Here is a 55,323-nt window from a genome sequence, read left to right as displayed (position 1 = left end):
GCGCGAGCTGCTCGCCGGTCGGCAGCTCGCCGTGCCAGAGCAGGTGCGCCACCGCCTCGAACGGCTGCGTCGCCGCGAGCTCCTGCACGGGATACCCGCGGTACAGCAGGCTGTTGGTCTCGGGGTTGACCTTGCTGATCGCCGTCACATCGGCGACGACACCCGCGAGGCCCTTCCTGATCTCGGACTCGCTCATTCGGTCGCTCCTCGCTGGATGTGGAAGTTGAAGACTGCGGAGTCGAAGTGGTTGTACGACTCGTAGTCGATCAGATCATAGAGATCGGCCCGGTGCTGCATCTCGCCGAGCTTGGAGGTCAGATGACCCTCCTCTTTCAGCGTATCGAGCGCCCGGCCCGCCGCTCCCATCGCGATGCGCAGCAGCGAGACCGGCCAGATCACGATGTTCACGCCCACGTCGCGCAGCTGATCCACCGAGAACAGGTCGGACTTTCCGAACTCGGTCATGTTCGCGAGGATCGGCACGTCCACGGCATCCCGGATCGCGGCGAACTCCTCGAGCGACCGCATCGCCTCGGGGAAGATCGCGTCGGCCCCGGCGTCGACCAGCGCCTTCGCGCGGTCCTTCGCCGCGGCGAGCCCGTCGACGGCGGCGATGTCGGTGCGCGCCATGATGAGGAAGTTCTCGTCGCGACGCGCGTCGACGGCAGCCCGAATGCGCTTCAGCGCCGTCGCCTCGTCGACGACCGACTTGCCGTCGAGGTGGCCGCAGCGCTTCGGGTTGATCTGGTCCTCGATGTGGGCTCCGGCGACGCCGGCATCCTCGAGGGTCTGGATGGTCCTGGCGACGTTCATCGGCTCGCCGAACCCGGTGTCGGCGTCGATGATCGCCGGCAGCTCGGTCATCCGCGCGATCTGCGCTCCGCGCGCTGCGACCTCGGTCAGCGTCGTGAGACCGATGTCCGGCAGACCCAGGTCGGCCGACAGCACGGCGCCCGAGATGTAGACGCCCTCGAAGCCCTTCTGCTCGATGAGCCGGGCGCTGAGCGGGTTGAACGCGCCGGGGAAGCGCAACAGCTCCCCCGAGGCGAGCCGCGCGCGGAACGCCCGGCGCTTCTCGTGCGCCGGTGTGGTGGCGTACAGCATCAGAACAGCCCCTGAGGTGCGTCGGCGGATGCCAGGACGCCCTTCTTCGCGACGATCGAGAGCTCCTGCACCTCGTCGGCGGTGAGCTCGGGCAGGCGCTGGACGAGCTCGAGGAAGCGGTCGATCTCTGCGGCATCGAGCACGGGCTGGGCCAGGACGCGGAACTTGCGGATGTAGTTCTCGCGCGCGAACGGGCGGGCGCCGAGCGGGTGCGCGTCGGCGACGGCGATCTCGTCGACGATCTTCGTGTCGTCGGTGAGGGTGATCTCCACGCGGCCGCCGAACGCCTTCTCGGCGATGTCGGTGGAGTGGTAGCGGCGGGTCCACTCGGGGTCTTCGACCGTGGTGATCTTGTGCCACAGCTCGACGGTGTCGGGGCGCTGCGCACGCTCGGGCGTGTATGAGTCGACGTGGTGCCAGGTGCCGTCCTGCAGTGCGACGGCGAAGATGTACGGCACCGAGTGGTCGAGCGTCTCGCGGGAGGCGGTCGGGTCGTACTTCTGCGGATCGTTCGCGCCCGAGCCGATCACGTTGTGCGTGTGATGGCTGGTGTGCAGCACGATCGACTCGATGTTGGCGGGGTCGCGCAGCGCGGTGTTGTCCGTGCCGAGGCGACGGGCCAGGTCGATGATCGCCTGCGCCTGATACTCGGCGGAGTGCTCCTTGGTGTACGTGTCGAGGATCGCCCGCTTGGGCTCGCCCGGGGCGGGCAGCGGCACGTCATAGGAGGCGTCCTTGCCGTCGAGCATCCAGGCGATCACGCCGTCTTCGCCTTCGTAGATCGGCGACGGCGAGGTCTGCCCGCGCATCGCGCGGTCGACCGCCTCGACGGCCATCTTCCCGGCGAACGCCGGGGCGTGCGCCTTCCAGGTCGAGATCTCGCCCTTGCGGCTCTGGCGGGTCGCGGTGGTGGTGTGCAGCGCCTGCCCGATGGCCTGGTAGATCGTCTCGGCGTCGAGCCCGAGCAGCGTGCCGATGCCGGCGGCGGCCGACGGGCCGAGGTGCGCGACGTGATCGATCTTGTGCTTGTGCAGCGAGATCGCCTTGACGAGGTCGACCTGGATCTCGTAGCCGGTGGCGATGGCGCGCACCAGGGCGTGCCCGTCGGATCCGACATGCTGCGCCACGGCGACGATCGGCGGGATGTTGTCGCCGGGATGCGAGTACTCGGCGGCCAGGAACGTGTCGTGGTAGTCGAGCTCGCGCACGGCGACGCCGTTCGCCCACGCCGCCCACTCGGGGCTGGTGCGCTGGTCGAGGGGGCATCCGAACACGGTGGCGCCCCGGCCGCCGGTCGAAACGGGGTGGCTGAACGCCTGTGCGCGGGCGGCGTTGATGGGTGCGCGGGTGAGCGATGCCGCGGCGACCGCCGCGTTGTCGATGACGCGGTTGATGATCATGTCGACGACCTCGGGCTCGACCTCGACGGGGTCGACGGCGACCTGGGCGATCTTCCAGGCGAGCTGCTCTTCGCGGGGCAGCTCCTCCTCCGAGCGGTAGACGCGGACGTGGTGGGTGACGGTCATCGTGTTCCTTCCGTGAGGGACTGCAGGATGCTCTCGAGGGCGTTGTGCAGGTGGACGTGGGTGGCGTGCGCCGCGAGATCCGCGTCGCCGGATGCCAGCGCGCGGGCGATCAGCAGATGCTCGGACGCCGAGGCGGCGAGCCGTTCGGGCTTGTCTCGTGCCATGCGCCGCACGCGCACCAGGTGGGTGCGGACGGTGCGGAGGGCTGACGAGAGGTAGTCGTTGCCCACGGCGGCGTCGAGCTGGGCGTCGAGGCGGGCGATGAGCCGGTAGTAGGCGTCGCGGCCCTCGCCGCCGTCGAGGTCGACGTGGGAGAACTCGTCGGCCAGGGCAGCGAAGGCCCGGGCATCCCCCCGCTGAGCGGCGAGGCGGGCCGAGGTCTCCTCGAGAGCGCGGCGGATCTCGAAAAGGGCGCGGATGTCGTCGGCATCCAGCCCCGCGACGACAGTCACGCGCGGGGACTGCTGCACGGCGAGGCCGTCGGCGGCGAGGCGACGCAGCGCCTCGCGCATGGGAGTGCGGCTGACCCCGAGCCGCGCGGCCTGCTCGACCTCGCCGAGCACGGTGCCTGCGGGGAGGGCCCCCGATTGGATCTCTTCGAGCAGCGTCTCGTAGGCGCGATCGCTCGCTCTGACGCGGTCGACGACGGTGCTCACACCCTCAGCGTATACACAAAGACGATCGGATGCGAGAATCTCTGCGCCTGCGCGGATCTACGTATACATAAACGGACATCGATCGCTCCTTGCGCTGCAGCTACTCAGTGTTACTATGTACCGGTAGTCAACATCATTGAGTACTGGAACGGAGGGTCGATGTGGGCAAGCAGATGACCGAGATGCTCAAGGGCACCCTCGAGGGAATCGTCCTCGCCCTGCTCGCGGGGCACCCCGCATACGGGTACGAGATCACCACCCAGCTGCGCGACCGCGGCTTCGTCGAGATCGCCGAGGGCACGGTGTACGCACTGCTCGTGCGCATCGAGCAGAAGGGCCTCGTCGACGTCGAGAAGGTGCCGAGCGAGAAGGGCCCGCCCCGCAAGGTCTTCACGCTGAACGAAAAGGGAGGCCAGGAGCTCGCCGAGTTCTGGAGCACCTGGACATTCCTCGCCGAGCGGATCGACCACCTCCGCTCCCCCGAGACAGACCGAACCGACTCCGAAGGAGAGAACTGACATGGCCGCCAAGTGGATCGAAGCGCTCACCGGATCGCTCGAGCAGAAGAAGCAGTACAAGAACGCCAAGGGCCGCATCGACGCACTGCCCGAACCGCACCGCACCGCCGCCGCGGCGATGCACCGCTACCTGCTGTACTACGGCGGCGTGACCGACGGAGACACCCTCACCCAGATGTTCGTCGACCTCGCCGACCTCTGGGAGCGTGCCGCGATCGACGGCATCCCGGTCGGCGAAATCACGGGGAACGACCCCGTCGACTTCACCGAGACCTTCGCGCAGTCGTACGCCGGCACCCGCTGGATCGACAAGGAGCGCACCCGCCTCGCCGAGGCGATCGATACCGCACGACGAGAAGAAGGGGAACGATCATGATGAACGACACAGGCACCGGTGCGATCCGCGTCCGCGGCATCCGCAAGTCCTACGGCGATCTCGCCGTGCTGCGCGGAGTCGACCTCGACGTCGCACAGGGCAGCATCTTCGCCCTGCTCGGATCCAACGGCGCCGGCAAGACCACCCTCGTCAGGATCCTGTCGACGCTGCTGCCGGCGGATGCCGGCACGGCATCCGTCCTCGGCTCCGACGTGGCAGACGACGCTCGGCGCGTGCGGGAGACGATCAGCCTCACCGGCCAGTTCGCCGCGGTCGATGAGGTGCTCACCGGGCGCGAGAATCTCGTCCTCGTGGCGAAGCTGCGGCACCTGCCCGACCCTGGCGGCGTGGCGGATGCCCTGCTCGCACGCTTCCGGCTGACGGATGCCGGCGGCAGGCGCGCCGGCACCTATTCCGGCGGCATGCGCCGCCGACTCGACATCGCGATGAGCCTGGTCGGCGACCCCGAGGTGATCTTCCTCGACGAGCCGACCACGGGCCTCGACCCCGAGGCACGCATCGAGGTGTGGGACATCGTGAAAGAGCTCGCGGGCTCCGGACGCACCGTGCTGCTCACCACGCAGTACCTCGACGAGGCGGAGCATCTCGCCGACCGCATCGCGATCCTGCATGAGGGCGGCATCATCGCGGATGGCACGCTCGCCGAGCTGAAGGGCCTGCTGCCCACCGCGAGGGTCGAGTACGTCGAGAAGCAGCCCACTCTCGAGGAGATCTTCCTCGCCGTCACAAGGAGGGACGCAGCATGACCACCCACGCACTGGCGGACACCGCCACTCTCACCGGCCGGTCATTGCGGCACATCTTCCGCAGCCCCGACACGATCATCACGACCGCCGTCACCCCGATCGCGCTGATGCTGCTGTTCACGTTCGTGTTCGGCGGCGCGCTGCGCCAGAGCATCGGAGACGCGAGCTACGTCGACTACCTGCTTCCGGGCATCCTGCTGATCGCGATCGCGTCCGGCATCGCGTACACGGCGTTCCGGCTGTTCACCGACCTGCAGGGCGGCATCTTCGAGCGGTTCCACTCCATGCCGATCGCACGGTCGAGCGTGCTGTGGGCGCACGTGCTCACGTCGCTCGTCGCCAACGGGGTGACCGTGGCGATCATCTTCGGGGTGGGTTTCGCGATGGGCTTCCGCACCTCGGCCGGCGTGCTCGAGTGGCTGGCGGTGCTGGGCATCCTGGCGCTGTTCACCCTCGCCCTAACCTGGCTCGCGGTGATCGCGGGCCTGACGGCCAAGACGGTCGACGGGGCGAGCGCGTTCTCATACCCGCTGATCTTCCTGCCGTTCATCAGCTCGGCGTTCGTGCCGACCGAGACGATGCCGGGGCCGGTGCGCTGGTTCGCGGAAAACCAGCCCGTCACCTCGATCGTGAACTCGATCCAGGCCCTGTTCGCCGGACGCCCTGCGGGCTCGGAGATCTGGACCGCGCTCGCCTGGTGCGTCGGCATCCTGGTCGTCGCGTACCTTCTCGCGATGCGCGCGTACCGCCGCCGTCTGAGCTGATCAGCCGCGCTGGCGGGTGCCCGGCGCGGGCGAGCGCTTCGGGCTACCGCGCGACGGGCTGGGGCTCGACGAGCTCTGTCGCCGCGGCCGGTTCGCCGAGCTTGACCACGACCACGCCGACGAGCACGAGCGCGCCGCCGAGCAGCTGCACCGGCCCGGGAAGCTGGCCCAGCAGCATCCAGCCGAACAGCATCGCCGCGGTCACCTCGGCGAGCGCGACGAACGACGCCAGACGCGAGCCGAGCATGCGGGTCGAGGCGATGCCCAGCACGTACGCCAGCGCCGTCGCGAGGATGCCGATGGCGAGCACCGGCACGAACCAGGGCACCGTGCCGAACCGGTAGGCGACGTCGTCGAACGTCCAGGTCATCGGCAGCACGCCGAGCACGCCGGCGAGAGTCAGCCCGAGTGCGCCGAGCAGCAGCCCGGCACCGGCGAGCACGAGGGGCGGCAGGCCCGTGTCGTCGCGTGCGGAGAGCACGAAGTACGTCGCCGCGCCCACCATCGCGGCGAGCGCCCAGACGATGCCGCCGGGGTCTATGCGAGCGCCGGTGAGCACGTCGAGCATGAGCACGAGGCCGGCGAACGCGACGACGGCGCCGATGATGCTGCGTCGGGTCGGTCGCTCGCCGCGGCGCAGCCAGAGCCAGAGCACGACGGCCGCGGGTGCGGTGTACTCGATGAGCAGCGCGATGCCGACGTCCATGACGGCGACCGCCTGGAAATAGCAGAGCTGCGTCGCGGTGACGGCGAGCAGACCGTAGGCCACGATCATGCCGGCGTTGCGGCGCAGCAGGCTCCAGCGTCCGCGCAGCGCGATCAGCGTCGGCACGAGCAGCACGATCGCGGCCACCCAGACGCGCGCGGTCACCGCGGCGCCGGGAGTCCACCCCGCGTCGATCAGACCGCGCGCCCACGCGCCCGACATGCCGAAGGCGAGCGCCGCGGCGAAGGCGACGAGCAGTCCGGCTCCGACGCGCGGGCGCGCGCGCCTGTCATGCCTCACCTGCCTCATGGTCGATGACACTATTCGGATCCGATGTAAGGTGTCAACATGATCTTCACCAGTGACACGGAAGAGGCGCTGCGCGCCGCCGTCGCGCTGGTCAACTCTGCGCAGGCGCCGGACGCCCTGGCTTCCCTCGACGATCTGGCCGGCTTCCTCGTCGAGTTCCCCTACACCGGGCGTATCGACCGCGACGACGCCGAGCTCGCGGAGCTGCGCGCGCTGCGCCCGCGCCTGCGAGCCATGCTGCTCGCACCCCGCGACGACATGGCCTCCCACATCAACACCGCCCTCGCCGACGTAGACCTCGCCCCGAGGCTGACCAGGCACGACGGCGCTGACTGGCATCTGCACGCCGTCGCCGACGAGCATCCACTCCCCGAACGCATCCTCATCGAGACGACGATGGCGCTCATCGACGTCATCCGCGCCCACGAGGGCAGCCGCATCTCCGTCTGCGACGACGCCGACTGCGAGGCCGTCGCCCTCGATCTGTCGCGCAACCGCTCTAAGCGCTACTGCTCGACCACGTGCGCGAACCGCAATGCAGTCGCCGCGTACCGCGCCCGGCGCGCTCGCGACTGATCACGCCCCGCCCTTCCCGAGTGAGCGGGGAGCGCGAGGCGCTCTCAGCCGACGGTGCCCTCGAACAGGCCGATGCTGTTGCCGTCGAGGTCTGCGATCACCGCCCACGCGCTGGTCTCGGTGATCGGCTGCTTCTCCATCAGCACGGTCGCACCGGCATCCTTCGCCAGGGCGATCGTCTCGTCGATCGAGTCGACCTCGACGTACGAGCGCGGCTGCGTGAAGCCCTCGCCGCGAGGCGCCAGGCCCCCGCCCGAGATGCCGTTCGGCGCCTGCCACATCGGGTAGCCCTCGAAGCCGGGAAGCTCGGCGATGTTCCAGCCGAAGAGCCTGCTGTAGAAGGCGGTCGCCGCCGCCATGTCGCTCACCGGGATGTCGATGTGCGTGATGTCACCGTGTGCCATCGTCTCGTCCTCTCTTCGCCCGACGCGGTCATTGTGCGCCTGCTCGGCCGAGCACGCAAGGGCAAGGCGGGTCAGTAGGGCACGGCGAAGATCCGCTCCTGCGTGCCCTCCGGAGCATTCGCCGGCAGCGGGATCAGCTTGAGGAACTCGTGGTCGTCGGTGTCGAGGCACCACTGCAGCAGACAGGCGCGCATCTGCTCCCGCACCGCGTCGAAGGCGGACTCGACGGCCAGGTTGCGGCGTTCGCCGGGGTCGGCGATCACGTCATGCAGCTGCTCGCGATACCTGCCCCAGCTGTAGACGACGTACTTGTACCGGCCGCGGTACACGGCCCGGCCGCGGGTGAGGGGCGGGTCGGCCCGCTCGAAGCGGGTCTCGACCCCGACGACGCGATCGGATGCCTCATCCGCGTCGTCCGCGAAGGGCAGCGGGCGGCCGCGCAGCGCGGCGGGGGCGGGCACCCCGGCGGCCTCAAGCAGCGTGGGCAGCACGTCGAGTCCGGCCGACACCGGATCGGCCCGCGGCCCCGGCACCACCCCGGGGCCCGACACGATCAGCGGCACCCGCACGCACTCCTCGAACAGCGCCGTCTTCTGATTCCACCGATGTGCGCCGTCGCCGTCGCCGTGGTCGCTGGTGAGCACGATCACCGTGGAATCCGTGAGCCCGGACTCGTCGAGCGCATCGAGAATGCGCCCGAGCGCGGCATCCGTGCGCTCGATGAGCCGCCGGTACGCGGCGCGGTACCGACGCCACTCCTCGGGTGTGTACTCCGCCGTGCCGTAGGTCTGCTGCGCGGCGTGCTTCTCGAAGCGCACCGCCTCGGGCTCGAACGGCGCCGGCTCGAAGTTCGCCGGCAGGGGCGGGGCATCGCGCACCGGGCCGGGATCGACGTCGCCGTAAGGCATCGGCTGTCGTCGCGCGTACTCGCAGACGCTGTGCGGATCGTCGAATGAGGCGAACAGCAGGAAGGGGCGCGAGGCATCCGCCCTGCTCCGCAGCCACTCCACGGCGGCGTCGGCGAGTCCGCGGTCGCCGAACGGGTGCAGCACCTCGAACCCGGCATCCGGCGGCGCGCTGGGTGAGATCGCATGCCACTTGCCCGCATACGCGCACTCGTACCCGGCGGCCGTGAGCAGATGCCCCATGCTGTCGGGGCGCGCCCCCGGTTCGGACGCCGCCACACCGTGCCGGTTGCCGCCGACGCCGAGCTCGTGCGGCATCCGTCCGGTCAGCAGCGACGCACGCGAGGGCACGCACAGCGGGAAGGTCACGGCGGCGCGGGTGAACTCCGCCCCCGACCGGCGCAGCCGATCGAGGTGCGGAGTCTCGACCCAGCCCTCATCGCGATCGATGACGTGCGCGCCGAGCTGATCTGCCATCACCACGAGGAGGTTCGGCCGCGCCGCCGCCGTCGACGTCATTTGCCCATGCCGAGGGTGAGCCCCTCGGTGAGCCGGCGGCCGAGCCACAGGTAGATCGCGAGCATCGGCAGCACGACGATGCACAGTCCGGCAAACAGCCCGCCCCAGTCGGCGCCGGAGTAGGTCTGCTGCTGGATGAACGAAATCAGCGCCACGGGCAGCGTGTACTTCTCAGTGGACTGCAGCAGCGTCAGGGCGAGGAGCGTCTCGTTCCAGTGCGAGATGACCTGCAGCACGAAGGCGGTGAGGATGCCGCCCTTGGCCAGCGGCAGCGTGATGCGCCAGAAGGTGCCGAAGGCGGTCGTGCCGTCCAGAGCCGCGGCCTCCTCCATCTCCAGCGGCAGGGATCGGAAGAACGCCGTCAGCAGGAAGACCGTGAACGGCATCGAGACGCCGATGTACACGAGGTTGAGCCCGATGAGACTGTCGGTGAGATAGACCTCGTTCAGCATGACGAACAGCGGGATGACGATCACCTGGGCGGGGATGCCGAGCCCGAGCACGAAGTACATCGTCAGCGAGTTGGTGAGACGGTTCTCGACGCGGCTCAGGTAGTACGCCGCCGGAGCTGCGAGCGCGACGGTGAGGAACGACGACACGAGGGTGGTCACGACACTGTTCATCGTCGCCGTGGCGAAGTCGCCGACCGTCCAGGCGGTGACGAAGTTCACCGGGTCGAGCGATGTGGGCAGTCCCCAGGGGTCGGCGAGGATCGAGCGGGTGTCGCGGAAGGCCTGGATGACCATCCACACCATCCACGCGACGTTGAGCACGACGAAGGCCCACAGCAGCACGATCCCGATCGCCCGGATCACGCTGCGGTCGTTGCCGATGGCGGCGCGGGTCCGGCGACGCGGCCGCCGATGCTCGGGGGGCACCACGATGGTGCGGGTGGTGTCTTCGGTGAGGGTCGCAGTCACGATGTCTCCTAGAACTCGATCGCTTCGCGCTTCATCACGCGACGCAGCAGCAGCACCAGCACCGACACGAGGGCCAGCGAGAGCACGGCCGAGGCGGATGCCGCGCCGTAGGCGGGCACGGACTCGCCGGAGAAGGCGGTGACGTAGGTGTACACCGCGGTGGTCCACGTCTGGGTGGGGGGCATGCCCGCGCCGGTCGAGCCGCCGAAGATCCAGATGATCTCGAAGATCTTGACCGACGAGATCGTCCACAGCACGGCGCACGTGCCGAAGACGTCCCAGGTGAGCGGCAGGATGACGTGGCGCAGCCGCTGCCACGCGTTCGCGCCGGCGAGGGCGCAGTCCTCGTAGTAGTACGGCGGGATGCGGTCGACGCCGGCCATGAGGATCGTGGTGAAGTAGCCCGTGGTGATCCACGTCATCATCACCATGATCAGCGGGAACAGGTTGTCCTGCGAGAGCCAGGCGGGCGGATCGGTGACGCCGAAGGCGCCGAGCAGCGTGTTGACCAGTCCGCCGGGGTTGAAGATGAATCCGGCGAGCACGCCGAAGATCATGGCGTTCACCAGATGCGGGAAGAAGATCACCGAGCGGGCGATCTTCTTGCCTGCCATGTCGCGCAGCACCAGCGTGAGCGCGAAGGCGATCACGAAGATCGCCAGCCCGACCACGAACAGCAGCAGCAGCGTGTTGCCGAACGAGCGCAGGAAGAGCTTGTCGTCGAACAGCCGCACGTAGTTGCCGAAGCCGACGAACTCCATGGGCCCGGCACCGGCCCACTTGTTGAAGCTGATCCAGATCGCGTACACCGAGGGGACGACGAAGAGGATCGTGTACAGCACGAAGGCGGGCCCGACGAAGGGCACGAACAGGCGGCGGCGGGCCTGATCGATCGTGCTGCCCCCTCCCCGCCGCCCGCGACGGGCGGCGGGGAGAGGTGCGGCAGGCGCCAGAGCGACGTCGGTCACGAGTTCTGCTTCCAGTAGTCGACCTGTCCGGTCTTCATCGTCTCGACGAACGTCTTCGCGTCGGTCTTGCCGAGCACGAGGTCGCTCAGCGCGGGCCAGAGCAGCTTCTCGGTGTAGCCGGGGAAGCTGATGCCGTCGTTCTGCATGTAGTACGAGTCCGCGGCGTCCAGCGCCTCCTTGACGGTCGACATCTCCTCGCTGACGGTGGCGTCGGTGCGGATCGGGATGATCTTGGCGTCGCTGCCGAGGGCGTCCTGGTACTTCTTGTTCAGGAAGAACGCGGCGAACTTCTGTGCGTTCTCGGCGTTCTTCGCCCGGGCCGGCACCGCGAATCCGACGAAGTCGGCACGGGCGGTGTCGCCCAGCGACGGGAACGGGAACGAGGAGTACTCGAAGCCGTCGGCGGCGTACGGGCCGGTCTCGGTGGGGATCCACGTGCCGTTGAAGAGCATCACGGCCTTGTCGTCAGCCCAGACCTGCTGCTGCGCCGGCCACTTGCTGGCGTTGTAGCCGTCGATGAAGTAGTCGCCCTCGACGAGCTCCTCGATCATCTGCGCGGCCTCGAGCGCCTTCGGGTCATCCCACGCCTTGCCGGTCTTGTCTGCGGCCATCTCGCGCAGCGAGCCGGGGCCGGCGAGACCGACCATGGCGGAGGTGTACCAGTAGGCGTTGTAGCCGGCGACGTCGCCGTCGATGGCGATCGGCGTCTCGCCCGCGGCCTTCATCTCGTCCATCGTCGAGAGGAAGTCGTCCCAGTTCTCCGGTGCGTTCTCTACGAGCTCGGGGTGCGCGGCCTTGTTGAACCAGATCGCGTCGCTGGTGAGCGAGTAGGGCAGCATCCAGGGGGCGTCCTCGCCCTCGACCGTGAGCACGTCGTCTTCGAGGTACGCCTCGGGGATCAGCGCCGACACCTTCTCGCCGTCGACGTCCGCGGCGTACGCCTCGGTGAGCGGCTTGGCCTGTCCGGTCTCGGCGAGCACGGGCGCGGTCTTCGCGAACGAGCCGTCGACGAGGTCGGGCACCTTGTTCGTATTGAGCGTCGGAACCGTCTTCTTGAGGTTGTCGCGCCCCTGCCACTGGACGTTCACCTCGATGCCGGTCTCCTTCTCGAAGTCGGCGATGGCCTGGGCGACGACCTTCTGCTGCGCCTCGCCCTCTTTCCACATCGCCCAGTAGGTGAACTCTCCGGAGTCGCTGGATCCGCCCGATGCGGACGAGCATCCGGCGGCGGTGAGCGCGACCGCGCCGATGAGGGCAACTGCTGAGACCTTTCGGATCTTCGCCATCGGATTTCCTTTCGTCTGTGCGCGGCGTCTTCGCCTGCGTCGTCGACTTTCACCTCTGGATACAGGAGTATTCAAGGAGTATTTCGACATCCGTGACCGATCCGTTGCGAGGAGCGCCTCGACTGATCGGTCGATGTGCGGCGATCGGACGAGAGGAATCAAGGAATACGTCTTTATTCCTCTCCTCAACGACCGAAGAATCAAAGGAAGAACGACGGAGGGGATCGGCATGGCCGGAAAACGCGCAGCGGTGCGCGATGCGGAGTCGCGTGGGCTGAAGTTCGAGATGCTCGCCGACCAGCTGCGCCGTGGCATCCTCGCCGGCACGTGGACCGCGGGGCAGAAGCTGCCCACCGAGCAGGAGCTCGCCAAGGAGACCGGTCTGTCTCTGACCACCGTGCGTCGGGCGTTCGACGAGCTGGTGGCCGAACGCATCGTCGTGCGGCGTCAGGGCGCCGGCAGCTTCGTGGCGCACACACGCCCGCGCGAGCAGAGCACCCGCCGGCGCATCGGCGTGCTGCTGCCCGACACGCAGCTGTACTACCCCCGCGTGCTGCAGGGCATCGATGAGTCGCTGCAGGCCGCGGGCGCGTCACTGCAGCTGGCGACGTACCGGTACCAGCCCGAACGCGAAGACGACGCGATCGCATCGCTGCTGGATGCCGACGTCGACGGTCTGATCCTCGCGCCGACCCTCACCGGGCTCGACGACCCCCTCGGCCGTGCTCAGCAGCTCATGTCGCTGCCCGCCCCGGTCGTGCTGGTGGAGCGCAGCCTGGCCGACGGCGGTCCCGCCGATACGACCGAGCACGTCTGCTCCGACCATGCCGGCGGCGCCTACGATGCGATCACCCATCTGGCGCGTCTGGGCCACTCGCGCATCGCCCTTCTCACGCGCTCGGCCACCGTCACCGAGTTCGGTATCGTGCGCGGCTACCGCCGCGCCATCGCGGATCTGGGACTGCCCTCCGGGCTCGAATTCGCGCAGACGAAGCAGGAGTGGGAGTCGGATTCCGGCTCTTCGGCGTTCACCGCGCTGCACGAGTTCGGGGCCACGGCCGCCCTCGTCTTCGGCGACCGGGAAGCGGCGCTGCTGCAGGGCGCCGCGCGCAGAGCCGGGGTGCGCATCCCCGACGACGTCGCCCTCGTCTCCTACGACGACGAGGTGGCCGACCTCGCCGAGGTGCCGCTCACGGCCGTCGCCCCGCCCAAGTACCGCATCGGCCGCATGGCCGCTGAGGTCATGCTGCGCCGACTGGTGGAAGGCGACGAGTGCCCGCTGCACCAGATCCGGCTGCGCCCGCGCATCGTCATCCGTCGCTCGTGCGGCGCGAGCGCACTTCACCAGGATTGATCGAGGAGAGACACGTGCGGATCGGATTGATCGGAGCCGGGGCCGTCGCCCCCTACCACTGCGCCGCAGCGGCGGCGCTGGACGGCGTGCAGCTCGCCGCCGTCTGCGACATCGACGCGGCCGCCGCGCGACGTGCGGCTTCCGGATGCCCCGATGCCGCCGTCTTCACCGATCATCGGGCGATGCTCCAGTCGGGGGTGGTGGATGCCGTCATCGTCAACACCCCGCACTCGACCCACCTCCCCATCGGCGCGGATGCCGCCGCCGCGGGCGTTCACGTCATGGTGGAGAAGCCGATGGCCACGACGCTCGAGGACTGCGACCGCCTGGTCGCCGCGTGCGAGAACGGGGGCGTGGCCCTCACGGTCGGGCACATCCAGCACTACCTGCCCGAGAAGGTCGCCGCCCAGCGCGTGCTCGAGACCGGCGAGCTCGGGGCGGTGCGCATGGTGCGCGACAATCGCAGCACCGACTACCGCCCCGGCACCCGCTCGCCGTGGTTCTTCTCCCCAGACATCGCCGGCGGCGGGGCCCTGATGAACATCGGCGGGCACTGCCTGGACCGCTCGCTGTGGTTCGGCGGAGGTCGCGCCGTGGAGATGCTCGCCACCACGGTGAATCGCTTCGGCTCAGCGGTCGAGACCGACGGGGCGATGATGCTGCGCCTCGACAACGGCGTCGCGGCGAGCATCGTCGTGGTCAGCGACCCGGCCACACGCAGCGATCTGCTGACCGTGGTCTGCGACGGCGGCGTCATCGAGATCGATCCGCGGCACGGCACCACGGTGCACGTCGACGGTCGCTCGCAGCTGGTGCACCGAACGCACCCCGACGACATCCAGACGGCATTCACCGCGCAGCTCGCCGACTTCCAGCGCGTGGTGGACGGCGCTGCGCCGACCGTGCCGCTGGCGCACGCGCGGCATGTGGTCGAGCTGGTGCTGGCGGCGTACCGTTCGGCAGCCGACGGCGCCGCCGTGCTGTTCGACGGTGCACTGATATGACCCGTCCGAACCTCATCCTCATCGTCAGCGACGACCAGGGCCCGTGGGCGCTGGGGGCCGCGGGCAATCCTGAGATCCGCACTCCCGTGCTCGACGAGCTGGCCGCGCGCGGCATCCGGCTCGACCGCTTCTTCTGCGCCTCCCCCGTGTGCTCGCCGGCGCGCGCGAGTCTGCTCACCGGGCGCATCCCGTCGGCGCACGGCGTGCACGACTACCTCGACGGAGCCCACTCCGGCGCCGACAGCCGCGATCATCTGGCGGGCATGCCCACTCTCACCGACGCCCTCGCCGACGCCGGCTACCGGCTCGGACTCTCGGGAAAGTGGCACCTGGGTGCCAGCGACGTGCCCCGTCGCGGGTTCGTGCACTGGTACGCCCTCGACGGCGGCGGCAGCCCCTACCGCGACGCGGTGATGCACCGTGCAGACGGCACCACCGACCATGTCACCGACTACCTGACCGATGCCATCGCCGACGACGCCATCGCCTTCCTCGACGCCGAGAGCCGGCAGTCGGCCCCGTTCTTCCTCGCGCTGAACTTCACTGCGCCGCACAAGCCCTTCGCCGGGCAGCATCCCGAGCGGTTCACCGAGCTGTACCGCGACTGCGCCTTCGAGACGTGCCCGCAGGAGCAGCCGCACCCCTGGCTGCAGACGCTCGACGGCGCACCGATCGGCGGCGAGGCCGACACCCGGGAGGCCCTGATCGGCTACTTCGCCGCCGTCACCGCGATGGACGAGGCGATCGGCCGCGTGCTCGAGCGGCTGCGCGCGCACGGGATGGAAGACGACACCGTCGTGGTGTTCCTCAGCGACAACGGGTTCAGCTGCGGTCAGCACGGCTTCTGGGGCAAGGGCAACGGCACCTTCCCGATGAACATGTACGACGAGTCGGTGATGGTCCCCTTCATCGTCGCGGGGCCGGGCGTGCGCTCGCAGGGCGCGGTGCGCGACGAGCTGCTCAGCGCCTACGACCTGCCCGCGACGCTGCTCGACCTGCTCGGCCTCGATCCCGCGCCGTTCGAGGAGGGCCCCGGGCGCAGCTTCGCGCCGGCGCTGCGTGGCGAGAGCACCGCAATGCCCGAGCGCCCCGTGGTCGTGCACAGCGAATACGGCCCCGTCCGCATGATCCGCACCGCAGAGCGCAAGTACGTGCACCGCCATCCGTACGGACCGCACGAGCTGTACGACCTGGTCGCGGATCCCCGCGAGCGGGTGAACCTGGCCGATGACCCGGCCCAGGCAGACGAACTCGCCGGGATGCGCCGGATGCTGCACGCATGGTTCACTGAGCACGCGGACCCGCGCGCGGACGGCCGCGGACTGCCGGTCTTCGGCGCCGGACAGACGCGCACCCTCGACGATGACCCCTTCGGCGCCTTCTCGCCGCCCGGATGGGATGGAGCCCCATGACGACCCGCCCGAACATCCTGCTGATCGTCTCAGACGACCACGGCTACGCCGACCGCTCCGCTGCGGGCACCCCCGGAGTGCAAACCCCGGTTCTCGACCGCCTGGCCGCGGAGGGCGCGACCTGCACCGATGCCTACGTCACCGCCCCGATCTGCTCACCCTCGCGCGCCGGCCTCATCACCGGGCAGTACCAGCAGCGCTGGGGTGGCCTGTGGTTCGACTCCGCGCACATCGGCACCGAGCAGACGCTGGCCGAACGTCTGCGCGACGCCAGCTACACCACCGGCTACTTCGGCAAGGTGCACTACGGCTACGAGACTGTGGCCGACCGTGGCGCTCCCCCGCACCACGGCTTCGACGAGTCGTTCTACGGACTGGCCGGGCAGTCGATGGGCAGGCTGCACTACCTGCATCACACCGCCGATGCGGTGACCGAGTACGGTGATGCGGCCGAGGCGATGGGCGTGCAGCCGTTCTGGTCGGGTGAGGAGCCGGCGGAGTTCGACGGCTTTACGACCGACCAGATCGCCGATAGGGCGGCGGACTTCATCCGCCGCAACGCCGGCGAGCAGCCGTTCCTCGCCATGGTGGCGTTCAACGCCGTGCACAACTTCTGCTGGCAGCTGCCTGAGGACGAGCTGGCCGCTCGCGGCCTCGAAGGGCACGCCGACTGGCATCCGGGCGCCGCCGAGTACCTCGACTGGTACGACGGGGCGATCAGCCCGAACCTGCCCGATGGTCGCGCCTTCTACCTCGCCCAGCTCGATCTGATGGACCGGGCGATCGGTCGTCTGCTCGACACCCTCGACGCCACCGGCACGGCATCCGACACCATCGTCGTCTACCTGACCGACAACGGCGGATCGCAGTGTAACTACGGCGACAACGGCGAGCTGCGCGGCACCAAGTACACCCTGTGGGAGGGCGGGATCCGAGTGCCGTTCCTGGTCCGCTGGCCAGGGATCGCCGCCCCCGGCAGCACCGTGACCGATCCGGTGAGCGCACTCGATCTCGCCGCGACCTTCGCGGCCGCGGCGGGAGCGGACGACACCGGATGCGACGGGCAGGACCTGCGACCGATTCTCGAGGCGGACGCGCCGTCGGATGCCGTGCGCGAGCTGCACTGGGACTGCGGCTGGCAGTGGGCGGTGCGCCGCGGCGACTGGAAGCTGCTGTCGGTGCGCGGCGACGATCCGACAGCGGGCTATGTGCAAGACGTGGAGCACACGTTCACCGGCGACGGGCTGATCCTCACCGACCTCAGCGGCGACCCCGGCGAGCGCGACAACCTCGCAGAGCGCCGCCCGCGTCTGGTCGAGCAGCTGACGCGCGCCCACGCGCGCTGGCGCGCAGAGGTGGGGCTGCCGGCCGACGTGGATCCTGCCGTTCAGCCGACAGTCGACGCGGCGGGGTAAGCGGCGGCGAGCGCATCGCGGCCGTCCCACCTGTCACCGGCGCGGTCGAGCTCCTCTTCGAGTCGGCGGGCGAACCGGGCGGCCGCGGGGTCGGCCGACCCATCGTGCAGCTCGTAGGGATCGGCTGCCAGGTCGAAGAAGCGCACCTCGAGCCCGGAAGCCGGATGCCAGGTCGCAACGATCTTCGCCGTGCTCGTGCGCAGGCCCCGGGCGCTGCTCGGGTCGGAGCGCGAGGCGTACCGCCAGTAGAGGCCGGCGTCATCGACATCGACCGTCTCCGCGCCTCGGAGGGCGGCCGACCGGTCACGGCCGGCGACGCGCTCGTCTGCCGCGGACACCCCGGCCAGCCCGAGGATGGTGGGGGCGAAGTCCAGCGAGTCGATGATCGAGTTGGTCTCGCCCGCAGGCACGAGGCCGGGCGCGCGCACGATCAGCGGCAGTCGCATCGACTCCTCGTACGCCACGTTCTTGTACAGCAGGTCGTGGCTGCCCAGCTGCATGCCGTGATCGGAGGTGAACAGGATCACGGTGCGCCGGTCGCCGCCCCGCTCGTCCACCGCCGCGACCAGACGGCCGATCTGCTCGTCGACGCCGGTGACCGCGGCGAAGTAGTCACGCGCGATCCCCGCGGCCTCGCGTGCGGCCTCGGTGCCGTGGCGCACGTTCGGACGATTCAGCAGCGTGGCCTCGTCGAGCGACCTGTAGGCGTCGCGGTAGCGGTCGGGCACCTGATCGAACGGCTGATGGGGAGGGTTCAGCGAGACCATCAGCGCGAAGGGCTCCTCACCGGCATCCCGGATGAAGCGGATCGCGACGTCGGTCTCGTGCTCGGCAGACCACTGATCGACGTCGACGCGCTGGTCTCGAGGCGCATCCGTGGTCCAGTAGTGCGGCGCGAGGTGCCGGTCGGCCGCACCGTAGGAGTACCAGAAGTCGAAGCCGAACCGGCGGGTGGGCGGCGACCAGGCATCCCACACCTTGCCGTCGTCGCGCCGGCCTTCGCCGAACGTCTCGTCGTCGGGCACCGGCGGCTCGAGGTGCCACTTTCCGATGTAGCCGGTGCGCCAGCCGTGCTTGCGCAGCGTGCTCGCCCAGGTCGGCAGGCCGTCGCGCAGTCCGACGCCCTGCGCTGCGGTCTCGGAGTTGACGTTGTGGGTCACCCCGTTCGTCTCCGGACGCATGCCGGTGAGGAACATCGCCCGGTGCGGGCTGCACACCGGGTATGCGCTGACCGCCTGCAGGGCGAGACATCCCTGCTGCGCCAGACGGTCCAGGTGCGGCGTGTGCACCGGGTCTTCGCCGAGGATCCCGAGGGATGCCGCGCGGAACTGGTCGGCCATGACGACGAGGATGTTCGGGCGGTGACCCATCACGCCTCCTGTGATCGGGGACACCGCCAGTCAACGCGGTCGGGAGAGGAGGATTCAACATCCTTTCCCCGCGCAAGCCGCGTGATCAGCCGGCGGCGTAGCCGGTGTGGTCGGGATTCGGCACGAGCTTCCAGCCCTCACCGTCGGCGACGACGAGGTTCTTCATGCCACCGGCATCCGAGATCACCTGGTAGTCCTGCCCCGCGTCAGCCGCGTAGCAGAACAGCGTCACGAACGGCTCGTCGCCGACGTTCACGCTGCGGTGGATCCAGTGACCGGGCACGTTCACGGCCCTGCCCGGGGTCAGCTCGATCGCCGTGGACCGGCCGTCGAGCGTCTCGAGCAGCATGACCCCGCGGCCGCTCAGGCAGTGGTACAGCTCGGCCCGATCGGCGACGGCGTGCAGGTGCCCGCGGGTCACGGCGAACTCGTCGCCGTAGCGGCCCGGAAGCAGGGTGCTGGTGCCGACGATGAGCGCACCCGGACCCTCCTGGTAGCGCTGGTCGTCGACCCAGTAGATGAGCTCGTCGGCGCCGCGCTCGGCGACGGCGGCGCGCCAGGCGGCCTCGTCACGGTAGACGCCGGCCATGTCGCCGAGATGCTTCTCGTAGCGTCGGCTGCGTCCCTCGATGCCGCCCTCGGGCGAGATCTCCAGCAGCACCGGCGTGTCGACAGCGGATGGGGTGCTCACGATCGGGCCTCCTCGTTACTTGTAATTACAGGTATACTCCGAAACACCTCGAAACCCGAAACCGGACAGGGACGAACTGTGATCATCGCGCACGACCTCGGCACCACCGGCAACAAGGCATCCCTCCACCACGACGACGGTCGACTGGTGGCCTCGGTGACCGTGCCGTACCCGGCGCACTTCGCCGCCGGCGGGATCGCCGAGCAGAACCCCCTCGACTGGTGGAACGCCGTCGTCTCTGCCACTCGCGATCTGCTCGTGCGCACCTCCACCGCGCCCGCCGATGTCGCCGGCGTGGTCGTCAGCGGCCAGATGATGGGCGCCGTGCTGCTCGATGCCGACGGGGAGCCGGCTCGCCCGGCGATCATCTGGGCCGACACCCGCGCCGGCGCCCAGGTGCGCGAGCTGGAGGCGGCGCTCGGCGCCGAGCACGCCTACCGGCTGCTCGGTCATCGCCTGAACCCCACCTACTCGCTGGCGAAGATCATGTGGGTGCGCGACAGCGAACCGGATGTATGGGCACGCGTCCGCCGAGTGTGCGTAGCCAAGGACTTCATCGTCCTCCGCCTCACCGGCCGCCTCGCGACCGATCGCTCCGACGCGTCGGGCACGAACGCCTACGACCAGCAGGCGGGCAGCTGGTCGCAGGAGGTGCTCGCCGCGGCGCGACTCGACCCGGCGCTGTTCCCGGAGATCCTGGACTCGACCGCCATCGCCGGCACGCTCACCGCAGACGCCGCCGCTGCCCTCGGACTCCCGACCAGCGTGCGCGTCGTGATGGGCGGCGGCGACGGCCCCATGGCCGCCGTCGGGTCGGGTGTCGTCGCCCCCGAAGATGGCGCGTACGTCTGCCTGGGCACCAGCTCGTGGATCTCCTTCGCGGCGAGCGCTCCGCTGCCCGATCCGAGCATGCGCACCTTCACATTCGACAACGTCGTACCCGGCTCGTTCGTCCCGACGGCGACGATGCAGGCGGGGGGCGCCTCGGTGCAGTGGATCGCCGAGGCGCTCTCGCGCGACCCGGCACAGCCCGAGACGGCCCGCCTGATCGCGGAGGCGGCGGACGGCATCGACACCGAGGACCTCTACTTCCTCCCCTACCTGCTCGGCGAGCGCGCACCACTGTGGGATCCGCACGCTCGGGGCGCCTTCGTCGGCCTCGGCCGCCACCACACCCGCGCCCACCTCGTGCGAGCCGTGCTGGAGGGGACGGCGTTCAACCTGCTCACCTGCATCCAGGCGTTCCGGGAGTCCGGAGCGGCGATCGATCGCATCGACGCCGTGGGCGGCGGCGCGCAGAGCGACGCGTATCTGTCTGTGCTCGCCGATGTCTGGGGTGTGCCGGTGCGCCGGCGAAGTGTCGTCGAGGAGGCGAACAGCCTGGGCGCCGCCGTGACCGCCGCCGTCGGGCTGGACCTCGCCGACTTCGCCGCGGCCCGCGCCCTCAGCGACGTGACCGCGGTGTTCACCCCCGACGCCGCACGGCACGCCGTCTACGCCGAGCGGCACGAGCGCTTCAGCGCCGCGTACACCGCGCTGAAACCGTGGTTCGCCGCGGCGCCGGGTGCTGCGGCAACGGCTGCCGCCGCCCCGGTCCCCGCCGCATCGGCTGCGGAGGACGCTCGCTGATGGCCACGATCCTCGTCACCAGCCGGTCCTTCTCCGACGGCGCGCTCGACCTGGTCGCGCGGGCGCGCGCCGCCGGCCACGAGATCGTCCGCGGCCCGTCACACCACGACCTCGACGAGCTGCGTCCGCTGCTCGCGGTGGCGGACGCGTGGATCGCCGGCACCGGGCCGGTGACTGCCGCGCATCTCGACGCCGCTGCACACCTGCGGATCGTCGCCCGCTACGGCGTCGGCTACGAGGGTGTCGATCGAGCAGCAGCGGCCGCCCGGGGCATCCCGGTCACCAACACCCCCGGTGCGAACAGCGACGCCGTGGCCGACCATGCCGTCGCGCTGATGCTCGCCGCGCTGCGGACCGTCGTCGACGGCGACCGCCGCGTGCGCGGAGGCGACTGGAGCGTGCGCCGTGGACGCGAGCTGGGAGCGGCCACGATCGGCATCGTCGGCTTCGGCCGCATCGGCCAGGGCGTCGCGAAGCGTCTCTCCGGATTCGGATGCCGCATCCTCGCGTCCGACCCGTACCTTCCCGACGAGAGCATCGAGGGCGCCGGGGCGGAGCCCGCCGCCCTCGACGAGCTCTTCCGCTCGGCAGACGTCATCACCCTGCACGCCCCGGGCGGGCAGCGCCTGGTCGATGACGCCCGCCTCGCGGGCATCCGTCCTGGCACGGTGCTCGTGAACACCGCCCGGCCAGATCTCGTCGACGAGACCGCGGTGGCCGAGGCGCTGCGCAGCGGCGCGCTGGACGCGTACGCGGCCGACACCCTCGACGGCGACACCGCCGCCGGTGCAAGCCCTCTGCTCGATCCCGCACTCGCCGATCGGGTGATCGTCACCCCGCACCTGGCCGCGCAGACCACCCAGGCCGTCGACAACATGGGCCGCATGTCGCTCGACGACGTCATCGCCGTTCTGCGGGGCGCCGCACCCGCGCATCCCGTCACCCCACCGTCAGCCGAGGAGCCCGCATGACCATCGCCCCCGCGACCGCACCCGCCGCCGACCACATGGGATTCGTGGGCGTCACGACCGGCTCGTCGTCGATCATGAAGGTGTTCCCCCTGTGGGCCGACATCCTCGGGCTGCCCACGCGCACGCTGGTGGGCCACGATCTGCCGATGGACGCCGACCCCGCGGTCTACCGCGCGATGGTCGAGCAGATCCGCGACGACGAGCATCATCGGGGCGCGCTCGTCACGACGCACAAGATGAACGTGTTCGCGGCCGCATCCGACCTGTTCGACGAACTCGACCCGTTCGCGGTGTCGTGCAGCGAGATCTCGAGCATCTCCAAGCGGGGCGACCGGCTGATCGGTCAGGCGAAGGACCCGATCACGGTCGACCTCGCCCTGAACGACTTCCTCCCCGCCGATCATTTCGCCCGCACCGGAGCCGAGGTGATCATCCTCGGCGCCGGGGGGTCGGGAACGGCGCTGAGCTGGGCCCTCGCCGAGCGCGCCGACGCCCCGGCCCTGGTCACGGTGACGGCGCGCTCTCAGGACAAGCTCGACCACCTGCGCGATGTGCACCGCCAGCACGGCACACGGGAGGACCTGATCCGCTACGTGGTGACACCGTCGGCATCCGATGCCGATGCCCTGGTCGCCGCCGCGCCGGCAGGATCGCTGATCGCCAACGCCACCGGGCTGGGCAAGGATCGCCCCGGTTCACCGCTGACCGACGCGGCGGTCTTCCCCGAGGGTGCGTGGGCGTGGGAGTTCAACTACCGCGGCTCGCTGGAGTTCATGCATCAGGCGCTCGCGCAGCAGCAGCAGCGCGGTCTGCAGGTGGTCGACGGATGGCGCTACTTCATCCACGGCTGGTCGCAGGTCGTCGCCGACGTCTTCGAGGTCACCCTCACTCCCGACCTCGTCGAGGAGCTCGCCCGCGCCGCGGAGTCGGTGCGCTGATGGCCGGGCTGGTCAGGACGGTCCTCGGGGACGTCGATCCGGGCTCGCTCGGACGCGTCGATTACCACGAGCATCTGTTCCAGATCAGCCCTCTGCTGCCCGGCGACGAGCTGGACGACGAGCAGGCCTCCGGCGCGGAAGCCGCGTCGCTCAGGGCCAGCGGCTTCGAGACGATGATCGACGCGACCCCTGTCGGTCTCGGTCGCGACCCGGCGGCTGTCGCGCGCATCAGCGCGTCGACCGGCCTCGGCGTCGTGGCGACCACAGGGCGGCACCGTGAGGCGCACTACGGTGACGCGCACCCGATGCAGGCGTGGGACGCCGAGCGGCTGGCCGCACTGTTGACCGCCGACGTGCAGACCGGCATGGCTGTCGACGATGCCCCGACCCTCCCCTCCGACGCGCCGGAGCTCGCCCGCACCCCCGACGGCCACCCCGTACGCGCCGGGATGCTGAAGGGCGGCATCGGCTACTGGTCGATCACCCCCTTCGAACGGGTGACCATCGATGCGCTCGCGGCGGCGCACCGCGCCACCGGCGCGCCGGTGATGGTGCATCTGGAGTTCTGCACGGCGGCGCATGAGGTGCTCGACCTTCTGGCCGCCGGGGGTGTGGCATCCCACCGCGTCGTGCTCGCGCACGCCGACCGCGACCCGGATGCCGGACTGCACGCCTCACTGGCCGAGCGCGGTGCATATCTGGGCTACGACGGCTTCGCCCGCGCCCGGACGCGCTCCGACGCCGAGCTGCTGCAGCTGACGGCGTCGGTCGTCGCGGACGGCTGGGGCGAGCACATCCTGCTGGGCGGCGACGTGGCCCGCCGCTCGCGCTACCTCGCCTACGGCGGCATGCCTGGTCTGGCCTACCTCGGCGGTCGCTATCTGCCTCGCCTGCGCGCTCTGGTCGGCGACGAAGCCGTCGACGTGATGCTCGTCGACAATCCCGCGCGCCTCCTCCCCCTCGCGCGCTGACCCCGGCATCCCCTCGCCGAACCGCCCTGAGGGCGTGTGACCGGAATGCGAACGGGCCCCTCACCGTATGGTGAGGGGCCCGTGCCGATCAGGAGATCAGCGGGTCACTCGTAGAGCACCGCGGCGATCTTCGGGTCGTCGATGTTCTCGGCGTCGTACCAGTACGAGCCGGTGTCGTAGAACTCCTCGAGCTTCTCGCCCTTGGCTGCCGCGACGGCCGACTCGACCGTGCGCGAGCCGATGCCGATCGGGTCCTGCGTGATGGCACCGGCCATGGTGCCGTCCTTGATCGCGTTGATCTGCGCGGCGCCCGAGTCGAAGCCGATGATCGTCAGCTTGCCCTTCTCGATGCCCAGCTCGTTGACCGCGTTCACGACGCCGATGGCGGAGCCCTCGTTGGTGCCGTAGATGCCCTTGAGGTCGGGGTGGGCGGCGATCATGCTCTTCGCGATGTCGGCCGACTTGAGGTGGTCGCCGTCGCCGTACTGGATGTCGACGATCTCGATCTCGGGGAAGTCCGCCTTGATCTTCTCGACGAAGCCGTCACGACGCTCGACACCGGTCGAGTTGATCTGCGAGTGGCCAACGATCGCGACCTCGCCCGAACCGCCGATGAGCTCAGCCATGTGCTCGGCCGCCAGAGCGCCGGCGGCCTTGCTGTCGGTGGCGGCCAGGCTCAGTCCGACGTCTCCGTTGCACGGGGCGTCGAAGTAGACGACGGGGATGTCCTTCGCCTTGGCCTGCTCGAGCGGTGCGACACACGCCTCGGGGTCGAGCGCTGCGTAGCCGATAGCGTCGGGGTTGGCGTTGATCGCGGTGGTCAGCATGTCGAGCTGCTGCGCGATCTCGGTCTCTGCGGCCGGGCCCTCGAAGGTGACCTTGACGCCGAGCTCCTTCGCCTTCTCCTCGGCGCCCGTCTTCACGGCCTGCCAGAACTGGTGCTGGAAGCCCTTCGAGACCAGCGCGACGTACATCTCGCCGTCGTTCTTGGCGCCGGCGTCGCCGCCCGGGTTCTCGCTGACGACGTCACCGCCGCCGCAGCCGGCGAGGGCGATCGCGGAGGCCGCGAGGAGAGCTGCGAACGCAGTCTTCTTCTTGCTGAATCGCATGGAAACTCCATTGTTCTCTGTGTGAGCCGATCGGGCGATCGGCGGGTGGTGGTGGGAAGGGACGATCAGGTGCGCTGGCGGTTGCGCAGCGAGTCGAAGAACACGGCGAGCAGCACGACCACGCCGACGACGATGTTGCGCCACTCGGTCTGAATCGACAGGATGCTCAGGCCGTTGACGAGCACGCTCATGATCAGCGCGCCGATCACGGTGCCGATGATCGAGCCGCGTCCGCCGAGCAGCGAGGTGCCGCCGATGATCACGGCCGCGATGGCCTGCAGCTCGTACCCCATGCCGATCTGCGGCTGGGCGGAGTCCAGGCGCGACGCGATGACCACGCCCGCGACGCCGACGAATGCCCCCGCGAACATGTAGACGAAGATCGTCCAGCGCCGGGTGTTCACACCCGACAGACGCGTGGCTTCCTCGTTCGAGCCGATCGCGAAGGTGTACCGGCCGAGCAGGGTCTTCGACAGAACGAGCGCGGCGACGATCGCGAGCACGATGGTGATGAGAACGGCGTTGGGGATGCCGGGGATCAGCACGCCGAGGGCGATGCGCTTGAAGTCCGGCGCGGAGGTCGAGAAGTAGATCGGCCGCACGTTCGAGATCACCAGTGCGAGGCCGCCGGCGATCATCATCATCGCGAGGGTCGCGATGAAGGGAGGCAGGCGGAGGAAGGTGATGTTGACTCCGTTGACCAGGCCCATCAGGACGCCGGTGGCTATGCCGCCGAGCACGCCCACCCAGATGGGCAGGCCCCAGTTGGTGATGATCACGCCGGTCATGACCGCGCACAGCGCCATTCCGGTGCCCAGCGACAGGTCGATGCCGCCGGTGATGATGACGAAGGTGGTTCCCAGTGCCAGGATCGCGATGACCGCGGTCGACAGCAGCACTGTGGTGAGGTTGCTCACCGTGAAGAAGGCGGGGCTGGCGATCGCGAAGAAGATCACCAGGACGACCAGTGTTCCGAACGCGAGCGACTGCTGCAGCTGACGCTTCAGCATTCCGCTCACGTCGCGTCTGTCGGTGTTCTCGGCGACCGCCTGCTGGATGACGGTCGTCGTCGATCCGGACTGCTGAGGTGTGCTCATTCTTCTTCCTCCCCGTGGGCGGCGAGCTGCATGATCTTCTCCTGGCTTGCTTCCTCGTTGCGGAGCGTGCCGGTGATCCTTCCGTTCGCGAACACGGCGATGCGGTTCGCGACACGCAGGATCTCGGGCAGCTCCGACGAGATGACGATGATGGACTTGCCGGATGCCGCGAGCTGCTGCATCAGGCGGTAGATCTCCTCCTTGGCTCCGACGTCGATACCCCGGGTGGGCTCGTCGAAGATGAGGATGTCGCAGTCGCGCATCAGCCAGCGGGCGATGACGACCTTCTGCTGGTTGCCGCCCGAGAGCAGCTTCACGATCTGGTTGACGGACGGGGTCTTCACCCGCAGCTGCTGGACGTAGTCCTTCGTCTGGTTCTTCGCCTTGCGGTCGCCCATCCAGCCGATCGCGTTGGCGTACGAGTCGAGCGAGGCGAGCACGGTGTTGAACGTCACATCCTGCTCGAGCATGAGGCCGAGCAGCTTTCGGTCCTCGGAGAGGTATCCGATGCCGCGCTTGACGGCGTCCTCCGGCTGGCGGATGTGCACCGGCTTGCCGGCCACGGTGATCGTGCCGCCGTCCTTGCGGTCGGCGCCGATGATCGCGCGCGCCGTCTCGGTGCGCCCTGCTCCCATCAGCCCGGCGAACCCGAGGATCTCGCCGCGGTGCAGCTGGAACGACACGTCCTTGAGCAGCGTCTTGGTCGACAGGCCCTGGACGTCGAGCACGATCGGGTCGCCGCTGTGCTCACGGGCATCCGGGCGCGTGCCCTCGTCGATCGCGCGACCCACCATCATCTCGATGATGCGCGGCACGTTGATCTCGGACTTGTCCAGTGATCCGATGTACGCGCCGTCGCGGAGCACGCTGACGCGGTCGGCGAGCCGGCGCAGCTCGTCCATGCGGTGCGAGATGTACACGATGCCCGTGCCGCGCTGCTTGAGCTGCTCGATGAGCACGAAGAGGGTCTCGACCTCGGTGTCGGTGAGCGCCGAGGTCGGCTCGTCCATGATGAGCACCTTGGCGTTGAACGAGAGCGCCTTCGCGATCTCGACCATCTGCTGCTCTGCCACGGTCAGCTCACCCACCCGCCTGCGCGGGTCGAGCTTGATGTCGAGGCGCTGCAGCAGCTCTTCCGCGCGACGGTTCAGCGCGCGCTCCGACAGGAACGGCCCGGTGCGCGGCTCGCGACCGATGTAGATGTTCTGCGCGACCGTCAGGTCGGGCATCATGTTCAGCTCCTGGTGGATGATCGTGATGCCGAGCTGCTGCGCCTGCAGCGGACTGGTGAGCTCGACCGGCTCGCCCTCGAAGATGATCGTGCCCTCGTCGCGGGTGTAGATGCCCGAAAGGATCTTCATGAGGGTGGACTTGCCGGCGCCGTTCTCGCCGACGAGCACGAGCACCTCGCCGGAGCGCACCTCGAGGTGCACGTCTTTGAGCGCCTGAACGCCGGGGAAACCCTTGCTGATTCCCTCCACCCGAAGGATGGGATCACTCATCGGCACCTGCTTCCTCGAAGGTCTGGCGGATTCCAGAAGTTGGAATCCATTTCAAACGTCGGATCAATTCTGCTCCGGACTCGCATCCGACGCAAGTGCAATCGACGGTATGCGACGACCGCGCCATTGGGAAGACCTGTAATGACATCGGTCCCTACTTGTAATAACATCTTCATCACGGCGGCGCGGGAGGCGCGCACGGCGGGAGGGAGACACATGCTCATCGGTGCGCACGCTCTGGTCTTCAGCGGCACTTTCGACGACGAGGGACTGCGTCGGGCGATCGAGGGGACGAAGCACGCGGGCTTCGACCTGATCGAGATCCCGCTGATGGACGCCGACGCCTTCGACTCGGCATCGGCGGAGCGGATGCTGCGCGACAACGACCTCGCCGTGACGGCATCCCTGGGCCTGACCGCGTCCACCGATCTGACCAGCGACGACCCCGCGGTCGTCTCCGCGGGCGAGCAGCTGCTGCAGCGCTGCCTGGATCACGTGGCGACCATGGGCGGAGACGTGCTGTGCGGGGTCATCTACTCCGCCATGCAGAAGTACAGTGCTCCAACCTCCGCGCGCGGCATCGAGAACAGCCGTGCCGCGCTCGCGCGGCTCGCCGAGTACGCCTCGCAGCGGGGCATCCGGCTCTCGCTCGAGGTCGTGAACCGGTACGAGTCCAACGTCTTCAACACCGGACGCGGTGCCCTCGCCTTCCTCGACGGCATCGAGCGAGATGACATCTCCGTGCATCTCGACACGTACCACATGAACATCGAGGAGTCCGATCTCTTCCAGCCGGTGCACGACGTGGCCGCGGCCGGCCGGCTCGGCTACGTGCACATCGGCGAGAGCCACCGCGGATACCTGGGTACGGGCTCGGTCGACTTCGGCACGTTCTTCCGCGCCCTGCACGACGTGCACTACGACGGTCCGGTGGTGTTCGAGTCGTTCTCGTCGGCGGTGGTCAGCGCCGCGCTGAGCAACACCCTGGGCATCTGGCGCAACCTGTGGCAGGCCTCCGACGATCTCGCCGCGCACGCCAACCGCTTCATCCGCGACGGCCTGCACGCCGTGCGCACGATCGACCTGCACTGACCGAGCACCACTTCTCGGGTGGGCGGGGTCAGGCCGACGGATGGCCGACGACTCCCTTGCGCAGAAGAGCGTTGCCGTACTTCCGCGTCTCCCCGGTGCGCACCATCAGATACGCGCCCTCGGCGACGTCGTAGTACGCGAACCGCTCCACGAAGCGCGTGGTCTCGAGCTCGGTGCCCGCAGCGGCCATCAGCTCACGCTGCACGCCCAGCACCTCGGCATCCGCCGACTGCATCAGATCCATGCCGGGGGCGTCGTCGAGCGGCAGCACCGAGCGGATCGCGGCGACGACCTCGGGGGTCGTCGTGCCGGGCAGGTCGACGACCCGCTCCCCCAGCGCCCATGCCGGGAAATGCGCGTCGGCGACGACGACGGCATCCGAGTGACCCATCCGGTCGAGATGCAGCAGCAGCTCACCGGTCAGCAGCGAGTTGATTCCTTCGAGCATCCGTGTCTCCTTCTGCCCCTCAGGCGGGGATGAGCCCCTCGTCGGCGAGATCCGCCCACAGCTGCGCGGGGATCTCGAGCGCCGCGTACTCGGCATTCTGCCGCAGCTGGGCAGGCCTGCTGCCGCCGACGACCACCGAGCGCACGACATCCGATCGCAGCGGGAACTGAATCGCCGCCGCAGGCAGCGGCACGTCGTGCGCAGCGCAGACCGCGGCGATGCGCACGAGCCGCTGCCAGAGATCCTCGGGCAGCTGGCCGTACTCGTATCGGCCGTCGCGCCGCGGCTCGCTCTGCGCGAGCAGACCCGAGTTGAAGACGGATGCCGCGACGATGCCCGTCCCCCGCTCCGCGCACGCGGGCAGCACGTCGACGGCCGCCGGCTGCTCGAGCAGTGTGTAGCGCCCGGCCACCATGATCAGGTCCAGATCTGCTTCAAGCACCGACCGCGCGAGAGCATCGGAGAGCATCGAGCCCACACCGATCGTCGTGACGACGCCCTCGGCGCGGATCGCCTCGAGGGCCGGGAACGCCTCCTCGAGAGCCAGCTCGAGATCGTGGCGCTCGGGATCGTGCAGGTAGAGCAGGTCGATGCGCTCGATGCCGAGTCGCTCCTGCGATTCGGCGATGCTCGCGCGGATCCCGGCCTCGGTGAAGTCCCACACCCGGTGCAGGTCGTCGGGCACGTGGAAGTCGTTGGCGGTGTCGAGCCCGCCGGGCTGGTGCGCGGGGTTCGGCCGCAGCAGACGGCCGGCCTTGGTCGACAGCACGAACTCGTCGCGCGGCTTCGTCTGCAGGAAGGCGCCGAGGCGCCGTTCACTCAAGCCCAGCCCGTAATGCGGTGCGGTGTCGAAGTACCGGATGCCCGCATCCCAGGCGGCCTCGAGCACCGCCCACGCCTCATCGTCGCTGAGCTCTCGGAACAGGTTGCCGACGTTCGCCGCACCATAGCCGAGAGCCGGGATCTCGAGGTCAGTCGATGACATGCTGTCCCGTCCAGGTGTACTTCTCGATGCTGTCGGCCTTCATCTCCATGCTCGTGCCCGGCGCGGTGGGTGCCGTGTACGAGCCGCCCTGGATGTCGGTCGGCACGACGAAGTGCTCGTGCAGGTGGTCGACGAACTCGATCAGGCGCCCTTCGCGGGTGGCGCTGACCGCGACGAAGTCGAACATCGACAGGTGCTGCACGGCCTCGCACAGACCGACACCGCCGGCGTGCGGGCAGACCGGCACGCCGAACTTCGCGGCGAGCAGCAGGTTGGCGATGTTCTCGTTGACGCCGGCGACCCGCACGGCGTCGATCTGCATGACCTTGATGGCATCCGCCTGCAGCAGCTGCTTGAAGATCATCCGGTTCTGCGCGTGCTCGCCCGTCGCGACCCGGATCGGGGCCACTCCTCGCGCGATCTCGGCGTGACCGAGGATGTCGTCGGGGCTGGTGGGCTCCTCGATCCAGGCCGGATCGAACTGGGCCAGGGCGTTGACCCACTCGATCGCCTCTGACACCTCCCAGCGCTGGTTGGCGTCGATCGCGATCGGGAAGTCCGGCCCCAGCACCTCGCGCGCCTTGCGGAAACGACGGATGTCATCATCGAGGTCGGCGCCGACCTTGAGCTTGATCTGCGTGAATCCGTCCGCCATCGCCTCGCGAGCGAGGCGCTCGAGCTTCTCGTCGGAGTAGCCGAGCCAGCCGGGACTCGTGGTGTAGCCGGGGTATCCCGTCGCCAGCAGCTCGGCCTCGCGCTCCGCACGGCCGGGGACGGCGGCACGCAGGATCTCCAGCGCCTCGTCGCGGGTGAGGGCATTGGTCAGGTAGCGGAAGTCGACGAGGTCGACGATCTGCTCGGGTGTCATGCGGGCCAGCAGCTGCCACAGCGGCAGACCGGCGCGCTTGGCCTTGATGTCCCACAGCGCGTTGATCACGGCGCCGATCGCCATGTGCATGACGCCCTTCTCGGGGCCCAGCCAGCGCAGCTGCGAGTCGCCGATGATCTCGCGGAAGGTGCCGCCCATGTCGTCCAGCAGCGGTTCGATCTCCCGGCCGACGAGGTGGCCGGCGAGCGCGTCGATCGCGGCGACCTGCACATCGTTGCCGCGGCCGATCGTGAACACGAACGAGTGCCCCGAGATGTCGTCGTCGGCATCCGTGCGGATCACGACGTACGCTGCCGAGTAGTCGGGGTCGGGGTTCATCGCGTCGGAGCCGTCGAGGCTCAGCGACGTGGGGAAGCGGATGTCGCTGGTGTCCAGCGCGACGATACGGCTCACGGTGCTCCTTCAGATGCGCGGAGAGTGCTCCGCAGACCTTTGGAGTGTAAACATCGGATGTCTATACTGTCAACGTGCGGGTGCCGCCGCGGCATCCGCTCGGCAGAGACGAAGGAGAATCATGAAGTTCGCACGACTCGGCGAATCCGGAAGCGAGATCCCGGTCGTCATCGACGGTGATCGGACCTTCGATCTGCGCCCCGTGACATCCGATGTGAACGGCGAGTTCCTCGCCGACGACCCCGTGGGTCGCACCCGTGCGGCCCTCGAGGCCGGCACGCTCAGCGAGGTGGCGGATGCCGGATCGCTGCGCATCGGCTCGCCCATCGCCCGCCCCAGCGCCGTCATCTGCGTCGGGCAGAACTACGCGGCGCACGCCCGCGAGTCGGGCTCCGAGCCGCCGACCGTGCCCATCATCTTCCTGAAGACCCCGAACACCGTCGTCGGCCCGAACGACACCGTGACCATCCCGCGCGGCAGCGAGAAGACCGACTGGGAGGTCGAGCTCGGCATCGTCATCGGTGCGCGAGCGGCGTATCTCGACTCGGTCGATGAGGCCGAGGCGCACATCGCCGGGTACGTCGTCGCGAACGACGTCTCCGAGCGCGCCTTCCAGATGGAGGTGTCGGGCGGACAGTGGTCGAAGGGCAAGATCGCCTTCGGCTTCAACCCCACCGGTCCCTGGCTGGTCACCCCTGACGAGGTCGACGTCGACAACCTGAACCTGACGAGCTTCGTGAACGGCGAGGCCCGCCAGAACTCGAACACCAACGACATGATCTTCGACGTGCGCGCGATCGTGCACCACCTTTCGCAGTACGTCACCCTCGAGCCCGGCGACCTGATCCTCACCGGCACGCCGCAGGGCGTGGCGTTCGGCGGCAAGTTCCCCTACCTGCGGGCGGGGGACGTGGTCGACATCGAGATCGAGGGCCTGGGCCGTCAGCGTCAGGAGTTCGTGGCATGGGAGGCGCAGCGATGAGCGGTCAGGTGGAAGGACTCGTCGCGATCGTCACCGGCGGCGCCTCCGGCATCGGCGCCGCCATCGCCGGGGTGCTTCACGACCAGGGTGCGCAGGTGGCTGTGCTCGATCGCGACACATCCGGTGCGGACGAGCGCTTCGCCGCGTTCACCGCAGACGTGTCGGATCGTGCGTCCGTGGACGCCGCAGTCGCGGCAGTCGCCGAGCGGTTCGGGCGCATCGACATCGTCATCAACAACGCCGGGATCGGCGCGCAGGGCGATGTCACCGCGAACGACGACGAGGAGTGGGCGCGGGTGCTCTCGATCAACGTCACGGGCATCGCGCGCGTGACGGCGGCGGCCCTGCCGTGGCTGCGACAGTCGCCGTCGGCGGCGGTGTGCAACACGGCATCCATCGCCTCCACCACCGGCCTGCCGCAGCGCGCGCTGTACTCCGCGTCGAAGGGTGCGGTCTCGGCGCTCACGCGCGCGATGGCCGCTGATCACCTGCGCGAGGGCATCCGGGTCAACGCGGTCAACCCCGGGACGGCCGACACCCCATGGGTCGGTCGCCTGCTCGACTCCGCAGACGACCCCGCCGCCGAGCGCGCAGCTCTGAACGCCCGTCAGCCGCACGGCCGCCTCGTCGCGGCCGACGAGGTCGGCGGAGCCGTGCTGTACCTGGTCAGCCCGGCATCCGGTTCGACCACCGGCACCTTCATCGAGGTGGACGGCGGCATGGCCCAGCTCCGCCTGCGTTCCGAATAACCCGCTTCTCACTGCACCGCTCCGCGCCTGCGCGCCGCGGCTGCGCTTTCGCGGCGCTCGCCCCCGCGCTCAGGTCGCGATTCGTCCCGCTATCCCACGCGAATGGCGGGACCGATCGCGACCTGAGCATCGTTCGTGCCTTCAGAACGGACCGAATCGCAACCTGAGTGGGCTGCGGAGGTCTGTGAGTAACTTCCGCGCGAAACGAGGTCGGATGCCAGGGTGGGGCGATGCGCCCCGCACGTGCCCTCCCCGAGTCGCTCGGCAACCGCTTCTCGACCCGAGATGCCCGAGAGGCGGGTGTCAGCAGAGGACGGCTGTACCGATCCGACCTCACGAAGCCCTTCCGCGGGACTCGCTCGGTCCCCTCACCCGGCGCCGTCGCCGTCGCCGGGCAGGATCCCTTCGCACGCCAAGCCAGCGAACGCCGCGAGCGCGCACGCGACTACGCTCCGCTGCTGAGACCGGGGCAGTTCTTCAGCCATGAGACGGCGGTGGCCCTGTGGGGCGGTCCTCTGCGTCTGGTGACCACGACGACTGGGCGCCGTCACGCCGCGCCGGAGCCCGTGGAGGGCCGGACGCTGCCGGTTCATGTGAGCACCTTCGGTGGCGGTCCGCTCGTGCGCGCGGCCGGCGTGCGGGGACATCGTGCAGATCCGACCAAGGCGCGCGCCATGCTCTCGGACGGCGTGATGGTCTCGACTCCGGCGACGATGTTCGCCCAGCTCGGCGCCTGGTCGCTCAGCGATCTGGTGGCTCTCGGCGACTTTCTGTGCAGGGTCTGGCGCCCAGGTTTCGGCCGCCCCGACGTGGGGCGCAGTCCGCTCTCATCGATCGACGAGCTGCGCACGACCGTTGCGAGCACGCGCTGGATGAATGTGCGGCGACTGCGCGCCGCGCTCGATCTCGTCCGTGAGGATTCCTGGTCGCCGCGCGAATCGCGGCTGCGAGTGCAGCTCGTGCTCGCCGGACTGCCGGAGCCGCTGCTCAATCAGGACGTGTATGACGACCACGGTCGCTTCCTCGCCTGCGTGGACCTCGCGTACCCGCACCTGAAGATCGCGATCGAATACCAGAGCATGCTGCATCACTCCCGGTATGCGGCCGATGTCGAGCGGATCGCGGCGCTGCGCGCCGCCGGTTGGACGGTCATCGAGGTCACCAGCGACCTGCTCTCCCGACCGGATGCCCTGATCGCCCGGGTCAGCGCCGCGCTGCACCGCTGATTTCGGCCCCCAGGTCGCTATCGGTCGCGGCATCCGCCACCGCTCACCCGCTTGGGTCGCAATCGGTCCCGCTGAACACCGCGAATAGCGAGACGAGTCGCGACCTGAACGTGGAACACCGCCCAATTGCGGGACGAATCGCGACCCCAACCGGGCGCGGGTCAGCGGATGCCGTAGAAGGCGAGCGCGTTCTCCCAGAAAAGTCGGTCCGCGTCCACTCCGCGCGTCTCGGCCCAGGCGCGCACGGTGTCCAGCCAGCGCTGCCTGTTGCCCTGCACGAACTCGTGGGTGACGGCCGAGACCGGCCAGTCGCTTCCCCACATAAGCCGCTCCGGACCGAAGACCTCGAGCGCGGCGTCGAAGAACGGCGCCACCTGGGCATCCGTCCACTCCCCCTGCGTCTCAGCGGGCAGGCCCGACAGCTTGCAGTACGCCTGGGGATGCCGAGCCAGGTCGGCGAGATCACGCAGCCACTCCGCACCCGGCCGCAGCGGAGTCTGCACCGTGCCGATCGCGGGTTTGCCGAGGTGGTCGAGCACTATCGGCAGGTCGGGCACCGCCGCGGCGAGTGCGGTGACGTCCGACAGCTGCGACGATCTCACGCACGCGTCGAAGGTCCACCCTCGGGATGCCACTGCCCGGGCGCCGTCGATGAACGCGGCGCCTCGGGCGAAGCCGTCGGCCTCCGCCTGAAGCAGGTGACGCACGCCCACCACCCGCTCGTGCGCTGAGAGCGCGTCGAGGTGCTGCTCGGTCTCGGCGCCCCGATCGAGGCGGGCACCGGCGACAGCGGCGACGACTCCCGACTGCAGGGCGATCGAGTCGACCCACCGCATCTCGGCGAGGGACTGCCCCTCGACCGGATCGGCCTGCACGAAGATCGACACCTCTTCGTCGACGTCGTCGAGGGCGTCGTCGACGATCTCGATGTCGGAGAAGGTGTGAGCCAGCGGCCCCTCCAACCACGCGTAGTCGAGGGCAGCGGGGTCCCAGAGGTGCAGGTGTGAGTCGACGACGCGCATGCCCCCATCCTCACACGCCCCCGAACAGACATCCGATCAATGACTAGGATGTCGCCATGGCAGTCACCGACGAAGCGATCCAGAAGATCAAGGCGATGATCGTGTCGGGCGAGCTCGCGCCCGGGGATCGTCTTCCGCCCGAGAAAGAGCTCTCCGAGCGGCTGGGGCTGTCGCGCAATTCGATGCGCGAGGCGGTCAAGGCGCTCGAGGTGATCCGGGTGCTCGATGTGCGCCGCGGTGACGGCACCTACGTCACCAGCCTCGAACCCCACCTGCTGCTCGAGGCGATCAGCTTCGTCGTCGACATGCACGACGACGACTCGCTGCTCGAGCTGTTCGCCGTCAGGCGGATGCTCGAATCGCAGGCGACCGGTCTCGCCGCCGGCAATGCCACGGCGGACGAGGCGCAGGGGCTGCTGGATGAGATCTCCGCGGTCGATCCGGACAGCGTGTCGATCGACGACCTCGTCGCCCACGACATCCGCTTCCACCGCGAAGTGGTGCGGTTGACCCGCAACGACTATCTCGCCAGCCTCATCGAGAGCCTGAGCAGTCAGACCATCCGCGCCCGCGTGTGGCGCGGTGTCACCGAGCAGGGTGCGGTCGAGCGCACCCTGTCGGAGCATCGCGCGATCGCGGAGGCGATCGCCGCGCATGACTCCGCGCTGGCCACGTCACTCGCGACCGCGCACGTCGCGGGCGTCGAGCGCTGGCTGCGTCAGGCCGCCACCGCCTGAGCCCGCCCGGAAGGTCCGGGGAGCCCGGCGGGAGCCCCGGCGGAAGCGGGATCAGGCGCCCAGGCGCACCATCGCGGCGTCGAATTCAGCCGCCGACGAGTCGCTCACGTCATGGAAGAGCATCTCGTCCAGAACGTCCGGCGCGGCCGTGAAGTACGGCACGCCGGCCTCGCGCAGCGCGACGATGTCGTCGGCGCTGCGCAGGCTCGCGGCGAGAACGTCCGTGCCGCTGCCCTCGCACATCGCCTGCATGCGCGCGATGATGCCGGCCCCGTCGAGACCTGCATCTCGCATCCGGCCGAGATACGGCGCGACGTAGCGGACGCCGATGCTCGCGCAGGCGAGCGCCTGAGCGACGGAGTAGACCGCGGTGACCAGCACCGTCGCGCCGTCGCGCACAAGGGCGGATGCCGCGGCGAAGCCGGCCGCCGTGGCGGGCACCTTCACGGCGACCCGGTCGCCGAGACCGCGGATGCCCTCCGCGTTGCGCAGGAAGGATGCCGCGTCCCCGCCCCAGGTCTGGAAGAAGACCTCGGATGCCCCCTCGCCGACCCACCGCTCATACAGCGACGGGATCTCGGCGGCGGTGCGGCCGCCTCGTTCGAGGATGGTGGGGTTCGTCGTGACGCCGCGCACCACTCCGGCTGCGAGCAGGGCACCCACCCGGTCGACATCGGCACTGTCCACGTACAGCCGCGGAGCGGTCATCCGTTCTCCTCCCGTCGACCTGTCGTTACAGGTTCGCTTGCGGCTAATGTTATGACAGCATCCGCCCGCGTCCAAAGACGGCGGGACGCCGAGACGACGACGATCGGAACACCATGACCACTGCCCCGAGCTCCCGCACCGGCGTCGTCATCGTCGGCAGCGTGACCGCCGACGTGACGACCTTCTCGCAGCGCCTCCCGGCGCGAGGGGAGACCATCCTCGGCGATCAGTTCACGCTGCTGCTGGGCGGCAAGGGCGCGAATCAGGCGGTCGCCGCAGGCCTCGCCGGTGCGCGCACCAGCTTCGTCGGCTGCGTCGGCGACGACCTCTTCCACGATCTCATCGTCGACGGCCTCAGCGGCGCCGGGGTGGACCTCACGCACCTGCGCACCGTGCCCGGCCCCACCGGGATCGCGCACATCCGGGTCGACGCATCGGCCCAGAACGACATCGTCATGGTGCCGCTCGCCAATGCGCAGCTCTCCGAGGCGCAGATCGACGCCGCTCTCGCGGCCCTGGCCCCGACCACCGCGGTGCTGCTCACCCAGCTCGAGACACCCGCATCGCTGACGCTGCACATCACCTCGCGGGCCCGCGAGCACGGCATGACCGTCGTGCTCGACCCGGCGCCGGCCGCGTCGCTGGCACCCGAGGTGTGGCGCAACATCGACATCGTCACCCCCAACGAGACCGAGGCGACGCTCATCAGCGGCGTCGAGGTGACCGACGCGGAATCGGCCGAGCGCGCCGGCAGGTGGTTCCTCGAGCAGGGCGTCGGCGCGGCCGTGATCACCATGGCCGAGAAGGGATCGTGCGTCGTCACGGCGGAGGGCGCGACCTTCATCGCCCCGATCCCGATGGAACCCGTCGACACCACCGCCGCCGGCGACGCGTACGCCGGCTACCTGGGCGCCGCCCTGGCCGAGGGCTGGAGCCTGGCCGATGCCACCCGACTGGCCAGCGCGGCCGGCGCCATCACGGTGACCCGCCAGGGCGCCTCGCCGAGTCTGCCCCGGCGCGACGAGGTCGACGCTCTGCTCGCCGCGCACACCGCGGCCACACCGGAGCCGGTCGCGGCACCCCACTGACGAGAACCTCGGAGGAACGACGATGCGCAAGACGCACACGACCATCAACCCTGCTCTCTCGCGGGTCATCAGCGAGACCGGGCACACGGATCTGATCGTGGTGACGGATGCCGGGCTGCCGATCCCCCCGGGAGCCGAGCGCATCGATCTCGCGTACCGCCCGGGGGCGCCGGAGTTCTTCGACGTGCTCGACACCGTGCTGGCCGAGATGGTCGTCGAAGGCGCCACAGTGTCGGCGGAGGTGGCCGAGGTGAGCCCTCACGTGCTGGAGAAGCTGCGTGATCGGCTGCCCGGGATCGAGATCGAGCTCGTGCCGCATGTCGAGTTCAAGAGTCGCACGCAGCAGGCGCGCGCCTTCGTGCGCTCCGGCGAGTTCACCCCCTACGCCAACGTGATCCTGCACGCCGGCGTCGCGTACTGACCCGGCGATAACCACGATGCCCACGACCGAGGCCTCCGAGGCGGCGAGCGCCATCGATCGCCGCTCCACCGCGCCGATGTACGACCAGCTGCGACAGCTCATCCTCGATGGGATCAGCCGCGACGGCCTGCAGCCCGGCGATCCGCTTCCCGGTGAGCACCGCCTGTGCGAGCAGTACGGCATCTCGCGCACCGTCGTGCGTCAGGCGCTCGCCCAGCTCGAGCACGAGGGCGTCGTCGAGCGCATCAAGGGCAAGGGCACCTTCGTCGCCCCGCCGCGCACGAGCGAGTCGCTGGTGCACACCCTGGTGGGGCTGTTCGACGAGGTGCAGCGCCGCGGCGGCCACGTGCGCAGCGACGTGCTGCGCCACGAGGTCATCGACGCGGACGCCGAGGTCGCCGCCGCATTGGAGCTCGAGCCCGAATCCCCGGTCGTCATCCTCACCCGGCTGCGCCACGTCGACGGGCAGGCGTGGTCGCTGTCGACCACGTGGATGCCCCTGGATGTCGGAGCGCCGACCCTCGATGCCGACCTGCGCGACTCGTCGCTCTACGCGCTGCTCGCCGACAGCGGAGTGGTCGCCACGCACGGCGTGCGCTCGGCCGAAGCCACCGTCGCCACCCGCGAGCAGGCCGCACTGCTCGGCGTGAGCGCAGGATCCGCGCTGCTGCGCCTGCGCAGCGTCAGCCGTGACGAGTCCGGGCGTCCGATCGAGTTCTTCGTCGCCTACCATCGCGGTGATCGTTCCCGCTTCGAGTTCCGACTCGGCACCGACAACTCGCAGGGCGCCCTGGTCCACGTGCCCGCGCCGCGGGAGGCATCCGCGTGAGCCGCCCCCGCTACGCTCGGTGATCATGAGCGAATGGGTCAGTTCCGCCATCCAGGTGCTCGAGGCGGACGGCAACCGGTCGGCCGACACGCATCTGCACCTGTTCCCGCTGCCGGCGGACTGGGGCATCGACCTGTATCTGAAGGACGAGTCGGTGCACCCGACCGGCTCGCTCAAGCACCGTCTGGCGCGCTCGCTGATCCTGTACGGCCTGGTCAACGGCCTGATCGATGAGGACACCACGCTGGTCGAGTCCTCCAGCGGGTCGACCGCCGTGTCGGAGGCGTACTTCGCCCGGATGCTCGGCCTGAAGTTCATCACCGTCGTGCCGCGCTCGACCAGCCGGGAGAAGATCGAGCTCATCGAGTTCTACGGCGGCAGGTGCCACTTCGTCGACCACGCCGACGAGATCTCCCCCGAAGCACGCCGCCTCGCCGCCGGATGCCACGGCCACTACCTCGACCAGTTCACCTTCGCCGAGCGCGCGACGGACTGGCGCGGCAACAACAACATCGCCGAGAGCGTCTTCAGCCAGCTGTCGCAGGAGCGGCATCCGATCCCGCGCTGGATCGTCGTCGGCGCCGGCACCGGCGGCACCAGCGCGACCTTCGGCCGCTACGTGCGCTATCGCCGTCACGCGACCGAGGTCGCGGTCGTCGACCCCGAGGGCTCCGCCTTCTACGCCGGCTGGAAGGGTGATCCGGATGCCACCGGCACCCCCTCCCGCATCGAGGGCATCGGCCGGCCCCGCGTCGAGCCGTCGTTCGTGCCGAGCGTGATCGACGAGATGATCCCGGTGCCCGACGCCGCATCGGTGGCGGCGATCCGGCTGCTGCGCGAGCGCACCCTGCACTGGACGGGTGGCTCCACGGGCACCAACCTGTACGGCGCGTTCGAGCTGATCGGCCGCATGCGCGACGCCGGCGAGACGGGCAGCGTCGTCACGCTGATCTGCGACAGCGGCGTGCGCTACGCGCAGACGTACTACGACGACGAGTGGGTCGCGGCCCAGGGCTGGGATCTCGCGCCGCATCGGCAGCGCATGGAGCGCTTCCTCGACGGCGGTGCGTGGTGACCGCGCTACGCTGAGCGCATGACCACGCTCATCCTCACCGTCGCGGGAGCGGATCGCCCCGGACTCGTCTCGGCCGTCGCCGATGTCGTCGCCGCCCACGGCGGCAACTGGGAGAACAGCCGGCTCGCCGAACTCGCCGGAACCTTCGCCGGGGTGATCGAGATCTCGGTCGCCGCCGATCGGGTGGATGCCCTGCGCGACGATCTCGATGGGCTCGACGGGATGCTCGCGATCACGGTGCACGAGGGTGCCGACACCTCGGCATCCGACGCCGATCAGCGCATCTCGATCACCGTACTCGGCAACGACCGCGCGGGCATCGTGCGCGAGATCTCGGGCGTGCTCAGCACGCACGCGCTGAGCATCGAGGACATGACCACGCACACCCGTGACGCGGCGATGGCCGGCGGGCGGCTCTTCGAGAGCTCGGTCACGGCGACGCTGCCCGCATCCGCCGACCTCGAGGCGCTGCGCGCCGACATCGAGCGGCTCACGCACGACCTGCAGGTCGACATCACCTCGCTCTAAGCGATCGGAACCGCATGACCCTCCCCGCACACGACGACGTCGTCTCCGCCCTCATCGACGCGCTCGGCGCCGACGCCGTCGTGAGCAGCCCCGAGTCGCTGCAGGCCTACCGCCACGACCGCGCCGAGGATCCGAACGCCGGCACCCCCCTCGCCGTGGTGCGGGCGGGCTCGACCGAGGACGTGCAGGCGGCGGTCCGGATCGCCGCAGCCGCGGGCGTCGGCGTCGTGCCGCGCGGAGCCGGGTCCGGCCTTTCGGGCGGATCGACCGCGGTCGACGGCGCGATCGTCGTCTCCCTGGAGCGGATGCGCGGGATCACCGTCGACCCGACCGTGCAGATGGCGGTCGTGCAACCCGGGGCGTTCAACGCCGAGGTGAAGGCCGCGGCAGCCGTGCACGGCCTCTGGTATCCGCCCGACCCGTCGTCGTGGGAGTTCTGCTCGATCGGCGGGAACATCGCGACGAACGCCGGCGGCCTGTGCTGCGTCAAGTACGGCGTGACCACCGACTACGTCCTCGGGCTCACGGTCGTCCTCGCCGACGGCCGCGCGGTGAAGCTGGGCGGCCCACGACTCAAGGACGTCGCCGGCCTCTCCCTCACCAAGCTCTTCGTCGGCAGCGAGGGCACCCTCGGCATCGTCACCGAGGCGGTGCTGCGGCTCGTTCCCGCACAGCGCCCGCCCACCACGCTCGTGGCGATGTTCCCCACCGTCGCCGGGGCGATCCGGGCCGTGGTCGACATCAAGGCGGCGATGCGGCCCTCGATGCTCGAGTTCATGGACCAGGTCACGATCAACGCGGTCGAGGACGTCACGCGCATGGAGCTCGACCGCACCGCCGCGGCGATGCTGATCGTGCAGTCGGACGAGCCCGCCGAGGTGGCGACCGCGCAGATCGAGCAGATCGAGCAGCTCTGCGAGGCCAATGGCGCCTCCGAGGTGTACGCGACCAGCGACCCCGATGAGAGCGAGGCGCTGATCGAGGCGCGTCGCATCGCCATCCCCTGCGTCGAGAAGCGCGGTGCCCTGCTGCTCGAGGATGTCGGCGCCCCGCTGCCGCGGCTCGGCGACCTGCTCGAGGGTGTGCGCACGATCGCCGAGAATCGCGGCGTCGAGATCGCGGTGGTCGCGCACGCGGGCGACGGCAACACGCATCCGCTCATCGTGTTCGACCCGGCGGATGCCGACCAGAAGGCGCGCGCTGAGGTGGCCTTCGGCGAGGTAATGGACCTCGCGATCGCGCTCGGCGGCACGATCACCGGCGAGCACGGGGTGGGCCGGCTCAAGCAGCCGTGGCTGGCCGACTACCTCGGCGACGACGTCCTCGAGCTGAACCTGCGCATCAAGAGGGCGCTCGATCCGGACGGCATCCTGAACCCCGGGGCGATGTTCGCCCGACTCTGACCGCAGGTCTCAGTCGACCAGCCCCGTCGCGTCGGGCTTCAGCTTACGCAGCCAGTACTCCGTCTGCGCGACGTGCCCCGCGGCCGCCGCGGACGCTGCGACCGGGTCGCGTGAGGAGAGTCCCCGCAGGATCGCCCGATGCCCGGCATCCGACATCGTCTTGATCTCAGCTGCGCTGTCGGTGCTGAAGATGCGATACGCGCGTGAGCGGGCGCGGAACACTGCGAGCAGGCTGGCGAGGGCCGAGTTTCCCGCCACCTGCGCGATGCGCATGTGGAAGGTGTGGTCGAGGCTCGACTGCTCGTCGTCGTCATCGGTGCCCTCGAGACGGGTGAGCAGCGCGTCGAGCTCAGCGAGCGTGGCGTCGTCCATCCGCGCCGCCGCCAGTGAGGCGGCGTGCGCCTCCAGGGCGCGGCGCAGCTCGTACAGCTCGAGGATCGCGTCGAGCGGAAGCAGCCCGACCGTCAGCGACAGACTGCCGATCAGATCGCCGGCGTTGAGATCGCCGACGTAGCTTCCCGACCCGTGCCGCGTCTCGAGGACGCCGAGCGCGGCCAGCATCCGGATGCCCTCGCGCAGCGACCCGCGTGACACGCCGAGCCGCTCGCACAGCTCGCCCTCGCTCGGCAGGCGGTCGCCCGGCCGGAGCGAGCCGTCGGCGATCAGCGCACGCAGCCCGTGCAGCGCGGTGTCCAGTGCGCTCATCGATCCTCCCTGATGCGACTCTCTGCTGCGAGTCTGTCGGATGCCGACACCCGAGCCAATTCGTATAACAACTTTGCCATTATCGCCCCGTAGAGTCGCGATCAAACATCCGATGTGGCAAAGTTGTGCGACAAGTCGTCCGACTTCACCGCCAACACCTTGTGAGGATGCATGACCACGGCCACGCCGATCCGGCTGAAGTCCTACCAGCGCGCCCGTGACGCCTGGCCGCTCGACCCCGAGGTCGTCCATCTCAACCACGGCTCCTTCGGCGCCGTGCCCACGGTGGTCGTGGAGCACCAGGACGCCCTGCGCCGTCAGGCCGACCTGACGCCGGTCGGCTGGTTCCCGCGCATCGCCGAGCAGGTCCGCGCGGCCGTCGAGCGCACGGCGCCGTTCGTCGGAGCGCACCCCGACGACAGCGCCTTCGTGCCGAACGCCTCGGCGGCAGCCACGGTCGTCTACAACTCCCTCCGTCTCGAGGCCGGTGACGAGATCCTGGTCACCGATCACGGCTACGGCGCGGTGACCATGGGCGCACAGCGCCTGGCCCGCCGCTTCGGCGCGGCCGTGCGCACCGTGGAGCTGCCGCTGCTGGCACCCGATGACGAGGTGGTGCAGCGATTCTCCGACGCGCTAACGCCGCGCACGCGACTCATCGTGATCGACCAGATCACCTCCCCCACCGCCCGGATGCTGCCCACCCGTCGAATCGCCGGCATCGCGGCCGAGCGCGGCGTGCGCACGCTCGTCGACGGCGCGCACGCCCCCGGCCTGATCGCCTCCGCCGCCGCGCAGGCGGGCGGCGACTGGTGGTTCGGCAACATGCACAAGTGGCCGTGCGCCCCGCGCGGGTCGGCACTGCTGGTGACCGCGGCCGCCGACCGCCAGGACCTCTGGCCGCTGATCGACTCGTGGGGCGCGCCCGAGCCGTACCCGCATCGCTTCGACACGCAGGGCACCATCGACGCGACGACGTACATCGCGACGCCGACGGCGATCGACTTCGTCGAGGGCGAGTTCGGCTGGGACGCCGCGCGCACCGCACTGTCCGCTCTCGCCGACTCCGGCGCCGAGATCATCGCCGACGCGCTGCGCCCCTTCAGCGCCCATGACCCGCTCACCCCGCTGCCGTCCCCCGTCCCCTCGATGCGCCTGGTGCGGCTGCCCGACGGACTCGGCGCGACCCGCGAGGAGGCCGATGCGCTGCGCATGGATCTCTTCGACGAGGAGGGCGTCGAGACCGCCTTCACCAGCTTCCGCGGCATCGGCTACTTCCGCCTCTCGGCCCACCTTTATACCGAGGCGTCCGACTTCGAGGCATTCGCCGAACGCTGCGTGCCGCAGATCCTGCGGCGCGCGGGCATCCGCATCCCCCTCGCGACCACCATCGCCTGAGCACCCCCGCCCCCAGAAGATCCACCAACCACCAAGAGAGGCACATCGTGAAGCACAAGATCTTGACGACCGTCGCAGGATTCGGCACCGTCGCCGTTCTCGCCCTCACCGGATGCTCGCCGTCGGCCGGACCCGCCGACGGCAAGGTCACGCTGCAGATGGTCGAGAGCCTGACCAACCCAGCCCGCACCGAGCTGATCCGCGGGCTGCTCGACGACTTCGAGAAGGAGAACCCCGACATCAAGGTGACCCTGGTCTCGCCGCCCACCGAACAGGCCGACCAGAAGATCCAGCAGATGCTGCAGTCGGGCAAGGGCGTCGACGTGCTGGAGGTGCGCGACATCACCGTCGGGCCGTTCTCGAACAACGGCTGGCTGCGCGATCTGAGCGCCGACGTGAAGAAGTGGGACGGGTGGGACGCGCTCACCGAGAACGCGCAGTCCGCCTCGGTCGCCGAGGACGGCAAGAGCTACTTCCTGCCCTACGGCTTCTACGGCCTGTCGCTGTTCTACCGCAAGGACCTCGTGCAGCAGGCCGGCTTCGACGGGCCGCCGAGCAGCTGGAAGGACCTGCTCGAGCAGGCGTCGAAGATCCAGGACCCCAGCAAGAACATCTACGGCTACGCCTTCCGCGGCGGGCAGAACGCGAACAGCAATGTCGTCGCGGCGATCGAGGCGTACACGATCGACGACCTCGACGTCGACGACGCGTTCCTGCTGAAGAACGGCGACACCATGTTCTCGGCTCCCGAGGCGCAGGATGCCGTCGACGACTACTTCGAGCTCTTCGAGAAGGCATCGCCGCCGTCGGCGGTGTCGTGGGGCTACCCCGAGATGGTGGCCGGGTTCACCAACGGCTCGACCGCGTTCCTGCTGCAGGATCCCGAGGTCATCGCGACCGTGCAGGACTCGTCGCTGAAGCCCGAGCAGTGGGACACCGCTCCGCTGCTCACCGGCCCGACCGGCAAGGCCGCGCAGCCGCTCGCGGTCGCGGGCTGGGGCGTCGCCGAGAAGAGCGACCACAGCGACGCAGCGGTGAAGCTCGTCGAGTTCCTCGCGTCCGAGGAGCCGGCGACCGAGTTCGCGCAGGCGAACAGCCTCGTGCCGATCGTCAGCTCGGCTGCCGACGACGAGTTCTACAAGACCGGCCCGTGGACCAGCTACGTCACGATGACCGAGAACCCCGACACCTACATCAACGTACGCCAGCCGCGCGGCGTGAGCTGGTGGACGGAGTGGATCCAGAAGTCCGATCAGGACGTGCAGAAGGTGCTGCTCGGCAACATGACCACCGAGGAGCTGCTGACGTCCTGGGATGAGTTCTGGACGGAGAAGTACGCCGCGGAGAAGGGCTGATCGTCTTGTCCGCTCCGACCATCCGCGGAACCCGCGCGACCCGCGGGATCCGCGAGAGGGGCTCCGCCGGCACCACCGGCGGGGCCTCCCCCTCGCGTCGTCCGTTCCGCGCACGCCACGCGCTGACCCTGCTCGCCTTCATGGCGCCGGCGATCGTGTTCGTGTGCTGGTTCACCTACGCGCCGATGCTGCAGGGCGCCCGCATGGCGTTCCACGACTGGAACCTGTGGGATCTCACGTCGACCCCGTTCGTCGGGTTGGACAACTTCGTCACCGTCTTCCAGGACCCGGCGTTCCCGACCGTGGCGTGGAACTCCGTGCTCTGGGTGGTCGGCTCGCTCGTGCCGCAGCTGGTGATCGGCTTCCTGATCGCGCTCGCGCTGCGCAGGAGGTTCCGCTTCCGTGGCCTGTACCAGGCCCTCGTGTTCTTCCCGTGGGCGGTGTCGGGCTTCCTGATCGGGATGCTGTTCCGGTGGATGTTCAACGCCGAGTTCGGCGTCGTCAACGACCTGCTCATGAAGGCCGGGCTGATCGACGCGCCGCTGCCCTGGCTGGCCGACCCGAAGCTGGCGATGTTCGCGGTGATCGTCGCGAACATCTGGTACGGGGTGACGTTCTTCGCGATCATGATCCTCGCAGCGCTCCAGTCGGTGCCGGATGACGTGCTCGAGGCCGCCAGCCTGGACGGCGCCGGGAAGGCCCGCCAGCTGTTCTCGATCATCATCCCGTACATCTCGGTGACGCTGTTCCTGACCGTGCTGCTGCGCGTGATCTGGATCTTCAACTTCCCCGACATCATCTGGGCGATGACGAGCGGCGGACCGGCCAACCAGACGCACATCATCACGACGTGGATGATCAACTACACGCAGCAGGGCAACTACGGCATCGCCAGCGCGATCGGCCTCATCGTCGTCGCGTTCCTGTTCATGTTCTGCGCGTTCTATCTCATGGCGATGCGGAGGGCGCAGCGATGACCACCCTGACCGGCTCCACCTCGGCCCGCACCTCGATCACCGACACGCGCCGCGTGACCGTCCCCGACCCCGCAGCCGCGCCCCGCGGTCCGCGCCGGGTGACCGTCGGCGGCGTGATCCGGGTGGTCGGGCTCGCGCTCTGGCTGATCATCACGCTGTTCCCGCTGTACTGGATCGCCCTGACGTCGTTCAAATCGCCCGGGACCATCAACTCCTACCCGATCGAGTACTGGCCCCGCGAGCCCTCGCTCGAGAACTACGTCAGCCTGTTCGAGAAGAGCTCGTTCGGCGTGTTCCTCGGCAATTCCGCGCTCGTGGCGGTCACCGCCGGTGCGGTCGCGACCCTGATCGCACTGCTCAGCGCTTACGTTCTCGCCCGTTTCGAGTTCCGGGGCAAGGGACCGGTGCTGATCGCGTTCCTGCTGACGCAGATGATTCCCGCGTTCATCGCGCTCGGGCCGCTGTACTCGATGATGAGCGACCTGGGTCTGGTCGACACGAAGCCCGGCCTCATCCTGGTCTACATCGCGATCTGCATCCCGTTCTCGACGGTCATGCTGCGCGGGTTCTTCGAGAACGTCCCCGACGCGCTCGAAGAGGCGGCGCAGATCGACGGATGCTCGCGTCTGGGCGCCCTGTTCCGCGTACTCGTGCCCGTGATGACCCCCGGGATCATCGCCGCGTTCATCTTCAACTTCGTCAACTGCTGGAACGAGCTGTTCCTCTCTGTCGTGCTGATGAACACCGATGCGAACCGCACGGTGCCCTCGGCGCTGAACGGGTTCATCTCGACGTTCAACATCGACTGGGGATCCATGTCGGCCGCCGCCGTGCTGACGATCCTGCCGACGATGCTCATGTTCGCGCTCGCCAGCCGCTGGATCGTGCAGGGGCTGACCTCCGGCGCAGTCAAGGAGTAGGCGCTCATGCGAAGAGCCCCGGCTCCAGCACGCGATCGCGTGCCGGAGCCGGGGCTCTCGTGGTGATGGTGCGGCTCAGACCAGTCGGGTCTTCGGCGACACGTCGTAGGTGTCCTGCGGGTCGGTGTTCGCCACGTCGCCGAGGGCTTCGTCGATCGCCGACATCACATCGGACCCGAGACGCACGCCCGACGCCTTCACCGTCTCGGCGAGCTGCTCGGGGCGCGATGCGCCCACCAGGGCCGCCGCGACATTCGGATTCTGCAGCACCCAGGCGATCGCCAGCTGCGGCATCGTCAGCCCCGCCTCGGCGGCGATCGGCTTGAGCTTCTGCACCGCTTCGAGGATGTCGTCGCGCAGCAGATCCTTGATGAAGTCGGAGCCCGAGTGCGGGTCCGTCGCGCGCGAGCCGTCGGGCACGGGCTGGCCGGGCAGGTACTTGCCGCTCAGCACGCCCTGCGCCATCGGCGACCAGACGATCTGCGAGATCCCGAGGCTCTCGGAGGTGGGCACGACCTTGCCCTCGATCACGCGGTGCAGCATCGAGTATTGCGGCTGGTTCGAGACGAGCTGGAAGCCGAGCTGACGCGACAGCGCGTGCCCTTCTCGAAGCTGCTCGGCGGTCCACTCCGAGACGCCGATGTAGAGCGCCTTGCCCTGGCGGACGACATCGGCGAACGCCTGCATCGTCTCCTCGAGCGGCGTCTCGTAGTCGTAGCGGTGCGCCTGGTACAGGTCGACGTAGTCGGTGCCGAGGCGCTGCAGCGAGCCGTCGATCGACTCGAAGATGTGCTTGCGGCTCAGGCCGGTGTCGTTCGGGCCCTTCGGGCCGGTCGGGAAGTAGACCTTGGTGAAGATCTCGAGTCCCGCACGGCGCTGTCCGGCGAGTGCCTTGCCCAGGATGACCTCGGCGGCCGTGTTGGCGTAGGTGTCAGCGGTATCGAAGGTGGTGATCCCGGCATCCAGCGCGGCGTGAACGGTGGCGACCGCAGCGTCGTCTTCGACCTGCGAGGCGTGCGTCACCCAGTTGCCGTAGGTGATCTCCGAGACCTTGAGTCCGCTGTTTCCGAGGTAGCGATAGTTGACCATGTTCCCACGCTACTGGTCATCGCGCGCGTCGCGGTCGGAGCCGCTCGCCCCTTGCCATCGGGCTCTGTCACACTGAGCAGATGTCCACTCCCCGCGGCTCCTCACCGGCGGCGGGCTCGCTGCCCCGGCTGCTGTACGTGGAGGACGAGTCCGAGACCGCAGCGATGGTGACCGAGGTGCTCTCGGACGAGTACCTCGTCGATCACGCCGCCAGCGCCGAGGACGGACTGCGGCTGGCTCTCACCCAGCGCTACGACGTGATGGTGGTGGATCGGCGCCTGCCCGGGATGAGCGGTGCCGAGCTGCTCTCGGCGGTGCGCACTGCGCACCTGAACACGCCGGCGATCATGCTCACCGCCCTCGGCACCGTCGCAGACCGGGTGAGCGGTCTGGATGCGGGGGCCGACGATTATCTGCTGAAGCCGTTCGATTTCGATGAGCTGCGTGCGCGCCTTCGGGCACTGCGCCGCGGGCGCGGCCCGGTGTCGGGGCGCGAGATCGGCGACTGGCTGTTCTCGCCGTCCGGTCTCGCACTGTATGCACCCGACGGGTCGCGCATCCCGCTGACCAGGGCTGAGGGAGATCTGCTCGAGCTGCTGACCTCGAGTCCCGAGCACGTCTTCAGCCGGGAGGAGATCGTGGCGAGCGTCTTCCCCGGCGGCTCGCCCGGGACGGTCGACGCGTACGTCCACTACATCCGGCGCAAGTCGACGCCCGAGATCATCGACACCGTCCGCGCCCGCGGGTACCGCACGGGGACGCCGCGATGAGCCACGCGACCGACCGCGCGACGGCCGCCGACCTCGCGCGCGTGCAGCGTTCGGCACTGCGAGGCGGACTGTGGGTCGGGCTGGCCTCCGCCGCGATCGTCACCGCCGTCACGGCGACCATCGTCACGGCGCTCGTGTCGGCCAGCAGGCCCGACCGTCGAGGGCCGCTGGGCGGGCCGCGCGAGGGCCCCGGCGACCGCATCCTGGATCTCGACGATGTGCTGCCGCTGGTGATCGCGCTCGGCGCGATCGGCGTGGTGATCCTCGGATGCATCGCCTGGTACGCCTCGCGCAGGGCGGCGCAGCCGCTCGCGGATGCGCTGAGCGTGCAGCGCGCCTTCGTGGCGGATGCGAGCCACGAGCTGCGCACGCCGCTGACCACGCTGAGCAGCCGCATCCAGCTCGCCGAGCACCGGCTGCGCAACGGCGACGACGTGAGTCGCGTGCTGCAGGACATGCGTCACGATGCGCGGGTGATGGATGCCGTGCTCACCGACCTTCTTCTCGCCGCCGAGACGGCGGGGGTGCGCACCGATGACGTGAGTGCCGAGGCATCGGTCGCGGCGGCCTTCTCCGACGCCGTGCGCACGATCGAGCCGCGCGCAGCCGAGCGCGGCATCCGCATCCGCGCCGAGGCTGCACCCGAGCTGCGGGTCGGTGCGGATGCGACCGCTCTGACGCGTGCCCTGATCGCCCTCCTCGACAACGCGGTGCGCTACAGCCCGGACGGAGCCGAGGTGGCGCTGAATGCCCGAGTCGAGGGCCGAAGCGTGCAGATCAGGGTCACCGACACCGGTCCCGGGCTGCGGGGGATCGATCCCGAGCGCGTCTTCGAGCGCTTCGCCCGTTCGAACACGGCGAAGCAGGGTGAGGGCTTCGGCCTCGGCCTCGCGCTCGTGCGCGACGTGGCGGCGCGCTTCGGCGGCTCTGTCGAGGTGGAGAGCACCTCGGCGAACGGCACGACGTTCCGGCTCGCGCTGCCCCGACGGCGAACGGGTGAGAGCCGGCACGTGAACTGACAGTTCCCCATCCTCCGGCTATGAGTACTCCGTGAGGGGTGCATTCTTGGTGCTGTCTTGGCGGGCGGGCGCGACAGTTGCGTCATGACCGAGAACACCCCGAACACCCCGAACACCCCGAACACCGAGAACGCCGAGAGCTCCTCGCCCGAGCCCGCTCCGGCTCCGGCTCCTTCCCTGCCGCCCGAGCCCGCGCCTGCAGAGCCGGCGCACGCCGCGCCGGCGCAGACGGCGCCGTCGTTCTGGCACCGCACCGGCACCCGCGTCGCCGCGGGCGTCGTGGCGGCTGTCGTGCTGCTGTTCGTCGCCTTCGGCGGAGGCTGGCTCGCCCGCGGCGAGCTGCAGCGGCCGTTCGGCGTGACCGCACCCGGGCAGGGCTGGGGTCACGGCGAGCGTGGCATGCCCGGCGGCGGGATGCCCGGAATGCGCGACCACGACGGCGACGGCTTCGGCGGACAGCGCCAGGACGACGTCGACGGCGATGACGACGACTCGACGCCCGGCGAGCAGTCCACGCCCGTCCAGCCGGCACCGGACAGCACGACCGACAGCACGCCGAACAGCTGACCGGGACCAGAACCCAGGACCCAGGACCCAGGACCCATCATGACCGCGATCCTCACGCCGCCGGCGACCGCCGTGGACGCCGCTTCCCGTGCCCGACGCCGCGACGCGTGGAATCTCGGCGCGGTGGTCGTCGTCTGGTCGACCAGCCTGTTCGTCGCGGCGCTGTGGGTCAGCGGCGGCGGTGTAGACGCCCTTCTGGGCGGTGGGGCCGACGCGCTGAACGGTGTGGGCCGGCTCACCGGCCTGGTGTCGTCGAACCTGCTGCTTCTGCAGGTGCTGCTGATGGCCCGCGTGCCGCTGTTCGAGCGAGGCTTCGGCCGTGACGGCATGACGCGGATGCACCGACTCACCGGATTCTGGTCGCTCGCGCTGCTGCTCGCGCACATCGCGCTGCAGACGCTCGGCTACGCCGCAGCCGCCGGTGCGAATCCGGTCGCGCAGCTCGTCGAGTTCGTCGTCGACTATCCCGGCATGCTGCTGGCCGCAGCAGCCACGGCGCTGCTCGTGCTCGTCGCCGTCACCTCGATGCGGCGCGCACGTCGTCGGCTGCGCTACGAGTCCTGGCACCTGCTGCACCTCTACGGCTACCTCGGGGCGGGGCTCGCCCTGCCGCACCAGCTGTGGGTCGGCGCGGACTTCACGGCATCCGCCCTCGCGACCGGGTACTGGTGGGGCCTGTGGATCCTCACCGCGCTCGCCGTGATCGTGTATCGGGTGGCCGTGCCGCTTCTGCGCTCTCGGCGGCACGGCCTGCGCGTCGCCGACGTCGCGCCCGACGGCGTCGACGGCGTGACCGTGCGGATGCGCGGGCACGGCCTCGACCGCCTCGACGCGCGACCGGGCCAGTTCTTCGTCTGGCGCTTCCTCGACGGACCGGGCTGGACGCGCGGCCACCCGCTGTCGCTGTCGTCCGCGCCGACGGACACCGAGCTGCGCGTCTCCGCGCGCTTCGCCGGTGATGGCACCGCTCGTCTCGCCGCGCTGCAGCCGGGCACGCCGGTGCTGATCGAAGGGCCCTACGGCCGGATGACCGGCGACGGGCGCCGGGGTCGACGGCTGCTGATGATCGGCGCGGGCGCGGGTGTCGCCCCGCTCGTGTCGCTGCTCGAGGGCGAGCAGTACCTGCCGGGTGACGCCACGATCATCACCCGCGACACGACGCCGGAGGTCGCCCTGCGGTCGGATGCCCTGGCCGCGCTCGTACGCGATCGCGGCGTGCAGCACATCGCGCTGCCGGGCCCGCGCGCCCGCTCCGGCGCCCCGTGGCTGCCGGAGTCGCACGCGCAGTGGGATGGCGCGCAGGCGCTGCGCCACCTCGCCCCCGATGTGCAGGACCACGACGTGTACGTCTGCGGGCCGCCGGTGTGGATGGATGCCGTTCTGCGCGATCTGCGCAGGGCGGGGTTCCCCGCATCGCGTATCCACCGGGAATCGTTCGCCGTCTGAAGAAGAGAGATCGACATGGACCGTCCACTCCAGCGCATCGTGTACGCCACCCTGGCGACCGTCAGCGGGCTCGTGCTGCTGTTCGGCTATCGCACTTCTCATGGTGAGGAGATGACGGCCACTGCACCCGCTGCAGGCGGCTCCGTCGGCGCGCCGTCGGATGTCACCGGATCGACGTCCGGCGGCGCCGGCAGCACCGGATCGACCGGCTCCACAGCATCCTCCGGGCTGCAGAACGGAACCTATACCGGCGACTCGGCCGGCACCAGGTACGGCCCCGTGCAGGTGCAGATCACGGTGAGCGGTGGCAGCATCTCGGCGGTCGACGTGCTCGACTACCCCAGCGACAATCCTCGCGATCGGCAGATCAATCAGCGTGCACTGCCCATGCTCATCAGCGAGACGACCTCGGCGCAGTCCGCCCGGATCGACATGATCTCGGGTGCGACGTACACCAGTGAGGGCTACCTGCGGTCCCTGCAGAGCGCGATCGATCAGGCGCAGTCATGACCGCCAGGCACGTCGAGACGTTCGCCGTGATGGGCACGGTCGCCAGCGCGCATGTGATCGGCGAGGTGGACGCCGCGCGGCTCGCCCGCGCGCTCGACGGGTGCGCAACGATGCTGCGCCGTGCCGACCGGGTGTTCTCGACGTACGTCGAGGGCTCGGACATCCGCCGGATGGCGCGGGGCGAGCTGCGGATGTCGGACGCCAATCCCTGGGTCGCCGAGGTCGCAGCCGGATGCCGCCGGTTCGAGGCCGAGACCGGCGGTCTGTTCGACGCGCATCTGCCCGGGTTCTTCGACCCGACGGGTTTCGTGAAGGGCTGGGCGACTGAGCGTGCCGTGCACGAGCACCTGGCTGATCTGCTGCTTCTTCCCGGCGTCCAGGCCGTCGGGCTCGACGTCGGCGGCGACCTCCAGGTGCGCACGGCCGCAGACGCCGATTGGGTCTGGAACATCGGCATCGTCGACCCCGCCGACCGCCGGCGCGTGCTCGCGACCGTGCCGCTCCGCGACGGCGCCGTCGCCACCTCGGGCACTGCGGAGCGCGGCCGCCATGTCATCGCCCCGCACCGGGGCGCACCCGCCACCGCCGTCCGCTCCGCGACGGTGATCGCCGACTCCCTCACTCACGCCGACGTCTGGTCGACCGCGATCGTCGCGGCCGGGGACGACCTGTCGTGGCTGCCGCGGGCGACCGCGACCACCGGCCTGATCGTCGACGCCACCGGGGCCGTCCGCCGCTGGATCGACGGTGTCACGGTCGAGGTGCAGCCCGCCGCGTGACGGGCATCCGAGACGGCTCAGACCGAGGCGGTCTCGCGGATGTCGGCGCGCATCAGCGGCTCGGTCGGGGCAGGATCGGCGCTGCCTGATCTCGCGGACTGGCGCGACGCGGCATCCGCCGAGGTGACGATCGCCGCGCGGTCACGGAACCCCTCGGCCGTCACCCGATCGAGATCGACCTGCTTGCGGATGTCACGGGCCCGCTCGTAGAGCGACGGCTCGCCCCAGCTCGTGAGCACCTTCACGAGCACGGGCAGCAGCTCGATCATGAAGAACAGCGCGGCGATCAGCCAGTGCGCCCAGAAGATCGTCGGCTCCTTCTCGCCGAGCCGGTTCAGCCCGGTGATCTGGCTGAGCAGGCCGACCGCCCCGGCGTTGCCCTGCGCTACCGAGTCGGCACGGGCGTTGTACGCGGCGAGCGCCTGCTCGTAGGTCTGCTTCGCCGCGGGCAGCTGATCCTTCGCCTGCTCGCGGTTGGCCGACTCGGATGCCGCGGTGTTCGCCTTCGCGTCGCTCTCCGCAGCCGACAGGTCGTCGTTGGCAGCGCGCAGCTGGGCCGAAAGCGCGTCGTAGGTCTGCTGCGCCTGGGCGAGCTGCGCCTTCGCTGCGTCCGAGCTCGATCCCTCGCCGTTCACGCCGGTGCAGCCGGGCACGGTTCCCGCGCCCTCGCCGGTCAGCTCGCACTGGTACAGGGCGCGCGCCGAGTCGATGACCTTCTGCTGCTCGGCCATCTTGCCGGTCAGCTCCTCGACCGTGGACTGCGCGGCGGAGGTGCTGGCCGAGCCGGAGTCGGTGCCGGCGACGACGCCGGTCGCGGCCTGGTTCTCGAGCACGGCGACCCGCTCGCTCGCGGCGTCCAGTGCCTTCTTCTCGGGGCCCTTCTCGAGGGCGTCCTGGTCGGACTGCGACTGGGTGATGTTGGTCGACGCCACCTCGCGGGCGATGTCGTTGTGGAACACCTGCAGCACGAGGGGCTCGGCCACGAGGAATCCGATGAGCGCGGCCATCGCCACACGCGGCAGCGCGAGGGCGAGCATCTTGCCCACGCTCCGGGTCGACGTCATCGTCGAGGTGAGGAAGCGGTCGAGGTTAAAGATGATGGCCGCCCAGACGAGGGCGAGCGGAATCGCCACCCAGATCGCGACCTGCACGCCCGTCGTCAGGGCGAACATCATCGAGATCGCCGAGACGAGCGCGGTGCCGAGCAGCACGAAGAACATCTGCACGAAGCGCGGGGTCTCGCCGGGAACGCGGTCGAGGATCTCACCCTCCGCGCCGCCGAGGATGGCGAGCGTGCGCAGGCGCGAGCCCGGGGTGCGGGGGCGGCGGTCGCGCTTCTGACGCGGTGCCCGCTTCGGGCGGCGCGGTGCCTCGTCACGGTCGTTGGATGCTGCGGACTCGGCGTCGTCGATGATCGAGGTCGGGTGCGTCTCGGGAGCGTCGTCT

General features: G+C 69.6%; 57 protein-coding genes (2 of these 57 cut by a window edge). 34 read left to right on the top strand and 23 right to left on the bottom strand.

Annotation, left to right across the window (positions count from 1 at the left end; translation table 11 throughout):
- The 4 genes in view from V2S04_RS02415 to V2S04_RS02400 are tightly spaced (each overlapping or abutting the next) and all read right to left on the bottom strand, a layout consistent with a single transcriptional unit that may run on beyond the window.
- Positions 1-196, bottom strand: partial view of a bifunctional 2-methylcitrate synthase/citrate synthase gene (locus V2S04_RS02415; protein ID WP_413636928.1) — the start only. The gene continues 995 nt to the left of window position 1, outside the view; the window shows 196 of its 1,191 coding nt (coding positions 1-196); it begins with the start codon at positions 194-196; its stop codon lies beyond the left edge, outside the window.
- On the bottom strand, positions 193-1,104 hold the full coding sequence (gene prpB / locus V2S04_RS02410; protein WP_413636927.1) for a methylisocitrate lyase: 912 nt from the start codon (positions 1,102-1,104) through the stop codon (positions 193-195). The genes V2S04_RS02415 and prpB overlap by 4 nt, the downstream gene beginning before the upstream one ends.
- On the bottom strand, positions 1,104-2,630 hold the full coding sequence (locus V2S04_RS02405; protein WP_413636926.1) for an MmgE/PrpD family protein: 1,527 nt from the start codon (positions 2,628-2,630) through the stop codon (positions 1,104-1,106). Before V2S04_RS02405 ends, prpB begins: the two co-directional genes overlap by 1 nt.
- Positions 2,627-3,286 carry a GntR family transcriptional regulator gene (locus V2S04_RS02400; protein ID WP_413636925.1) on the bottom strand — a complete coding sequence of 220 codons (660 nt, stop codon included), beginning with the start codon at positions 3,284-3,286 and terminating at the stop codon, positions 2,627-2,629. The genes V2S04_RS02405 and V2S04_RS02400 overlap by 4 nt, the downstream gene beginning before the upstream one ends.
- A gap of 161 nt (positions 3,287-3,447) precedes the next feature.
- Here V2S04_RS02400 and V2S04_RS02395 point away from each other — a divergent pair, with 161 nt between their 5' ends.
- The 4 genes from V2S04_RS02395 to V2S04_RS02380 are packed head-to-tail and all read left to right on the top strand — an operon-like array spanning position 3,448 to position 5,711.
- Positions 3,448-3,804, top strand: a complete 357-nt coding sequence (locus V2S04_RS02395; RefSeq protein WP_413636924.1) for a PadR family transcriptional regulator — start codon at positions 3,448-3,450, stop codon at positions 3,802-3,804.
- 1 nt (position 3,805) lies between these two features.
- On the top strand, positions 3,806-4,180 hold the full coding sequence (locus V2S04_RS02390) for a DUF1048 domain-containing protein (protein ID WP_413636923.1): 375 nt from the start codon (positions 3,806-3,808) through the stop codon (positions 4,178-4,180).
- A complete protein-coding gene (locus V2S04_RS02385; protein WP_413636922.1) occupies positions 4,177-4,947 on the top strand; it encodes an ABC transporter ATP-binding protein in 771 nt (256 codons plus the stop codon). Before V2S04_RS02390 ends, V2S04_RS02385 begins: the two co-directional genes overlap by 4 nt.
- Entirely contained in the window at positions 4,944-5,711 is a 768-nt protein-coding gene (locus V2S04_RS02380) for an ABC transporter permease (protein WP_413636921.1), read from the top strand. The genes V2S04_RS02385 and V2S04_RS02380 overlap by 4 nt, the downstream gene beginning before the upstream one ends.
- 43 nt (positions 5,712-5,754) lie before the next feature.
- Here the strand turns inward: V2S04_RS02380 and V2S04_RS02375 are convergent, their stop codons facing one another.
- Complete coding sequence (locus V2S04_RS02375; protein ID WP_413636920.1) at positions 5,755-6,726, bottom strand: EamA family transporter; 972 nt, start codon at positions 6,724-6,726, stop codon at positions 5,755-5,757.
- Positions 6,727-6,765: 39 nt separating this feature from the next.
- Between V2S04_RS02375 and V2S04_RS02370 the strand changes: the two genes are divergently transcribed.
- On the top strand, positions 6,766-7,302 hold the full coding sequence (locus V2S04_RS02370; RefSeq protein ID WP_413636919.1) for a CGNR zinc finger domain-containing protein: 537 nt from the start codon (positions 6,766-6,768) through the stop codon (positions 7,300-7,302).
- A gap of 44 nt (positions 7,303-7,346) precedes the next feature.
- On the opposite strand, the gene V2S04_RS02365 is transcribed toward V2S04_RS02370, so the two are convergent.
- From V2S04_RS02365 to V2S04_RS02345, 5 genes are all read right to left on the bottom strand, one after another.
- Positions 7,347-7,706, bottom strand: coding sequence for a VOC family protein (locus V2S04_RS02365; RefSeq protein WP_413636918.1), 360 nt, complete (start codon positions 7,704-7,706; stop codon positions 7,347-7,349).
- Positions 7,707-7,777: 71 nt separating this feature from the next.
- Positions 7,778-9,130, bottom strand: coding sequence for a sulfatase (locus V2S04_RS02360; RefSeq protein WP_413636917.1), 1,353 nt, complete (start codon positions 9,128-9,130; stop codon positions 7,778-7,780).
- A complete protein-coding gene (locus V2S04_RS02355) occupies positions 9,127-10,050 on the bottom strand; it encodes a carbohydrate ABC transporter permease (protein WP_413636916.1) in 924 nt (307 codons plus the stop codon). The genes V2S04_RS02360 and V2S04_RS02355 overlap by 4 nt, the downstream gene beginning before the upstream one ends.
- An 8-nt stretch (positions 10,051-10,058) precedes the next feature.
- Positions 10,059-11,018 carry a carbohydrate ABC transporter permease gene (locus tag V2S04_RS02350; RefSeq protein ID WP_413636915.1) on the bottom strand — a complete coding sequence of 320 codons (960 nt, stop codon included), beginning with the start codon at positions 11,016-11,018 and terminating at the stop codon, positions 10,059-10,061.
- The gene (locus V2S04_RS02345; protein ID WP_413636914.1) at positions 11,015-12,304 is read right to left on the bottom strand and encodes an ABC transporter substrate-binding protein; all 1,290 of its coding nucleotides are present in this window, start codon (positions 12,302-12,304) and stop codon (positions 11,015-11,017) included. Before V2S04_RS02345 ends, V2S04_RS02350 begins: the two co-directional genes overlap by 4 nt.
- Before the next feature lie 229 nt (positions 12,305-12,533).
- Between V2S04_RS02345 and V2S04_RS02340 the strand changes: the two genes are divergently transcribed.
- The 4 genes from V2S04_RS02340 to V2S04_RS02325 are packed head-to-tail and all read left to right on the top strand — an operon-like array spanning position 12,534 to position 17,489.
- Complete coding sequence (locus tag V2S04_RS02340) at positions 12,534-13,658, top strand: LacI family DNA-binding transcriptional regulator (RefSeq protein ID WP_413636913.1); 1,125 nt, start codon at positions 12,534-12,536, stop codon at positions 13,656-13,658.
- Positions 13,659-13,672: 14 nt separating this feature from the next.
- Positions 13,673-14,662, top strand: a complete 990-nt coding sequence (locus V2S04_RS02335; RefSeq protein WP_413636912.1) for a Gfo/Idh/MocA family protein — start codon at positions 13,673-13,675, stop codon at positions 14,660-14,662.
- On the top strand, positions 14,659-16,074 hold the full coding sequence (locus V2S04_RS02330; RefSeq protein WP_413636911.1) for a sulfatase: 1,416 nt from the start codon (positions 14,659-14,661) through the stop codon (positions 16,072-16,074). Before V2S04_RS02335 ends, V2S04_RS02330 begins: the two co-directional genes overlap by 4 nt.
- Positions 16,071-17,489 carry a sulfatase gene (locus V2S04_RS02325; protein ID WP_413636910.1) on the top strand — a complete coding sequence of 473 codons (1,419 nt, stop codon included), beginning with the start codon at positions 16,071-16,073 and terminating at the stop codon, positions 17,487-17,489. Before V2S04_RS02330 ends, V2S04_RS02325 begins: the two co-directional genes overlap by 4 nt.
- On the opposite strand, the gene V2S04_RS02320 is transcribed toward V2S04_RS02325, so the two are convergent.
- Together V2S04_RS02320 and V2S04_RS02315 are read right to left on the bottom strand one after the other, a co-directional pair.
- Positions 17,462-18,859, bottom strand: a complete 1,398-nt coding sequence (locus V2S04_RS02320; protein WP_413636909.1) for a sulfatase — start codon at positions 18,857-18,859, stop codon at positions 17,462-17,464. The genes V2S04_RS02325 and V2S04_RS02320 overlap by 28 nt on opposite strands.
- 85 nt (positions 18,860-18,944) lie before the next feature.
- Positions 18,945-19,550 (bottom strand): glucose-6-phosphate isomerase family protein, encoded by a 606-nt coding sequence (locus V2S04_RS02315; protein ID WP_413636908.1) that lies wholly within the window; start codon positions 19,548-19,550, stop codon positions 18,945-18,947.
- 78 nt (positions 19,551-19,628) lie between these two features.
- On the opposite strand from V2S04_RS02315, the gene xylB reads away from it, so the two are divergent.
- Genes xylB through V2S04_RS02295 form a run of 4 tightly spaced genes read left to right on the top strand, consistent with a single transcriptional unit; the run spans position 19,629 to position 24,059 of the window.
- Positions 19,629-21,179: a xylulokinase gene (xylB, locus tag V2S04_RS02310; RefSeq protein WP_413636907.1), complete on the top strand. Its 1,551-nt coding sequence runs from the start codon at positions 19,629-19,631 to the stop codon at positions 21,177-21,179.
- Entirely contained in the window at positions 21,179-22,150 is a 972-nt protein-coding gene (locus V2S04_RS02305) for an NAD(P)-dependent oxidoreductase (protein WP_413636906.1), read from the top strand. The genes xylB and V2S04_RS02305 overlap by 1 nt, the downstream gene beginning before the upstream one ends.
- Complete coding sequence (locus tag V2S04_RS02300; RefSeq protein ID WP_413636905.1) at positions 22,147-23,088, top strand: shikimate dehydrogenase family protein; 942 nt, start codon at positions 22,147-22,149, stop codon at positions 23,086-23,088. The genes V2S04_RS02305 and V2S04_RS02300 overlap by 4 nt, the downstream gene beginning before the upstream one ends.
- Positions 23,088-24,059, top strand: a complete 972-nt coding sequence (locus tag V2S04_RS02295) for a phosphotriesterase (protein ID WP_413636904.1) — start codon at positions 23,088-23,090, stop codon at positions 24,057-24,059. The genes V2S04_RS02300 and V2S04_RS02295 overlap by 1 nt, the downstream gene beginning before the upstream one ends.
- A gap of 104 nt (positions 24,060-24,163) precedes the next feature.
- Here V2S04_RS02295 and V2S04_RS02290 read toward each other — a convergent pair whose 3' ends face one another.
- From V2S04_RS02290 to V2S04_RS02280, 3 genes are all read right to left on the bottom strand, one after another.
- On the bottom strand, positions 24,164-25,168 hold the full coding sequence (locus tag V2S04_RS02290; RefSeq protein ID WP_340085915.1) for an ABC transporter substrate-binding protein: 1,005 nt from the start codon (positions 25,166-25,168) through the stop codon (positions 24,164-24,166).
- Positions 25,169-25,233: 65 nt separating this feature from the next.
- Positions 25,234-26,265: an ABC transporter permease gene (locus V2S04_RS02285; RefSeq protein ID WP_413636903.1), complete on the bottom strand. Its 1,032-nt coding sequence runs from the start codon at positions 26,263-26,265 to the stop codon at positions 25,234-25,236.
- Positions 26,262-27,767 carry a sugar ABC transporter ATP-binding protein gene (locus V2S04_RS02280; RefSeq protein WP_413636902.1) on the bottom strand — a complete coding sequence of 502 codons (1,506 nt, stop codon included), beginning with the start codon at positions 27,765-27,767 and terminating at the stop codon, positions 26,262-26,264. Before V2S04_RS02280 ends, V2S04_RS02285 begins: the two co-directional genes overlap by 4 nt.
- A 216-nt stretch (positions 27,768-27,983) precedes the next feature.
- Here V2S04_RS02280 and V2S04_RS02275 point away from each other — a divergent pair, with 216 nt between their 5' ends.
- A complete protein-coding gene (locus V2S04_RS02275; RefSeq protein WP_413636901.1) occupies positions 27,984-28,859 on the top strand; it encodes a sugar phosphate isomerase/epimerase family protein in 876 nt (291 codons plus the stop codon).
- 28 nt (positions 28,860-28,887) lie between these two features.
- On the opposite strand, the gene V2S04_RS02270 is transcribed toward V2S04_RS02275, so the two are convergent.
- Genes V2S04_RS02270 through V2S04_RS02260 form a run of 3 tightly spaced genes read right to left on the bottom strand, consistent with a single transcriptional unit; the run spans position 28,888 to position 31,574 of the window.
- The gene (locus tag V2S04_RS02270; RefSeq protein WP_413636900.1) at positions 28,888-29,307 is read right to left on the bottom strand and encodes an RbsD/FucU family protein; all 420 of its coding nucleotides are present in this window, start codon (positions 29,305-29,307) and stop codon (positions 28,888-28,890) included.
- Between the two features lie 19 nt (positions 29,308-29,326).
- Positions 29,327-30,292 (bottom strand): aldo/keto reductase, encoded by a 966-nt coding sequence (locus V2S04_RS02265; RefSeq protein WP_413636899.1) that lies wholly within the window; start codon positions 30,290-30,292, stop codon positions 29,327-29,329.
- Positions 30,279-31,574, bottom strand: coding sequence for an L-fuconate dehydratase (locus V2S04_RS02260; protein WP_413636898.1), 1,296 nt, complete (start codon positions 31,572-31,574; stop codon positions 30,279-30,281). The genes V2S04_RS02265 and V2S04_RS02260 overlap by 14 nt, the downstream gene beginning before the upstream one ends.
- 121 nt (positions 31,575-31,695) lie before the next feature.
- Between V2S04_RS02260 and V2S04_RS02255 the strand changes: the two genes are divergently transcribed.
- The 3 genes from V2S04_RS02255 (at position 31,696) to V2S04_RS02245 (ending at position 34,531) form a co-directional block, all read left to right on the top strand.
- The gene (locus tag V2S04_RS02255) at positions 31,696-32,556 is read left to right on the top strand and encodes a fumarylacetoacetate hydrolase family protein (protein WP_413636897.1); all 861 of its coding nucleotides are present in this window, start codon (positions 31,696-31,698) and stop codon (positions 32,554-32,556) included.
- Positions 32,553-33,305: an SDR family NAD(P)-dependent oxidoreductase gene (locus V2S04_RS02250; protein WP_413636896.1), complete on the top strand. Its 753-nt coding sequence runs from the start codon at positions 32,553-32,555 to the stop codon at positions 33,303-33,305. Before V2S04_RS02255 ends, V2S04_RS02250 begins: the two co-directional genes overlap by 4 nt.
- A gap of 230 nt (positions 33,306-33,535) precedes the next feature.
- Positions 33,536-34,531: a hypothetical protein gene (locus V2S04_RS02245; RefSeq protein ID WP_413636895.1), complete on the top strand. Its 996-nt coding sequence runs from the start codon at positions 33,536-33,538 to the stop codon at positions 34,529-34,531.
- Between the two features lie 161 nt (positions 34,532-34,692).
- On the opposite strand, the gene V2S04_RS02240 is transcribed toward V2S04_RS02245, so the two are convergent.
- Entirely contained in the window at positions 34,693-35,553 is an 861-nt protein-coding gene (locus V2S04_RS02240; RefSeq protein ID WP_413636894.1) for an amidohydrolase family protein, read from the bottom strand.
- A 56-nt stretch (positions 35,554-35,609) separates the two neighbouring features.
- Here V2S04_RS02240 and V2S04_RS02235 point away from each other — a divergent pair, with 56 nt between their 5' ends.
- Positions 35,610-36,290 (top strand): FadR/GntR family transcriptional regulator, encoded by a 681-nt coding sequence (locus V2S04_RS02235; protein WP_340085895.1) that lies wholly within the window; start codon positions 35,610-35,612, stop codon positions 36,288-36,290.
- Positions 36,291-36,341: 51 nt separating this feature from the next.
- Here the strand turns inward: V2S04_RS02235 and V2S04_RS02230 are convergent, their stop codons facing one another.
- Positions 36,342-36,998, bottom strand: a complete 657-nt coding sequence (locus V2S04_RS02230) for a transaldolase family protein (protein ID WP_413636893.1) — start codon at positions 36,996-36,998, stop codon at positions 36,342-36,344.
- Between the two features lie 113 nt (positions 36,999-37,111).
- Between V2S04_RS02230 and V2S04_RS02225 the strand changes: the two genes are divergently transcribed.
- From V2S04_RS02225 to V2S04_RS02200, 6 genes are read left to right on the top strand one after another with little or no spacing between them, the layout of a single operon-like run.
- Entirely contained in the window at positions 37,112-38,086 is a 975-nt protein-coding gene (locus V2S04_RS02225; RefSeq protein WP_413636892.1) for a ribokinase, read from the top strand.
- A 22-nt stretch (positions 38,087-38,108) separates the two neighbouring features.
- On the top strand, positions 38,109-38,507 hold the full coding sequence (rbsD, locus tag V2S04_RS02220) for a D-ribose pyranase (protein WP_413636891.1): 399 nt from the start codon (positions 38,109-38,111) through the stop codon (positions 38,505-38,507).
- A gap of 16 nt (positions 38,508-38,523) precedes the next feature.
- A complete protein-coding gene (locus tag V2S04_RS02215) occupies positions 38,524-39,336 on the top strand; it encodes a GntR family transcriptional regulator (protein WP_413636890.1) in 813 nt (270 codons plus the stop codon).
- Between the two features lie 25 nt (positions 39,337-39,361).
- Entirely contained in the window at positions 39,362-40,411 is a 1,050-nt protein-coding gene (locus V2S04_RS02210) for a PLP-dependent cysteine synthase family protein (protein WP_413636889.1), read from the top strand.
- An 18-nt stretch (positions 40,412-40,429) separates the two neighbouring features.
- Complete coding sequence (locus V2S04_RS02205) at positions 40,430-40,939, top strand: glycine cleavage system protein R (protein ID WP_413636888.1); 510 nt, start codon at positions 40,430-40,432, stop codon at positions 40,937-40,939.
- Positions 40,940-40,953: 14 nt separating this feature from the next.
- Positions 40,954-42,342: an FAD-binding oxidoreductase gene (locus V2S04_RS02200; protein ID WP_413636887.1), complete on the top strand. Its 1,389-nt coding sequence runs from the start codon at positions 40,954-40,956 to the stop codon at positions 42,340-42,342.
- A gap of 9 nt (positions 42,343-42,351) precedes the next feature.
- Here V2S04_RS02200 and V2S04_RS02195 read toward each other — a convergent pair whose 3' ends face one another.
- The gene (locus tag V2S04_RS02195; RefSeq protein ID WP_413636886.1) at positions 42,352-43,047 is read right to left on the bottom strand and encodes a FadR/GntR family transcriptional regulator; all 696 of its coding nucleotides are present in this window, start codon (positions 43,045-43,047) and stop codon (positions 42,352-42,354) included.
- A 171-nt stretch (positions 43,048-43,218) separates the two neighbouring features.
- Between V2S04_RS02195 and V2S04_RS02190 the strand changes: the two genes are divergently transcribed.
- The 4 genes from V2S04_RS02190 to V2S04_RS02175 are packed head-to-tail and all read left to right on the top strand — an operon-like array spanning position 43,219 to position 47,697.
- Positions 43,219-44,445: an aminotransferase class V-fold PLP-dependent enzyme gene (locus V2S04_RS02190; RefSeq protein ID WP_413636885.1), complete on the top strand. Its 1,227-nt coding sequence runs from the start codon at positions 43,219-43,221 to the stop codon at positions 44,443-44,445.
- A 47-nt stretch (positions 44,446-44,492) separates the two neighbouring features.
- Positions 44,493-45,800, top strand: a complete 1,308-nt coding sequence (locus V2S04_RS02185) for an ABC transporter substrate-binding protein (RefSeq protein ID WP_413636884.1) — start codon at positions 44,493-44,495, stop codon at positions 45,798-45,800.
- A 5-nt stretch (positions 45,801-45,805) separates the two neighbouring features.
- On the top strand, positions 45,806-46,777 hold the full coding sequence (locus V2S04_RS02180; protein WP_413636883.1) for a carbohydrate ABC transporter permease: 972 nt from the start codon (positions 45,806-45,808) through the stop codon (positions 46,775-46,777).
- Positions 46,774-47,697: a carbohydrate ABC transporter permease gene (locus tag V2S04_RS02175; protein WP_413636882.1), complete on the top strand. Its 924-nt coding sequence runs from the start codon at positions 46,774-46,776 to the stop codon at positions 47,695-47,697. The genes V2S04_RS02180 and V2S04_RS02175 overlap by 4 nt, the downstream gene beginning before the upstream one ends.
- Positions 47,698-47,772: 75 nt before the next feature.
- On the opposite strand, the gene V2S04_RS02170 is transcribed toward V2S04_RS02175, so the two are convergent.
- A complete protein-coding gene (locus tag V2S04_RS02170; protein WP_413636881.1) occupies positions 47,773-48,786 on the bottom strand; it encodes an aldo/keto reductase family protein in 1,014 nt (337 codons plus the stop codon).
- 80 nt (positions 48,787-48,866) lie between these two features.
- On the opposite strand from V2S04_RS02170, the gene V2S04_RS02165 reads away from it, so the two are divergent.
- The 6 genes from V2S04_RS02165 to V2S04_RS02140 all read left to right on the top strand — a co-directional run bounded on the left by V2S04_RS02165 (position 48,867) and on the right by V2S04_RS02140 (position 53,877).
- Positions 48,867-49,556: a response regulator transcription factor gene (locus tag V2S04_RS02165; RefSeq protein ID WP_413636880.1), complete on the top strand. Its 690-nt coding sequence runs from the start codon at positions 48,867-48,869 to the stop codon at positions 49,554-49,556.
- Positions 49,553-50,575 (top strand): sensor histidine kinase, encoded by a 1,023-nt coding sequence (locus V2S04_RS02160; protein ID WP_413636879.1) that lies wholly within the window; start codon positions 49,553-49,555, stop codon positions 50,573-50,575. Before V2S04_RS02165 ends, V2S04_RS02160 begins: the two co-directional genes overlap by 4 nt.
- Before the next feature lie 84 nt (positions 50,576-50,659).
- Positions 50,660-51,142: a hypothetical protein gene (locus tag V2S04_RS02155; RefSeq protein WP_413636878.1), complete on the top strand. Its 483-nt coding sequence runs from the start codon at positions 50,660-50,662 to the stop codon at positions 51,140-51,142.
- Positions 51,143-51,181: 39 nt separating this feature from the next.
- Entirely contained in the window at positions 51,182-52,588 is a 1,407-nt protein-coding gene (locus V2S04_RS02150; RefSeq protein ID WP_413636877.1) for a ferric reductase-like transmembrane domain-containing protein, read from the top strand.
- 15 nt (positions 52,589-52,603) lie between these two features.
- On the top strand, positions 52,604-53,098 hold the full coding sequence (locus V2S04_RS02145; RefSeq protein WP_413636876.1) for an FMN-binding protein: 495 nt from the start codon (positions 52,604-52,606) through the stop codon (positions 53,096-53,098).
- Positions 53,095-53,877 (top strand): FAD:protein FMN transferase, encoded by a 783-nt coding sequence (locus tag V2S04_RS02140; RefSeq protein ID WP_413636875.1) that lies wholly within the window; start codon positions 53,095-53,097, stop codon positions 53,875-53,877. The genes V2S04_RS02145 and V2S04_RS02140 overlap by 4 nt, the downstream gene beginning before the upstream one ends.
- Before the next feature lie 17 nt (positions 53,878-53,894).
- Here V2S04_RS02140 and V2S04_RS02135 read toward each other — a convergent pair whose 3' ends face one another.
- Positions 53,895-55,323: the 3' portion of a DUF4407 domain-containing protein gene (locus tag V2S04_RS02135; protein WP_413636874.1), read on the bottom strand. It continues 149 nt past the right edge of the window; only the last 1,429 of its 1,578 coding nucleotides appear in the window; its start codon lies beyond the right edge, outside the window; it ends in the stop codon at positions 53,895-53,897.

The sequence above is a fragment of the Microbacterium sp. OR21 genome, assembly GCF_047306785.1.
GTDB classification, from domain to species: domain Bacteria; phylum Actinomycetota; class Actinomycetes; order Actinomycetales; family Microbacteriaceae; genus Microbacterium; species Microbacterium esteraromaticum_E.
The sequence above is the reverse complement of the archived record's forward strand: the minus strand, read 5'-3'. Positions and strand labels throughout refer to the sequence as shown.

Excerpts from the sequence above, each read along its gene's own strand:
- V2S04_RS02195 (WP_413636886.1), bottom strand. The coding sequence starts at position 43,047 with ATGAGCGCACTGGACACCGCGCTGCACGGGCTGCGTGCGCTGATCGCC.
- V2S04_RS02340 (WP_413636913.1), top strand. The coding sequence starts at position 12,534 with ATGGCCGGAAAACGCGCAGCGGTGCGCGATGCGGAGTCGCGTGGGCTG.
- V2S04_RS02250 (WP_413636896.1), top strand. The coding sequence starts at position 32,553 with ATGAGCGGTCAGGTGGAAGGACTCGTCGCGATCGTCACCGGCGGCGCC.
- V2S04_RS02270 (WP_413636900.1), bottom strand. The coding sequence starts at position 29,307 with ATGCTCGAAGGAATCAACTCGCTGCTGACCGGTGAGCTGCTGCTGCAT.
- V2S04_RS02405 (WP_413636926.1), bottom strand. The coding sequence starts at position 2,630 with ATGACCGTCACCCACCACGTCCGCGTCTACCGCTCGGAGGAGGAGCTG.
- V2S04_RS02255 (WP_413636897.1), top strand. The coding sequence starts at position 31,696 with ATGAAGTTCGCACGACTCGGCGAATCCGGAAGCGAGATCCCGGTCGTC.
- V2S04_RS02165 (WP_413636880.1), top strand. The coding sequence starts at position 48,867 with ATGTCCACTCCCCGCGGCTCCTCACCGGCGGCGGGCTCGCTGCCCCGG.
- V2S04_RS02200 (WP_413636887.1), top strand. The coding sequence starts at position 40,954 with ATGACCCTCCCCGCACACGACGACGTCGTCTCCGCCCTCATCGACGCG.
- V2S04_RS02365 (WP_413636918.1), bottom strand. The coding sequence starts at position 7,706 with ATGGCACACGGTGACATCACGCACATCGACATCCCGGTGAGCGACATG.
- V2S04_RS02215 (WP_413636890.1), top strand. The coding sequence starts at position 38,524 with ATGCCCACGACCGAGGCCTCCGAGGCGGCGAGCGCCATCGATCGCCGC.
- V2S04_RS02160 (WP_413636879.1), top strand. The coding sequence starts at position 49,553 with ATGAGCCACGCGACCGACCGCGCGACGGCCGCCGACCTCGCGCGCGTG.
- V2S04_RS02360 (WP_413636917.1), bottom strand. The coding sequence starts at position 9,130 with ATGACGTCGACGGCGGCGGCGCGGCCGAACCTCCTCGTGGTGATGGCA.
- V2S04_RS02320 (WP_413636909.1), bottom strand. The coding sequence starts at position 18,859 with ATGGGTCACCGCCCGAACATCCTCGTCGTCATGGCCGACCAGTTCCGC.
- V2S04_RS02325 (WP_413636910.1), top strand. The coding sequence starts at position 16,071 with ATGACGACCCGCCCGAACATCCTGCTGATCGTCTCAGACGACCACGGC.
- V2S04_RS02155 (WP_413636878.1), top strand. The coding sequence starts at position 50,660 with ATGACCGAGAACACCCCGAACACCCCGAACACCCCGAACACCGAGAAC.
- prpB (WP_413636927.1), bottom strand. The coding sequence starts at position 1,104 with ATGCTGTACGCCACCACACCGGCGCACGAGAAGCGCCGGGCGTTCCGC.
- V2S04_RS02300 (WP_413636905.1), top strand. The coding sequence starts at position 22,147 with ATGACCATCGCCCCCGCGACCGCACCCGCCGCCGACCACATGGGATTC.
- V2S04_RS02390 (WP_413636923.1), top strand. The coding sequence starts at position 3,806 with ATGGCCGCCAAGTGGATCGAAGCGCTCACCGGATCGCTCGAGCAGAAG.
- V2S04_RS02225 (WP_413636892.1), top strand. The coding sequence starts at position 37,112 with ATGACCACTGCCCCGAGCTCCCGCACCGGCGTCGTCATCGTCGGCAGC.
- V2S04_RS02385 (WP_413636922.1), top strand. The coding sequence starts at position 4,177 with ATGATGAACGACACAGGCACCGGTGCGATCCGCGTCCGCGGCATCCGC.
- V2S04_RS02290 (WP_340085915.1), bottom strand. The coding sequence starts at position 25,168 with ATGCGATTCAGCAAGAAGAAGACTGCGTTCGCAGCTCTCCTCGCGGCC.
- V2S04_RS02295 (WP_413636904.1), top strand. The coding sequence starts at position 23,088 with ATGGCCGGGCTGGTCAGGACGGTCCTCGGGGACGTCGATCCGGGCTCG.
- V2S04_RS02305 (WP_413636906.1), top strand. The coding sequence starts at position 21,179 with ATGGCCACGATCCTCGTCACCAGCCGGTCCTTCTCCGACGGCGCGCTC.
- V2S04_RS02145 (WP_413636876.1), top strand. The coding sequence starts at position 52,604 with ATGGACCGTCCACTCCAGCGCATCGTGTACGCCACCCTGGCGACCGTC.
- V2S04_RS02235 (WP_340085895.1), top strand. The coding sequence starts at position 35,610 with ATGGCAGTCACCGACGAAGCGATCCAGAAGATCAAGGCGATGATCGTG.
- V2S04_RS02375 (WP_413636920.1), bottom strand. The coding sequence starts at position 6,726 with ATGAGGCAGGTGAGGCATGACAGGCGCGCGCGCCCGCGCGTCGGAGCC.
- rbsD (WP_413636891.1), top strand. The coding sequence starts at position 38,109 with ATGCGCAAGACGCACACGACCATCAACCCTGCTCTCTCGCGGGTCATC.
- V2S04_RS02370 (WP_413636919.1), top strand. The coding sequence starts at position 6,766 with ATGATCTTCACCAGTGACACGGAAGAGGCGCTGCGCGCCGCCGTCGCG.
- V2S04_RS02175 (WP_413636882.1), top strand. The coding sequence starts at position 46,774 with ATGACCACCCTGACCGGCTCCACCTCGGCCCGCACCTCGATCACCGAC.
- V2S04_RS02330 (WP_413636911.1), top strand. The coding sequence starts at position 14,659 with ATGACCCGTCCGAACCTCATCCTCATCGTCAGCGACGACCAGGGCCCG.
- V2S04_RS02380 (WP_413636921.1), top strand. The coding sequence starts at position 4,944 with ATGACCACCCACGCACTGGCGGACACCGCCACTCTCACCGGCCGGTCA.
- V2S04_RS02190 (WP_413636885.1), top strand. The coding sequence starts at position 43,219 with ATGACCACGGCCACGCCGATCCGGCTGAAGTCCTACCAGCGCGCCCGT.
- V2S04_RS02345 (WP_413636914.1), bottom strand. The coding sequence starts at position 12,304 with ATGGCGAAGATCCGAAAGGTCTCAGCAGTTGCCCTCATCGGCGCGGTC.
- V2S04_RS02150 (WP_413636877.1), top strand. The coding sequence starts at position 51,182 with ATGACCGCGATCCTCACGCCGCCGGCGACCGCCGTGGACGCCGCTTCC.
- V2S04_RS02210 (WP_413636889.1), top strand. The coding sequence starts at position 39,362 with ATGAGCGAATGGGTCAGTTCCGCCATCCAGGTGCTCGAGGCGGACGGC.
- V2S04_RS02280 (WP_413636902.1), bottom strand. The coding sequence starts at position 27,767 with ATGAGTGATCCCATCCTTCGGGTGGAGGGAATCAGCAAGGGTTTCCCC.
- V2S04_RS02245 (WP_413636895.1), top strand. The coding sequence starts at position 33,536 with ATGCGCCCCGCACGTGCCCTCCCCGAGTCGCTCGGCAACCGCTTCTCG.
- V2S04_RS02240 (WP_413636894.1), bottom strand. The coding sequence starts at position 35,553 with ATGCGCGTCGTCGACTCACACCTGCACCTCTGGGACCCCGCTGCCCTC.
- V2S04_RS02285 (WP_413636903.1), bottom strand. The coding sequence starts at position 26,265 with ATGAGCACACCTCAGCAGTCCGGATCGACGACGACCGTCATCCAGCAG.
- V2S04_RS02265 (WP_413636899.1), bottom strand. The coding sequence starts at position 30,292 with ATGTCATCGACTGACCTCGAGATCCCGGCTCTCGGCTATGGTGCGGCG.
- V2S04_RS02170 (WP_413636881.1), bottom strand. The coding sequence starts at position 48,786 with ATGGTCAACTATCGCTACCTCGGAAACAGCGGACTCAAGGTCTCGGAG.
- V2S04_RS02230 (WP_413636893.1), bottom strand. The coding sequence starts at position 36,998 with ATGACCGCTCCGCGGCTGTACGTGGACAGTGCCGATGTCGACCGGGTG.
- V2S04_RS02275 (WP_413636901.1), top strand. The coding sequence starts at position 27,984 with ATGCTCATCGGTGCGCACGCTCTGGTCTTCAGCGGCACTTTCGACGAC.
- V2S04_RS02205 (WP_413636888.1), top strand. The coding sequence starts at position 40,430 with ATGACCACGCTCATCCTCACCGTCGCGGGAGCGGATCGCCCCGGACTC.
- V2S04_RS02140 (WP_413636875.1), top strand. The coding sequence starts at position 53,095 with ATGACCGCCAGGCACGTCGAGACGTTCGCCGTGATGGGCACGGTCGCC.